59 protein-coding genes, 1 pseudogene and 1 riboswitch (1 of these 61 running past the window's edge) are annotated in these 57,671 nt (G+C 39.3%); of the genes and pseudogenes, 35 read left to right on the forward strand and 25 right to left on the reverse strand.

What is annotated here, in order from left to right; translation table 11 throughout:
- Positions 1-460, forward strand: a 460-nt coding sequence (locus RTR43_RS16355; RefSeq protein ID WP_312473295.1) for a zinc ribbon domain-containing protein, incomplete at its 5' end; no start/stop codon positions are given.
- Between the two features lie 229 nt (positions 461-689).
- Positions 690-1,382 (forward strand): copper homeostasis protein CutC, encoded by a 693-nt coding sequence (locus tag RTR43_RS16360; RefSeq protein WP_312473296.1) that lies wholly within the window; start codon positions 690-692, stop codon positions 1,380-1,382.
- Between the two features lie 66 nt (positions 1,383-1,448).
- Here RTR43_RS16360 and RTR43_RS16365 read toward each other — a convergent pair whose 3' ends face one another.
- Positions 1,449-2,024 (reverse strand): QueT transporter family protein, encoded by a 576-nt coding sequence (locus tag RTR43_RS16365; RefSeq protein WP_312473297.1) that lies wholly within the window; start codon positions 2,022-2,024, stop codon positions 1,449-1,451.
- A gap of 6 nt (positions 2,025-2,030) precedes the next feature.
- Positions 2,031-2,075: riboswitch (PreQ1 riboswitch) on the reverse strand.
- 165 nt (positions 2,076-2,240) lie between these two features.
- Here RTR43_RS16365 and RTR43_RS16370 point away from each other — a divergent pair.
- Entirely contained in the window at positions 2,241-2,657 is a 417-nt protein-coding gene (locus RTR43_RS16370) for a VOC family protein (RefSeq protein WP_312473298.1), read from the forward strand.
- Between the two features lie 175 nt (positions 2,658-2,832).
- On the opposite strand, the gene RTR43_RS16375 is transcribed toward RTR43_RS16370, so the two are convergent.
- Complete coding sequence (locus RTR43_RS16375) at positions 2,833-3,147, reverse strand: DMT family transporter (RefSeq protein WP_312473299.1); 315 nt, start codon at positions 3,145-3,147, stop codon at positions 2,833-2,835.
- A 1-nt stretch (position 3,148) separates the two neighbouring features.
- Positions 3,149-3,496 carry a DMT family transporter gene (locus RTR43_RS16380; protein WP_248737148.1) on the reverse strand — a complete coding sequence of 116 codons (348 nt, stop codon included), beginning with the start codon at positions 3,494-3,496 and terminating at the stop codon, positions 3,149-3,151.
- A 220-nt stretch (positions 3,497-3,716) separates the two neighbouring features.
- Here RTR43_RS16380 and RTR43_RS16385 point away from each other — a divergent pair, with 220 nt between their 5' ends.
- The 7 genes from RTR43_RS16385 (at position 3,717) to RTR43_RS16415 (ending at position 12,419) form a co-directional block, all read left to right on the forward strand.
- Positions 3,717-4,121 carry a globin domain-containing protein gene (locus RTR43_RS16385; protein ID WP_396954593.1) on the forward strand — a complete coding sequence of 135 codons (405 nt, stop codon included), beginning with the start codon at positions 3,717-3,719 and terminating at the stop codon, positions 4,119-4,121.
- Positions 4,122-4,232: 111 nt separating this feature from the next.
- Positions 4,233-5,903, forward strand: coding sequence for a glycoside hydrolase family 13 protein (locus tag RTR43_RS16390; protein WP_312473301.1), 1,671 nt, complete (start codon positions 4,233-4,235; stop codon positions 5,901-5,903).
- A gap of 556 nt (positions 5,904-6,459) precedes the next feature.
- Positions 6,460-7,764, forward strand: a complete 1,305-nt coding sequence (locus RTR43_RS16395) for an ABC transporter substrate-binding protein (RefSeq protein WP_248737145.1) — start codon at positions 6,460-6,462, stop codon at positions 7,762-7,764.
- A gap of 182 nt (positions 7,765-7,946) precedes the next feature.
- Positions 7,947-8,807, forward strand: coding sequence for a carbohydrate ABC transporter permease (locus tag RTR43_RS16400; protein WP_248737195.1), 861 nt, complete (start codon positions 7,947-7,949; stop codon positions 8,805-8,807).
- Positions 8,807-9,622 carry a carbohydrate ABC transporter permease gene (locus RTR43_RS16405; RefSeq protein WP_312473302.1) on the forward strand — a complete coding sequence of 272 codons (816 nt, stop codon included), beginning with the start codon at positions 8,807-8,809 and terminating at the stop codon, positions 9,620-9,622. The genes RTR43_RS16400 and RTR43_RS16405 overlap by 1 nt, the downstream gene beginning before the upstream one ends.
- 56 nt (positions 9,623-9,678) lie before the next feature.
- Positions 9,679-10,701 (forward strand): LacI family DNA-binding transcriptional regulator, encoded by a 1,023-nt coding sequence (locus RTR43_RS16410; protein WP_312473303.1) that lies wholly within the window; start codon positions 9,679-9,681, stop codon positions 10,699-10,701.
- A 53-nt stretch (positions 10,702-10,754) separates the two neighbouring features.
- Positions 10,755-12,419, forward strand: a complete 1,665-nt coding sequence (locus RTR43_RS16415; RefSeq protein WP_312473304.1) for a glycoside hydrolase family 13 protein — start codon at positions 10,755-10,757, stop codon at positions 12,417-12,419.
- Between the two features lie 52 nt (positions 12,420-12,471).
- On the opposite strand, the gene RTR43_RS16420 is transcribed toward RTR43_RS16415, so the two are convergent.
- The gene (locus RTR43_RS16420) at positions 12,472-12,987 is read right to left on the reverse strand and encodes a DoxX family membrane protein (protein ID WP_312473305.1); all 516 of its coding nucleotides are present in this window, start codon (positions 12,985-12,987) and stop codon (positions 12,472-12,474) included.
- Positions 12,988-13,533: 546 nt separating this feature from the next.
- On the opposite strand from RTR43_RS16420, the gene RTR43_RS16425 reads away from it, so the two are divergent.
- Entirely contained in the window at positions 13,534-15,582 is a 2,049-nt protein-coding gene (locus RTR43_RS16425) for a putative bifunctional diguanylate cyclase/phosphodiesterase (RefSeq protein ID WP_312473306.1), read from the forward strand.
- 21 nt (positions 15,583-15,603) lie between these two features.
- On the opposite strand, the gene RTR43_RS16430 is transcribed toward RTR43_RS16425, so the two are convergent.
- The 3 genes from RTR43_RS16430 to RTR43_RS16440 form a co-directional block, all read right to left on the reverse strand.
- Positions 15,604-16,959, reverse strand: coding sequence for an MATE family efflux transporter (locus tag RTR43_RS16430; protein ID WP_312473307.1), 1,356 nt, complete (start codon positions 16,957-16,959; stop codon positions 15,604-15,606).
- Between the two features lie 173 nt (positions 16,960-17,132).
- Positions 17,133-18,011, reverse strand: coding sequence for a LiaG family protein (gene liaG / locus RTR43_RS16435; protein ID WP_312473308.1), 879 nt, complete (start codon positions 18,009-18,011; stop codon positions 17,133-17,135).
- A gap of 187 nt (positions 18,012-18,198) precedes the next feature.
- On the reverse strand, positions 18,199-19,017 hold the full coding sequence (locus RTR43_RS16440; RefSeq protein ID WP_312473309.1) for a YitT family protein: 819 nt from the start codon (positions 19,015-19,017) through the stop codon (positions 18,199-18,201).
- Between the two features lie 217 nt (positions 19,018-19,234).
- On the opposite strand from RTR43_RS16440, the pseudogene RTR43_RS16445 reads away from it, so the two are divergent.
- The 6 genes and pseudogenes from RTR43_RS16445 to RTR43_RS16470 all read left to right on the forward strand — a co-directional run.
- Positions 19,235-19,390: pseudogene (locus RTR43_RS16445) on the forward strand (bile acid:sodium symporter family protein); the annotation flags it as partial.
- 21 nt (positions 19,391-19,411) lie between these two features.
- Positions 19,412-20,725 carry a purine/pyrimidine permease gene (locus RTR43_RS16450; RefSeq protein ID WP_312473310.1) on the forward strand — a complete coding sequence of 438 codons (1,314 nt, stop codon included), beginning with the start codon at positions 19,412-19,414 and terminating at the stop codon, positions 20,723-20,725.
- A 245-nt stretch (positions 20,726-20,970) separates the two neighbouring features.
- Positions 20,971-21,426 (forward strand): SRPBCC family protein, encoded by a 456-nt coding sequence (locus tag RTR43_RS16455; RefSeq protein WP_312473311.1) that lies wholly within the window; start codon positions 20,971-20,973, stop codon positions 21,424-21,426.
- Positions 21,427-21,529: 103 nt separating this feature from the next.
- Complete coding sequence (locus RTR43_RS16460) at positions 21,530-22,465, forward strand: dipeptidase (RefSeq protein WP_312473312.1); 936 nt, start codon at positions 21,530-21,532, stop codon at positions 22,463-22,465.
- Positions 22,462-23,490, forward strand: a complete 1,029-nt coding sequence (locus RTR43_RS16465) for a DmpA family aminopeptidase (RefSeq protein WP_312473313.1) — start codon at positions 22,462-22,464, stop codon at positions 23,488-23,490. Before RTR43_RS16460 ends, RTR43_RS16465 begins: the two co-directional genes overlap by 4 nt.
- A 267-nt stretch (positions 23,491-23,757) precedes the next feature.
- A complete protein-coding gene (locus RTR43_RS16470) occupies positions 23,758-23,991 on the forward strand; it encodes an excisionase family DNA-binding protein (RefSeq protein ID WP_312473314.1) in 234 nt (77 codons plus the stop codon).
- 83 nt (positions 23,992-24,074) lie between these two features.
- Here RTR43_RS16470 and trhA read toward each other — a convergent pair whose 3' ends face one another.
- On the reverse strand, positions 24,075-24,722 hold the full coding sequence (gene trhA, locus RTR43_RS16475) for a PAQR family membrane homeostasis protein TrhA (RefSeq protein WP_312473315.1): 648 nt from the start codon (positions 24,720-24,722) through the stop codon (positions 24,075-24,077).
- 132 nt (positions 24,723-24,854) lie between these two features.
- Between trhA and RTR43_RS16480 the strand changes: the two genes are divergently transcribed.
- Positions 24,855-25,445 (forward strand): DUF1836 domain-containing protein, encoded by a 591-nt coding sequence (locus tag RTR43_RS16480; protein WP_312473316.1) that lies wholly within the window; start codon positions 24,855-24,857, stop codon positions 25,443-25,445.
- Between the two features lie 202 nt (positions 25,446-25,647).
- The gene (locus RTR43_RS16485; protein ID WP_312473317.1) at positions 25,648-26,361 is read left to right on the forward strand and encodes a VOC family protein; all 714 of its coding nucleotides are present in this window, start codon (positions 25,648-25,650) and stop codon (positions 26,359-26,361) included.
- A gap of 240 nt (positions 26,362-26,601) precedes the next feature.
- On the opposite strand, the gene RTR43_RS16490 is transcribed toward RTR43_RS16485, so the two are convergent.
- From RTR43_RS16490 to RTR43_RS16500, 3 genes are all read right to left on the reverse strand, one after another.
- Positions 26,602-27,000 carry a GyrI-like domain-containing protein gene (locus RTR43_RS16490; protein ID WP_312473318.1) on the reverse strand — a complete coding sequence of 133 codons (399 nt, stop codon included), beginning with the start codon at positions 26,998-27,000 and terminating at the stop codon, positions 26,602-26,604.
- 305 nt (positions 27,001-27,305) lie between these two features.
- Positions 27,306-27,806 (reverse strand): DinB family protein, encoded by a 501-nt coding sequence (locus RTR43_RS16495; protein ID WP_312473319.1) that lies wholly within the window; start codon positions 27,804-27,806, stop codon positions 27,306-27,308.
- 184 nt (positions 27,807-27,990) lie between these two features.
- Positions 27,991-28,740, reverse strand: coding sequence for an RDD family protein (locus RTR43_RS16500; protein ID WP_312473320.1), 750 nt, complete (start codon positions 28,738-28,740; stop codon positions 27,991-27,993).
- Between the two features lie 149 nt (positions 28,741-28,889).
- Here RTR43_RS16500 and RTR43_RS16505 point away from each other — a divergent pair, with 149 nt between their 5' ends.
- A complete protein-coding gene (locus tag RTR43_RS16505) occupies positions 28,890-29,204 on the forward strand; it encodes a DUF3892 domain-containing protein (RefSeq protein ID WP_312473321.1) in 315 nt (104 codons plus the stop codon).
- Positions 29,205-29,413: 209 nt separating this feature from the next.
- Here the strand turns inward: RTR43_RS16505 and leuD are convergent, their stop codons facing one another.
- From leuD to RTR43_RS16560, 11 genes are all read right to left on the reverse strand, one after another.
- Positions 29,414-30,004: a 3-isopropylmalate dehydratase small subunit gene (leuD, locus tag RTR43_RS16510; RefSeq protein ID WP_312473322.1), complete on the reverse strand. Its 591-nt coding sequence runs from the start codon at positions 30,002-30,004 to the stop codon at positions 29,414-29,416.
- A 3-nt stretch (positions 30,005-30,007) separates the two neighbouring features.
- Positions 30,008-31,426, reverse strand: a complete 1,419-nt coding sequence (leuC, locus tag RTR43_RS16515) for a 3-isopropylmalate dehydratase large subunit (protein WP_312473323.1) — start codon at positions 31,424-31,426, stop codon at positions 30,008-30,010.
- Positions 31,427-31,637: 211 nt separating this feature from the next.
- The gene (gene leuB, locus RTR43_RS16520) at positions 31,638-32,744 is read right to left on the reverse strand and encodes a 3-isopropylmalate dehydrogenase (protein ID WP_312473324.1); all 1,107 of its coding nucleotides are present in this window, start codon (positions 32,742-32,744) and stop codon (positions 31,638-31,640) included.
- Between the two features lie 32 nt (positions 32,745-32,776).
- Positions 32,777-34,321: a 2-isopropylmalate synthase gene (locus tag RTR43_RS16525; RefSeq protein WP_312473325.1), complete on the reverse strand. Its 1,545-nt coding sequence runs from the start codon at positions 34,319-34,321 to the stop codon at positions 32,777-32,779.
- Positions 34,308-35,339, reverse strand: a complete 1,032-nt coding sequence (ilvC, locus tag RTR43_RS16530; protein ID WP_312473326.1) for a ketol-acid reductoisomerase — start codon at positions 35,337-35,339, stop codon at positions 34,308-34,310. The genes RTR43_RS16525 and ilvC overlap by 14 nt, the downstream gene beginning before the upstream one ends.
- Before the next feature lie 26 nt (positions 35,340-35,365).
- The gene (ilvN, locus tag RTR43_RS16535) at positions 35,366-35,887 is read right to left on the reverse strand and encodes an acetolactate synthase small subunit (RefSeq protein ID WP_312473327.1); all 522 of its coding nucleotides are present in this window, start codon (positions 35,885-35,887) and stop codon (positions 35,366-35,368) included.
- On the reverse strand, positions 35,884-37,611 hold the full coding sequence (ilvB, locus tag RTR43_RS16540; protein ID WP_312473328.1) for a biosynthetic-type acetolactate synthase large subunit: 1,728 nt from the start codon (positions 37,609-37,611) through the stop codon (positions 35,884-35,886). The genes ilvN and ilvB overlap by 4 nt, the downstream gene beginning before the upstream one ends.
- Positions 37,612-38,339: 728 nt before the next feature.
- Positions 38,340-40,007 carry a dihydroxy-acid dehydratase gene (gene ilvD, locus RTR43_RS16545; protein WP_312473329.1) on the reverse strand — a complete coding sequence of 556 codons (1,668 nt, stop codon included), beginning with the start codon at positions 40,005-40,007 and terminating at the stop codon, positions 38,340-38,342.
- A 12-nt stretch (positions 40,008-40,019) separates the two neighbouring features.
- A complete protein-coding gene (ilvE, locus tag RTR43_RS16550) occupies positions 40,020-40,928 on the reverse strand; it encodes a branched-chain-amino-acid transaminase (protein ID WP_312473330.1) in 909 nt (302 codons plus the stop codon).
- Positions 40,929-41,507: 579 nt separating this feature from the next.
- Positions 41,508-42,770 carry an ammonium transporter gene (locus tag RTR43_RS16555; RefSeq protein WP_312473331.1) on the reverse strand — a complete coding sequence of 421 codons (1,263 nt, stop codon included), beginning with the start codon at positions 42,768-42,770 and terminating at the stop codon, positions 41,508-41,510.
- Positions 42,771-42,974: 204 nt separating this feature from the next.
- Complete coding sequence (locus tag RTR43_RS16560; RefSeq protein ID WP_312473332.1) at positions 42,975-43,301, reverse strand: MerR family transcriptional regulator; 327 nt, start codon at positions 43,299-43,301, stop codon at positions 42,975-42,977.
- 355 nt (positions 43,302-43,656) lie between these two features.
- Here RTR43_RS16560 and RTR43_RS16565 point away from each other — a divergent pair, with 355 nt between their 5' ends.
- The 3 genes from RTR43_RS16565 (at position 43,657) to RTR43_RS16575 (ending at position 46,044) form a co-directional block, all read left to right on the forward strand.
- The gene (locus RTR43_RS16565) at positions 43,657-44,463 is read left to right on the forward strand and encodes a basic amino acid ABC transporter substrate-binding protein (RefSeq protein ID WP_312473333.1); all 807 of its coding nucleotides are present in this window, start codon (positions 43,657-43,659) and stop codon (positions 44,461-44,463) included.
- Between the two features lie 205 nt (positions 44,464-44,668).
- Positions 44,669-45,325 carry an amino acid ABC transporter permease gene (locus RTR43_RS16570; protein WP_312473334.1) on the forward strand — a complete coding sequence of 219 codons (657 nt, stop codon included), beginning with the start codon at positions 44,669-44,671 and terminating at the stop codon, positions 45,323-45,325.
- Entirely contained in the window at positions 45,322-46,044 is a 723-nt protein-coding gene (locus RTR43_RS16575; protein ID WP_312473335.1) for an amino acid ABC transporter ATP-binding protein, read from the forward strand. The genes RTR43_RS16570 and RTR43_RS16575 overlap by 4 nt, the downstream gene beginning before the upstream one ends.
- Positions 46,045-46,330: 286 nt before the next feature.
- On the opposite strand, the gene RTR43_RS16580 is transcribed toward RTR43_RS16575, so the two are convergent.
- Both RTR43_RS16580 and RTR43_RS16585 read right to left on the reverse strand, forming a co-directional pair.
- Positions 46,331-46,591 carry a zinc ribbon domain-containing protein gene (locus RTR43_RS16580; RefSeq protein WP_312473336.1) on the reverse strand — a complete coding sequence of 87 codons (261 nt, stop codon included), beginning with the start codon at positions 46,589-46,591 and terminating at the stop codon, positions 46,331-46,333.
- Positions 46,592-46,605: 14 nt separating this feature from the next.
- Positions 46,606-47,115, reverse strand: a complete 510-nt coding sequence (locus RTR43_RS16585) for a hypothetical protein (protein WP_312473337.1) — start codon at positions 47,113-47,115, stop codon at positions 46,606-46,608.
- 383 nt (positions 47,116-47,498) lie between these two features.
- Here RTR43_RS16585 and RTR43_RS16590 point away from each other — a divergent pair, with 383 nt between their 5' ends.
- Positions 47,499-50,255 (forward strand): dynamin family protein, encoded by a 2,757-nt coding sequence (locus RTR43_RS16590; protein WP_312473338.1) that lies wholly within the window; start codon positions 47,499-47,501, stop codon positions 50,253-50,255.
- A 216-nt stretch (positions 50,256-50,471) separates the two neighbouring features.
- Here the strand turns inward: RTR43_RS16590 and RTR43_RS16595 are convergent, their stop codons facing one another.
- Positions 50,472-50,576, reverse strand: coding sequence for a YjcZ family sporulation protein (locus RTR43_RS16595; protein ID WP_312473339.1), 105 nt, complete (start codon positions 50,574-50,576; stop codon positions 50,472-50,474).
- A gap of 122 nt (positions 50,577-50,698) precedes the next feature.
- Between RTR43_RS16595 and RTR43_RS16600 the strand changes: the two genes are divergently transcribed.
- The 11 genes from RTR43_RS16600 to RTR43_RS16650 all read left to right on the forward strand — a co-directional run.
- Positions 50,699-51,223, forward strand: coding sequence for a GNAT family N-acetyltransferase (locus RTR43_RS16600; RefSeq protein ID WP_312473340.1), 525 nt, complete (start codon positions 50,699-50,701; stop codon positions 51,221-51,223).
- Positions 51,224-51,507: 284 nt separating this feature from the next.
- Positions 51,508-52,011 carry a hypothetical protein gene (locus RTR43_RS16605; RefSeq protein ID WP_312473341.1) on the forward strand — a complete coding sequence of 168 codons (504 nt, stop codon included), beginning with the start codon at positions 51,508-51,510 and terminating at the stop codon, positions 52,009-52,011.
- A 30-nt stretch (positions 52,012-52,041) separates the two neighbouring features.
- On the forward strand, positions 52,042-52,407 hold the full coding sequence (locus tag RTR43_RS16610) for a VOC family protein (RefSeq protein ID WP_312473342.1): 366 nt from the start codon (positions 52,042-52,044) through the stop codon (positions 52,405-52,407).
- Between the two features lie 46 nt (positions 52,408-52,453).
- Complete coding sequence (locus RTR43_RS16615) at positions 52,454-52,888, forward strand: SRPBCC family protein (RefSeq protein WP_312473343.1); 435 nt, start codon at positions 52,454-52,456, stop codon at positions 52,886-52,888.
- 258 nt (positions 52,889-53,146) lie between these two features.
- Complete coding sequence (locus RTR43_RS16620; protein ID WP_312473344.1) at positions 53,147-53,839, forward strand: aspartate/glutamate racemase family protein; 693 nt, start codon at positions 53,147-53,149, stop codon at positions 53,837-53,839.
- Between the two features lie 371 nt (positions 53,840-54,210).
- The gene (locus RTR43_RS16625; RefSeq protein WP_312473345.1) at positions 54,211-54,666 is read left to right on the forward strand and encodes an NUDIX hydrolase; all 456 of its coding nucleotides are present in this window, start codon (positions 54,211-54,213) and stop codon (positions 54,664-54,666) included.
- A gap of 76 nt (positions 54,667-54,742) precedes the next feature.
- Entirely contained in the window at positions 54,743-55,216 is a 474-nt protein-coding gene (locus tag RTR43_RS16630; RefSeq protein ID WP_312473346.1) for a hypothetical protein, read from the forward strand.
- 268 nt (positions 55,217-55,484) lie between these two features.
- Positions 55,485-55,862 (forward strand): DUF456 domain-containing protein, encoded by a 378-nt coding sequence (locus RTR43_RS16635; protein ID WP_312473347.1) that lies wholly within the window; start codon positions 55,485-55,487, stop codon positions 55,860-55,862.
- Positions 55,863-56,379: 517 nt separating this feature from the next.
- Positions 56,380-56,958: a hypothetical protein gene (locus tag RTR43_RS16640; RefSeq protein ID WP_312473348.1), complete on the forward strand. Its 579-nt coding sequence runs from the start codon at positions 56,380-56,382 to the stop codon at positions 56,956-56,958.
- Positions 56,959-56,990: 32 nt separating this feature from the next.
- The gene (locus RTR43_RS16645) at positions 56,991-57,395 is read left to right on the forward strand and encodes an NUDIX hydrolase (protein ID WP_312473349.1); all 405 of its coding nucleotides are present in this window, start codon (positions 56,991-56,993) and stop codon (positions 57,393-57,395) included.
- Positions 57,396-57,484: 89 nt separating this feature from the next.
- On the forward strand, positions 57,485-57,671 hold the start of the coding sequence (locus RTR43_RS16650; protein WP_312473350.1) for a histidine phosphatase family protein. 371 nt of this gene lie beyond the right edge of the window; 187 of the gene's 558 nt are visible here — the first part of the coding sequence; it begins with the start codon at positions 57,485-57,487; its stop codon lies beyond the right edge, outside the window.

The raw sequence follows: 57,671 nt of genomic DNA on the forward strand, positions 1-57,671 counted from the left end.
TGCCCTAGAAAGAACCATTGATACCATCATCATAGGAAGAAATGTTGGTTGGAAATCGGAGGTCGAAATGAAAAAGTCTGATAAGCAAACCTTTATCCAAATTCCGTATTCGACATTTATTGAAATGATTCGATACAAGGCTGAACGGAAAGGAATTCAAGTCATCGACCGTGAAGAAAGCTATACGTCCAAATCTAGTTTCTTGAATCAAGACCCTATCCCAACTTTCGGAGATGATAACCATCCTAATTTTAGTGGGTATCGGTGTAGTAGAGCTTTTTATAAGATAAAAGGGTCGAAAGTTCTCATTCATGCAGATGTAAATGGCGCCTTTAATATTGTTCGCAAACATGTGAATCGTGCATTTGATGGACTAGAAAGAAATCATTTCCTTCAAGCCCCAAAGAAAATCAACATAATGAAGAAATGCAAAGCTGAAGGCCTCAGCCTGATGTATTAGCGGGACTTGTGGTAGCCCACGTAAAGACAATGCGGCTTTACAGCCTATTCTTTCGAAACCCCTAACTTTAGTTATGGGGATACTCATGTAGATAAAAAATGTCATCAGTCTATCGAATTTTGGTATGATCAAAAAAAGGTTCTTTTTTATCGTTTGGATGACAGTCGGATGCAGTGAAAAATAGCAGCAGGGCTCGGTTAAAAAAAATTCTAATCAAGAAGGTGTGGAAATGAGCTTAGTAGAAATAATTGTTTTAAATCAAGAAGATGCAAAATACGCTGAAGCCTATGGTGCCGATCGCCTCGAGTTAGTTTCAGCAATCGCTGAAGGCGGTTTGACACCAAGCTATGGAACGATAAAAATGGTCGTCGAGAGTGTAAAGATTCCTGTAATGGTCATGGTTCGTCCTCATAGCTATTCCTTTGTTTACCGTAGGAGTGAATGGGATGCCATTAGTGAGGATATAAAAAAAATTCAAGAGGTAGGTGCGGCGGGTGTCGTGTTTGGGGCGTTAACTGAAAAGCAAGCAGTTGATTTTGACATTCTCGGGATGGTGTTAGAAGAAGCGAAGGGGCTATCGTTAACCTTTCATCGTGCCATTGATCAAACAGATTCTCTGGAAGTATATAAGTCCCTTTGTCAATCTCCATATCATGTAGATAGGGTTTTAACATCGGGAGGGAAGCTGAGAGTACCAGAAGGTCTTGATTCATTAACAGGGATGATAGCGGAGTCAGGGAAAACCACTAACTCCCCAATAATCATGCCGGGTTCAGGCCTCTCTTCCAGAAATATAGAAGACATTCACCAACAGCTCCAGGCCTCCGAATACCATTTTGGCTCGGCCGTTAGAGTTGATGGAGACTTCCGCAAGAAGATTAACGGAGATGAAATCCAGCGGATCAAAAGGATCGTTAACTAATCTGGAATAAACAAATAAAAAAGAGTTGCTACTTTTATTAACCTAAGCAGCAACTCTTAATATTGATTAAACGATTTTATCAAAATGAACGCGTTTGTTAATAACATACATAATCGGCATACCGACCGCCATCACTACGAATTCACCAACTGCAGTCGTTAACCAGGTGAACATGAAAGGCATACCAAATGCCAAATGCAGTTCAATGGCAATCAAGAACATCGTGAACGTGAAAACGAGTGTATTCACGACCATCCGCGCCCAAATACCTTTGATAAGTCGTGCGCATGCAATTGTGATTAACAAGGCAATCAATGATTGGCCGACACCGAAGATAAGGTCGTATGCCTTCATCGGCGAGAAGAATAGATTCGTCAAAAATACACCTAAAATGATTCCATAAATGTACTTTTTGTTAAAAACGACCAGATGATTAAACATTTCTGAAACACGGAACTGGATTTGGCTAAAGCCAAATGGAGCGATAACGGCTGATACAGCAATGTACAAAGCGGCCACAATTCCGTTTACGACAATTCCATTCACTTTGTTGTGCTCTTTATCGGTTCCGTCAGTTCGAACAGAACTAGTGCCTGAATTAGCACCAATTGGTTGTGCTAATGTATTAGTTGTTTTTTCCATATTCATTTCTCCTTAGTTTTTTTACGTGGGAGGTTCTCGAACCACGTTTATTAATAATACATACAAAATTATATATTAATATAAATACAATCACTAGTCAATGAATGATAAATTTGACTTTAGAAATAAATGGTAAAGTGTCGATGTTTGAGCTTATTAATGAGTCTCCAAAATGGAATGATTCATCTGCTTTGCTGAAGAGAAAGGGGATGCAGTATGTTACACCATCTTGAAATCTATGTTTCAAACTTAAAAAAATCAATTGAATTTTGGGACTGGTTTTTATCTGAATTAGGATATGAACCATTCCAAAAATGGGATTCAGGCATCAGCTGGAAATATGGTGAAACCTATCTTGTTTTTGTTCAGACAGAAGAACGGTTTATGGATATTCCCTATCATCGCAGAAGAGTGGGGCTAAACCATCTTGCCTTTCATGCTGAATCCAAAGAGCAGGTCAATCAAATAACGGCTCAATTAAAGGAAAATGGGATTAACATTCTATACCAAGATAAACATCCTTTTGCCGGAGGGGACAGCCATTATGCCGTATATTTCGAAGATCCTGATAGAATCAAAGTGGAATTAGTCGCACCTGAAAAGAATAACAAAATTTACAATCAAAAAATATAGGAGAATTTGACATGGGAGAAGAAAAAATAAAGGATACACGAAAACAGGAGAAGTGTTTTTTTCAACAAAACCAACTGGACATGAAACATACTTTTGTTATGAAAAGTTGGTTTAAGAGTTCTCAGCCCCCAGTGAGATAAACACTAAACTACTGGGGGTGACCTCTTTCCAGCTATTAAGAAAGTGCCTTTAAGCCCATCACACCAATGAGAATCAAAACGACACTAAGAATGCGGCCCATGTTCTTCGATTCCCCAAAAAGATACATGTTAATTAATACTGCCCCTGCGGTACCAATTCCAACCCAAACGGTATAGGCGATACTTACTTGCAGATAGTGAAAGGATGTATATAGAAAAACAAATGAAGCTCCAAAGCCGCCAAGATAAAGGATACTATTTTTTACTGTTTTCCTTTGACTATACAAATTTAGCCCGGCAGCACCAGCGATTTCACTTGCAGCTGCTAAAAACACAAACAACCAGCCCATATTAAGCGGCCTCCTTCATCGTTTGTTTTTCTTCTTTGTTATCAGCGAGGTTTAAACCAATTACACCTAGTACTATAATTGCTATAAACAGAGCCTTTCCTATACTAAAGCTTCCTCCAAAAAGAAATACATCCATTAGCACTGTCCCGATGGTTCCTACACCTGCAAAAATCGCATATACAGTCCCGGTTGGAAGGCTTTTACACGCTTCAGGTAAGAAATGGAAATCGATAAATATAATTCCAATGACAATTACCCACTGCCACCATGTATCAGCTGTATTAAATCCATAAACCCAGAACAATTCAAATAAGCAGGTTAACATTACATAAATCCAGGCTTTATTCATTTTATTCACCTCTTGAAGACGCCTGTTTTGGCCTCGATATTATTCCCATTTCGAGACCTTCATATTATACTAGGATACCATATCATTCGAAAAAAGGTTTGAAAACACTACTTTAGTTGTTTGGAAACATTTGTGAGTTGGGAATAAGTGTGATTTATATCACGAACTGCTATCTACTATATCTTTATAATGATTTGAAACAAAGGAAAAATAAAAGTGGATGGTGAGGAAATTGGAATATAATTTTAAATCACTATATAGCGATATCGGTGGACAAGAAACGATTGATAAGCTGGTAAATGCCTTTTATCCGCGTGTGTATGCCGATCCTGAATTGGCTCCTTTATTTGAAGGAGATATGGAAGAAATTAAACGGAAGCAGCGGATGTTCCTGCCGCAATTTTTAGGTGGTCCTGCTCTTTATAGTCAGGAATTTGGACCACCAGCAATGAGAGAGCGGCATCTCCCCTTTGAAGTGACTCCTAGGAGAGCCGAATGCTGGCTTCGCTGCATGAAAGAAGCCTTTCAAGAAATTGGTCTTGATCAATATCCAGCGGGTCTTGCCTTCTACGATCGTTTAAAACAAGTGGCTGGAATAATGGTGAACAGTCCTGATTCCCAATAAGTATCAGTGGAAAATCCTGACCTATAATCTTCGAGGTTGAGGATTTTTTTGTTTCGGAAAAATTAGTAGATATGTTATAGTGTGGTTGTTTATAAGTGAGGAGGCCGCAAATTGAAAAATAATGACAATTGGTGGAAGAAAAGTGTTGTTTATCAAATTTATCCACGGAGCTTCAATGATTCCAATGGCGATGGAATTGGGGATATTAAGGGGATCATTGAAAAACTTGATTATTTAAAATTACTTGGTGTTGACGTGATTTGGTTAAGCCCGGTCTACGATTCACCGAATGATGATAATGGCTATGATATCCGAAATTATCAGAAGATCATGAATGAGTTCGGAACGATGGCAGATTTTGACCAGATGTTGGATGAACTGCATAAACGCGATATGAAGCTTGTCATGGATTTGGTGGTCAACCATACCTCTGATGAACATGAGTGGTTTGTTCAGTCGAAAAAATCAAAAGACAATCCATATCGCGATTATTATTTTTGGCGTGAGGGTAAAGGTGGAAAAGAACCGAATAATTGGGGCTCTATATTCAGTGGTTCTGCATGGGAATATGATGAACCATCCAATGAATATTACTTACATTTATTTTCGAAAAAGCAGCCTGACCTAAACTGGGAAAATCCGAAACTTCGGGAAGATGTCTACCAGATGATGAAATACTGGCTAGATAAAGGGATTGACGGCTTCCGGATGGACGTCGTTAATATGATTTCCAAGCAGCCTGGCTTGCCGGATGGTGTACAGAGCGAAGGGCAATTATATGGTGATGGCGGCCAATACTTTATGAATGGCCCAAGAATCCATGAATTTTTGCAAGAAATGAACCATGAGGTTTTGTCTAACTATCCAATAATGTCCGTTGGTGAAATGCCCGGCGCCACCCCAGAGGATGCCATTCTTTACACGGACCCTGACAGAAAAGAAGTCAATATGATTTTCACTTTTGAGCACATGGATTTAGACAGTGCCCCGGGCGGGAAGTGGAATTTAAAACCACTGAGTCTAGTCGAGTTGAAGGAAAACTTAACGAAGTGGCAGTCTGCTCTACATAACAAAGGATGGAACAGCTTGTATTGGAACAATCATGACCAGCCGCGGATTGTTTCCCGTTTCGGTGATGACCTAAAGTATCGTGTTGAATCAGCGAAAATGTTAGCAACCTGCCTTCATTTCATGCAGGGAACACCATATATTTATCAGGGTGAAGAAATCGGCATGACCAATGTGAAGTTTAACACCCTTGATGATTATCGAGATATCGAGACCATCAATATGTATAACGAGCGAAAGGCCTTAGGCTACAAACATGAGGAAATCATGACCTCGATTTATGCAAAAGGCAGAGACAATGCAAGAACGCCGATGCAATGGGATACTTCTGAGAATGGCGGCTTCACGTCAGGAATTCCCTGGATTAAGTCCAATCCGAGATACAAAGAGATTAATGTGAAAAATGCTTTAAATGATTCACAGTCAATTTTTTATTTTTATCAAAAATTGATTGCCTTACGCAAGGAAATGGATATTATCATTGATGGTGATTTTCAGCTATTGCTAAAGGATCATCCGGAAGTGTTTGCTTACGAAAGAACGTGGAAGGATGAAAGCCTCATCGTGCTCTGCAACTTTAGCGCAAACGAGTTAGTGATTGAGGATGAGGAACTTGTAAACAAATTTCCTGAATATTATCTTCTCCTTTCCAACTATGAAGCAGGAAAAACAACTAGATTGCGTCCATATGAGACAGTTGTACTGAAAAAGTAAAAAATCCCCTAAAAGCATCAGGAATTCCTGATGTTTTTTTCATTTATAAAGAATTTTTAACCTTGGACTTCAAGAAATGTCTAGCTCCAGGCGCCGATTGGCGGGCGCCTTGTGCTTTTCTAATAAAAAATGTTTGCGCATTCATTATGAAAGTGGTACTATGAATCTATCGATTAGTGCAAACGTTTTCGCTAACGATACATAACGAGAATAGGGGGTATTAGTAGATATTAACTGTAAAGTAAGATGAATTTTTATTGGTAAATAATGATTTATTACAGTTTTTCTGCTATTTTGTGCAAACGATTTCGTTGAAAACTAGAATAAAACAAGATTTTCTAAGATTACGAATGGGTGACCTAGATTTTTAAAAAATTTCTTATTTATACTTTAGTGCAAACGATTGCATTAGAAAAGCTTTACGTAAATCACAATGGGTTGTATTCGGATTTGCTTAGAATATCTAAATCACAATAACACATGATAAATCCATCTATGTTTTCCCACGTTGCACAAGCTATTAGATCACAAAAAATTCTTAATATGGGGGTAAATCATGAATAAGAAAAAATTATTTTCCGGAATTGGCGCCGGTGTTCTTTCCCTAAGTCTCCTTTTAACGGGCTGTGGAAATGCAGATAAAAGCGGCTCCAAAGAAGATTCAAAAGGTAATGTAACAATAGATGTATTCCAATTTAAAGTGGAATTTAAAAAGCAATTTGAAAAAGTAGCGAAAGAATATGAAAAAGAACACAAAGGTGTAAATATCAACATTACGACTGTTGGCGGCGGTGAAGATTACGGTGCAGCCCTAAAATCAAAATTTGCGTCAGGTAAAGAACCAGCCATCTACAATATCGGTGGACCGCAAGACGTAAAAGATTGGCAAAAAAAATTAGCTGACCTATCTGATACAGAAGCTTCAAAAGCAGCATTAAAAGGAACACTTGATGGCGTAACGAAAGATGGAAAAGTACTAGGATTGCCTTACAACCAAGAAGGTTATGGCTTCATTTATAACAAGGATGTTTTTAAAAAAGCAGGTATTGATCCAAAATCAATCAAGAGCTTTGCAGATCTTGAAAAGGCTGTAAAAACGTTAGATTCGAAGAAAAAAGACCTTGGTCTTGAAGCAGTATTTGCTCTACCTGGTAAAGAAACTTGGGTAACTGGCTTACACTTATCAAACACGTTCCTTGCACCAGAATTTGATAACAATGTGTTAAACGCATTTAACGCGAAAAAGGTTGATTTCAAATACGGTGATGCGTTCAAAAAAGTACTTGACCTACAAAACGATTATTCCGTGCAGCCGACTGTAAGTCTTGACTACTCTAAACAAGTTGAAGAATTATTCTCGCTTCAAAAGGTAGCAATGATTCAACAAGGTAACTGGGTATATGGTTCAATCGCAGGTATTGATCAAAAATTTGCTGATAACGGCATCGGCATTTTACCAATCCCTGTTGAAGGATATAAAGAAGATGCAATTCCGGTTGGAATCCCAATGTACTGGGGCGTAAACAGTAATAAAGATGAAAAAACTGTTGCTGAAGCGAAAAAATTCTTAGACTGGTTATACACTTCTGATAAAGGTAAAGAAACAGTAATTAATGATTTTAAATTTATTCCTGCCTATGATGGATATGATGCATCAAAAATCAGTGACCCGCTTTCTAAAGAAATTTATCAGTATGCACAAGATGGTAAGACAATTGGCTGGGCATTCATGGGTTATCCAACTAACTGGGGACAAAATGAGCTCGGAGTTCAAATTCAAAAATATTTGAGCAAAGAAGCTAAATGGGAAGATGTCGTAAAAACTACTCAAGCAGCTTGGGAGAAATCAAGAAATAAATAATACCCTCTGAACACAGATAATGGGTCCTACTTGTAAAAGTGAGGACCCATTATAAATTAGCAGAGAGGCAAGGGGCTGGTTCATAAGACGGCACTCTTGGTTTAACGCATTTCTTATCACTCAGCCCCTTTTCTTTCATATTATTTACAAACTTAAGAATTACATTGGAGGTTTTTACCATGATGCGTACTCGGGATTTATCCTACTGGTTGTTCTTAGCCCCAGTTCTTTTAGCATTGTCCATGGTGGTTATTATTCCGCTGGTATTTGGGATTTATTATTCATTCACAAACTGGAACGGAATTGAAGTGGGTGGATTTATCGGCTTTGAAAATTACCTTAATGTCTTTAAGGATAAGGAATTTTTAGACTCACTATGGTTCACGGTTAAATTTTCAGTTGTTTCTATTATTTTCATTAATTTCTTTGGCCTTGCATTAGCCCTTATCGTTACATCAAAAATTAAAACAAGTAAATTCCTCAGAACCATCTTTTTTATGCCAAACCTAATTGGCGGCCTTATTTTAGGCTTTATCTGGCAGTTTATATTTATCAAAGTATTTGCCGGGGTGGGAAATTTATTTGGCATTGAAAGTTTAGATGGCTGGCTCTCCACAACGCAAACAGGCTTTTGGGGCTTAGTGATCCTAATGAGCTGGCAAATGGCCGGATATATTATGGTCATTTACATTGCATACTTAGAAGGAGTACCAACTGAACTTATTGAAGCAGCTGAAATTGACGGCGCTAGCCCATTCCAGCGTCTTCGCTACATCGTGTTTCCACTTGTAGCTCCTGCTTTTACCGTTAGTATGTTTTTAACCTTATCAAATACCTTTAAGCTCTACGACCAAAACCTATCACTAACAGCAGGGGGACCATTCAATTCCACACAAATGGTGGCGATGGAAATTTTTAAAACGGCCTTTGGTGAAAGTGAAATGGCTTATGCTCAGGCAAAAGGAGTAATCTTCTTTATCATTGTTGCAGCGATTTCGTTAACGCAAGTGTACATCAATAAGAAAAGGGAGGTAGAAATGTAATGGGACGAAAATATAAATGGCCGTTGGAGATTATCGGTGTGGTATTAGGTCTCATATGGCTCTCTCCTTTTTATTTAATGATTGTGAATTCGTTTAAATCGAAAAAGGAAATTTTTGCAGATACATTAAAGCTCCCTGAAGCATTCAATTTTGATAACTACATTGAAGCCTTTAACGAACTGGATTTTTTAAAGACATTCTTAAACTCAGTCATTATTACCGTTGTAAGTGTTGTGGTTATTATCGTGTTTTCTTCAATGGCAGCCTACGCACTTTCAAGAAATAAAAGCAAAATGAGTACGATTGTCTTCTTTATGTTTGTGGCAGCGATGCTGATTCCGTTTCAATCGGTCATGATTCCGCTCGTCACGATTTTTGGGAAAGTTGAATTGTTAAATCGTGTGGGGATCATTTTTATGTATTTAGGATTTGGCGCAAGTCTATCGATCTTTTTATACCATGGTACTTTAAGCGGGATTCCAAAATCCTTGGATGAAGCCGCGACCATTGATGGAGCCAATCGTTTTCAAATCTTTTGGTATATCATCTTTCCAATGTTAAAACCGATTACCGTTACGGTAGCGATTTTAAACACCATTTGGATTTGGAATGACTACTTACTCCCATCTCTTGTTATTAACCAAGAGGGTATGGAGACGATTCCGTTAAAAATGTTCTTCTTCTTTGGTGAGTATACGAAGCAATGGCATTTAGCATTGGCAGGCCTAACGATTGCGATTATTCCAGTCATTATTGCTTACTTCTTTGCACAGCGGGAAATTATCAAAGGAATTTCCGAGGGTGCTGTTAAATAAGAAACGATCTTTTATATAATGTTAAAAAAAGGAACATTGAGAAATAGGGGGAAGTAATGGTGGTAACAATTAAAGATGTGGCTAGGGAAGCGAATGTAGCACCTTCGACGGTTTCACGGGTTATTGCTAATAATCCTCGTATCAGTGAAAAAACAAAGAAACGTGTAAAAGAGGTAATGAATCAGTTAGGGTATTATCCTAATTTACAAGCACGTAGCTTAGTTGCTAAAAGCACTCAAACCATCGGAGTGATCATGCCCAATTCGGTCTACCATGCCTTTCGAAATCCATTCTTCCCTGAAGTTTTAAGAGGAATTAGTATGAAAGCCCATGAAAGCAAGTACGGGATTTATCTCTCAACTGGTTCAACAGAGGAGGAAATTCATGAAGAAGTACTTTCCATGGTAAATGGGCGGCGCGTTGATGGAATTGTACTTCTGTATTCACGGGTAAATGATCGAACAATGAACTATCTTGAGGAATCTGGATTTCCTTTTACCGTTGTCGGAAGGCCGAGTATGAATGAAGAAAGAATTACTTATGTTGATAATGATAATATTTTTATTACTAAACAAGTAACCAATTATCTCATCGAGCTTGGTCATAAGAATATAGCCTTTGTGGGCGGTAATCTAGACTTTGTTGTAACCATTGACCGTTTAAATGGCTACAACATGGCCTTAATGGAAGCGGGACTTCCGGTCACAGATGCGTATTTTGTCCATGAAAAATTTGTCAACGAAAAAGGAAAGGATGCCATCCGCACCTTAGTAGAATTAGAGGTCCCACCAACCGCGCTTGTCACACAGGATGATTTAATGGCATATGAAATTATTAGTCATTTAGAGAAGTTAAATATAAAAGTACCTGACGATATTTCCATCGTCAGCTTCAATAACCTTTCGTTATCGGAGCATTCAAAGCCTCCATTAACTTCAGTGGATATCGGTACCTTTCAATTAGGCCATGTAGCAACAAAATGCTTGATTGAAAAAATTGAAAATCCAGAGACATTACCCATACGAATCACGATTCCTACCAGGCTGATAGAACGGAAATCATGTGCTGTTAAAAAATAACCTTTGGATGGAATGTGAAGAATCAACATAAAAAGAATTAGTGAGGATTTAACATGAATAAATTATGGTGGAAAGAAGCAGTTGCCTATCAGATCTATCCCCGCAGCTTTATGGATTCCAATGGGGATGGAATTGGTGATATACCGGGAATAATCGCTAAACTTGATTATTTAAAGGATTTAGGAATTGATGTCATTTGGATCAGCCCAATGTATCAGTCACCCAATGATGATAATGGCTATGATATCAGCGATTATCAGGAAATTATGGCCGAGTTCGGGACAATGGCCGATTTTGATCTGCTGTTAAAAGAAACACATCAACGCGGAATGAAATTGATTTTGGATTTAGTCATCAACCATACAAGTGATGAGCATCCATGGTTTATCGAATCCCGCACCTCGAAAAACAATCCTAAGCGGGATTGGTACATTTGGCGGGATGGTAAGGAACACAAAGAACCGAATAACTGGGAAAGTATCTTCGGCGACTCTGCATGGAAATTCGACGAACAAACTGGACAATATTTCATGCATATCTTTTCAAAAAAGCAGCCTGACCTTAATTGGGAAAATGAAGAAGTTCGGAAGGCGCTTTATGAAATGGTTAACTGGTGGCTTGATAAAGGGATAGACGGTTTCCGCGTGGATGCGATCAGTCACATCAAGAAGGAAGCAGGTCTTAGGGATATGCCGAATCCAGAAGGGCTGCCATTTGTTTCATGCTTTGAAAAAATGATGAATGTCGATGGAATTCATACGTTTTTACAAGAGTTAAAGGACGAGACGTTTTCTAAATATGACATTATGACCGTAGGCGAAGCGAACGGAGTTACGGTTGATGATGTTGGTGATGTTGAGCAATGGGTCGGTGAAAGTTCAGGAAAGTTCAATATGGTCTTTCAATTTGAGCATCTTGCTCTTTGGGATGCTGAAACGAAAAAAGAACTAGATATTGTCGAGTTAAAGGATGTTCTATCCCGCTGGCAAAAAGGGTTAGAAGGTAAGGGATGGAATGCCTTATTTATCGAAAACCATGATAAAGCACGTATAGTCTCCACATGGGGAAATGATCAGGAGTACTGGCGTGAAAGTGCTACAGCGTTTGCGGCGATGTATTTTCTTATGCAAGGGACACCGTTTATCTATCAAGGTCAAGAAATTGGCATGACTAATGTTCAATTTGACTCGATTGATGATTATGATGATGTTTCGGCGAAAAATATGTACCGTTTAAAACGAGCGAACGGGGTTTCACACGAGGAAATTATGGAAATCATCTGGGGGTCAGGTCGTGATAATTCACGTACGCCAATGCAGTGGTCGGATGAAGAGAATGCGGGTTTTAGCAATGGAACACCTTGGTTGAAGGTGAATCCGAATTACAAGGATATCAATGTCGAAGGACAGTTAAAAGACGCTGACTCGATTTTAAATTTTTACAAAAAAATGATTCGCTTGAAGAAAGAGAATGCCGTGTTTACTTACGGTACCTATGATTTGATCCTTAAAGAGGATCCACAAATCTATGCCTATACTCGGACATCAAATGAGGAAAAGGTAATTGTCATCACAAACCTTTCCCCAGAACCAGCAGAAATCACGGATGTTTCCTTAGAATATCAGAAATTGCTGTTGAATAACTATGTAGTTTCTGAACATGATCCCCTTCAACAGCTTTCATTGAAGCCGTACGAGACTAGAGTATATCGTGTTTAGTGATAATTAAGAAAAGACGATTCGGAAGCCGAATCGTCTTTTTGCAGAGTTTTTAAGCCATAGCCTTTGGATTTTGCTTGCCTTCACGATTGTTGTTGAACTTTCTAATGAAAGGAACAACCCATCTGTCTAACCCGATTCTTCCAGCGTTATATCCAGCAGTCAAGATGATGAAGCCAAGGAAAATGTCTGTTGGGTTATGAGATACTGTACCTGCTAGGAAGAAAGAGAAGTTCATCACTAAACCAAAGAACATAGCTGCTGTCGTTAAACAGCCCAAGAGAAGTCCTAAGCCTATTAATGTTTCACCCCAAGGAACGATGAAGTTAAAAAAGTCAACGTTCGGAAGTGCAAAGTTTTTCAAGAATTCAACATACCAGCCGTAAACCACTGCACCGTCCGGCCCTTTAACGGGGTTAGCTGTTACACCTTTTAAAAACCCTGCAGCATCAAAGCCGCCTGTTATTTTGTGTAAACCTGCTGTGAACCAAGAATATCCGAGGTATAAACGTATGACTGTTAGGAGGACGGCAGAGATTTTATTCTCTCTTAAAAATTTGTTAAACATCTTTCATTCCGCCTTTCATATTTTAATTGTTTCTTTCTAATACCAATATATAGCATTCTAATATAAAAAACATGGATATAGTGAAAAGTTCAAAGTTTGTTCGAAATTTTTTGACAAATAAATGAACAGCCAGAAAATGAATCTATGTAAAGTGTTGTGTAGATAGTTGGAAGAAAATCATTAGGAACTCCTACTCCGAAATAATCATAGAAAAGACATAAAATATGTAATCGCTTCCAATCGATTCAAGCCTATAGTTGTCAAAAAAATGGATTTTTGTTATTTTAAAGGAGAAACATTATTTTTTTATCATCTTACTCTACCAAAAGCAACAATTTAAGGGAGAAAACAAACATGGGGACCACAAAAATAATAAACCGTAAACTTACGTGGATACTCATCTTTAGTTTGATTATCTTTACATAGCTGCTAGATGTGGTCATCACTAATCTTTTCCCAGACCTTAAACTCTTAAAGTATGCTTCTATTATTGTACTAATTGGAATTCTTCCATTTTTTATTAGCACAATAAACGTGATAATGAAAATGGATGAAGAGCTTCAAGTGAACAAACTAAAATTGAAGAATATTTTTGATACTCTTGATGTCGCCATTTGGTCCCATGATTTAAAATCAGATACGCTCTTAATTACTCCTGGGATTGAAAAATTGTATGGATATTCATATATTGATTTTTATAAAGACCTTGAGCTTTGGAAGAAAGTGATCTATCCAGATGATTTACATGTCTTATCTCATAGAGAAAAGAAATTAGCTGCCGGGGAAACCGTTACAAGTGAATACCGGATAATCCGTCCTGATGGGGAAGTGCGATGGATCCAGGACAGAGGTTTTCCAATGTTGGATAAAAACGGAAAATTCGTTGATTTTAATAGTGTCTTGTTTGATATTACTGATCGCAAGGAAAGTGAAGACCGATACCGTAGTTTAGTAGAAATGTCACCTGACCTTATTGCTGTAATAGGCAGTAAAAAAGTGGAATATATGAATGAAGCCGGATGGAGATTAGTTGGGGCATCAAGCCCTGATGAAGTAATTGGTGAGTCTGCTTTGAAATTTGCTTCATCACACATTATTAAGACTATTAGAAAGAAAGTAGGCCGGATTGATCGCGGAGAACTAGAAAGGGTAAGAGTTGAATTTCAGGTGAAACGGCTCGATGGAGAACCCATTGATGTGGAAATGACCACTACGCCCATCCTTTATGAGGGCAGATTAGCCGTTCAAGTAGTCGGCAGGGATATTACTGAGCGAAAGAAAGCTGAGAAAACGATTCAACATATGGCGTTTTATGATACGTTGACGGGTTTGCCCAATCGAAATAGGTTTAGGCATTATCTTAACACCGTTCTAAGCAACCACGAAAATAAAATTCTAGCTGTCTTATTTTTAGATTTGGATCGTTTTAAAATTATTAATGATACGAAAGGGCATACGGTTGGGGATTTCATTCTCCAAAAGGTTGCCCGTCGATTAGAAATGGCCGTTCAAAATGAAGGGTTTATCTCAAGGCAGGGCGGGGACGAGTTTATTATTTTGCTAGAGGATATCGATAAGGAAAAGGTCACCGAGGTGGCAAGGCGAATCCTGAATGAATTCTCTCATTCGCTAGAAGTGAATAACCAGGAGTTTTATGTCACTCCAAGTATTGGAATCAGTATGTACCCAACTGATGGCACTGACGAGGAAACCTTAATAAAAAATGCTGATACGGCTATGTACCTTGCCAAAGAAAGAGGGAATAATTTTTGCTTCTATTCCTCCAATTTGAATGGGATATCAATCCGGAAAATGGAACTGGAAAATGGCTTAAGAAAGGCATTAGAGCGGGGCCAATTGATGCTTTATTATCAGCCACAAGTGTCACTACTAACAAGAGAAATTGTCGGAATAGAGGCCTTAATTCGCTGGCACCATCCGGAACATGGCTTCATTGCTCCTTCTGAATTTATTCCATTAGCAGAGGAAACTGGACTGATTGTCCCAATCGGAAAATGGGTGATAACAGAAGCTTGCAAACAAAGAAAGGCTTGGGAGAAAGCTGGTTACCGTGACTTCCCAATCGCTGTTAATGTTTCCGTCCGTCAATTTGAGGATGACCAATTCATCGAATATATTCTAGAAGTTTTGGATGACACTGGCCTGGCAGCAAACCAACTGGAGCTGGAGATTACCGAAAGTATTATGCAGAACCCTGAGAATTCCATGATTATCTTAAATCAATTGAAAGAACTGGGCGTGATGCTTTCGATTGATGATTTTGGAACCGGTTATTCTTCTTTAAGCTATTTAAAGCATCTCCCGATTGATAAAATCAAAATCGATAAATCATTTGTGGATGATTTGCTCTATGATGCAAATCAAGGTGTCATGGTGAAAACGATTATTGATATGGGCTTGAATTTGAATTTTACTGTGATCGCTGAGGGAATCGAAACAGAGGAGCAGCTTTCTTTTTTAAAGAAGAATGGATGCAGGATTGGTCAGGGTTATTTATTTAGTAAACCGATTCCAACTGAGCAAATGGACGAATTTCTTTTATATACGAATAGAAAAAGTGGTATCCCAATTTAATCGGGATACCACTTATCTACGTTATGCGCGTATCTGCACTTTCCTTGAGTGCTCCCACGGCTTCATGAGCCAGCGTCTTAAGGCGAAGCAGCCGCGCAGCCATTCATCGGCCCCTTGGGCGAGCCAAATGCCTAATAGTCCAAACCCATAGTGAACCCCAAGCAGGTAGCTAAGGGCAACTGCTATCCCCCACATCGATATCATTCCTATGATGACAGGAAACCGGACATCTCCTGCTGACTTGAGTGAACTCATCAAGACGATATTCATAGCCCTGCCTGGTTCAACAAAGACAATTGCCCATAAAACAGGCAGACCAATAGTAATGATGCTAGGGTCTTTTGTAAAAGTCTCCAAAATGGGTGAACCAATCAAAGCGATAACTAATGATGTCAGTGACGAGGCAATCATGGCAATTTTTAAGGTACGAATCCCACGCTTTAGTGCCCGATGAAACTGTCTGCCACCAATGTACCGTGCCACAAGCAGCTGCGTTCCTTGGGCAATTGCCAAAGTGAATAAAAAACAAACCATATTAATATTTAATATATAGACACGTGCTGCAAGGGAAGCCGTACCCATCGAGACTACAAAGCTAGTAATCACGAGCTGAGATAATTGATAGGATAGATTTTCTCCTGCGGAGGGGATCCCGATGGAAAGCAATCGCTTGATATCCTCTTTTTTTGCCTTAAAAATATCTTTTACTGTCAGCTTTAATGAAAGTCTGTTATATACCAAATAGATTAAAGCACATACAGCAAATGCCCGTGCAATAACAATTGCCCACGAAACACCAACTACACCTGTAATCGGCAAGCCGAAAATCCCCGAAATGGCGATGATATTTCCGCCAACACTGATCATGTCCATAACCACTGTCACAACCATTGATTCCTTCGTGTACCCATGACTGCGCAGGACAGCACTTAACGCAAGTGAAATCGATTCAAAAAAAAGGGAAATACCGCAAATACGGACAAATGTCAGACCGTATTCGAATACTTTTCCTTGAATGTCGAATAAACGTAAAAGCTGTTCTCCAAAAAGGAAAACGATAACAGATACGGCAATCCCAAACCAAACATTCAAGCCGAATACAGAGCGGGATAATTGCCTACCCTTTTTCAGTTGTCCTGCTCCTAGACTTTGACTGATCAAGACGGTTGCTCCGATCGAAGTAACCGTGAAAACTAAGATGAAAATATTCAATAGCTGATTCGCAACACCTACTCCTGCTGCGGCGGCATCCGAGTAGTGACTTAACATAAATGTCGCAATAATGCCCATGCCCATATGAAGAGCCAGTTCAATAAAGAGTGGCCAAGAGATACTAAAAAGGGATTGTTCTTGATATGTGTTAGCTTTTTCTTCCAAAGATAATACTCCTTTGCCCTTTTAACTTATTAAAAATATAAATTCCATTTTACACCTAAATGAACAAGAAAAAAATAGAAAATTTATCGCCAATCTCTTTAAGGGAAATGGTATTGATACATAGGAACTCTCCTTCTAAAAAAGAAAAGCGCTGAAATCCAGCGCTTTTCTTTTTAATAGATTCGGATGTTTCCACTGGTGACATCCAGCTCAATCTTGTATTTACCGGAGCCATGTGTACCTTTGATGGATTTCTTGTTCAGGTCCTTCGTTGTTAATGGAAAGTCGCATGAAATATTGCCGCTGCTTACATCACCGTTTAAAGTGAAGTCAGCATTGTCAGGTAAGTCAAGTCCGACATTTCCTGAGGTTACATCCATTTGTATGGAATCGATTAACTTATCTAGTTGAATATTCAGCCTGCCGGATGATACATCCGCTCTTATTGCCCCAGTATAATGCTTGATATCAAGGTTGCCAGAGGCAATATCAAAAGTGCCTGTTTTCGTTTTTAATGAATCGATGTCCACATTTCCTGATCCGCCATCATGTCCAAACTGCTTCACATTTAGGTTTTTGAGATTCATGTTGCCAGATCCGATATTTATCGTTAATTCATCTAATTTTACCGGCTTGTTTTTTGACTCCCCGGAAAAGTCCAAATTCCCAGAGCCTAAATCAATGAACATGCTGCGGTTATAATCTTTAGGAATGTAGATTTTTAGCTTACTCTTATCGGAGAAGGAGCCCCAGTCGAACCAATTAAAGCCCTTGCTTTTTAGCGTAACTTCCACTGTATCTCCATCTTCCTTAACCGTTAACTTTCGTTTTCCAGTATAAACAGCTTTCAAATCTTTGCGGTCTTCGGGAATTATCGTTGTACTTCCACTCGAAATATCAATATTAATCGTGCTGATACCATTTGAAATAGCAGCATGCCCGTCTTTGTTGCTATTGTCGCTAAATACATTAAAATGAACGGACTGATTAAACACAATATATAAGCCGGTAATCACCAATAAAAGTATCAAAATTCTTTTCAATTTTTCCATCCCCTTTGCTTCCTTAATCCTTCTATATATAGGATAAGAATTCCTCTCGCATTCCTCTATGTACCGGGGATTTATTTTTCGCTACGACTTGAGGCGTATTTTTATTGGAAATCTGCTTTATTTTAACAAATAAGGAAAGTTTGAGCTTCGAGAAATGTCCAGCTCCTGGTGCCTTGCGCTTTTCTTATTACCTTCGGAAGCGTCCCATTACTTCTAACGTTTGGGTAATGTTGACAAAAGCATTCGGATCAATCCCCCTAATGGTATGCTTTGTTTCACTAAGTTCAAATTTCGTGATGACAGTTGTTAATACCTTTTTAGGTTTGTGGGTATAGGCCCCTTCTGCATCCGTGATCGTAACTCCTCGGACATGCAGGTGGATTAATGCTTCACAAAGTTCTTCATACTTTTCCGTCACTATCGTTAAGGTTAATTTGTTCTGAGTGGTATACACCATATCAACTGCACGGCCGGCAACATAAATTGCAATAATCGTATATAATGTGATATTCCATCCGAAAATTACACCAGAAATACCCACCACCAAAAGATTCATACAAGTATTTAAAAATCCAACCTGCATATTCTTTTTCTTTGAAAGAGTAAGACTGATGATATCGGTTCCACCAGTCGAACCGCCAAACCGAATCAAAATGCCAACAGCTATCCCATACAAGGCACCGCCAATGATCGAGGATAGAAGAATATCATGACTGATGGGATGGACCGGGATAAACTTCATACTTAGCGATAGAACGACTACAGCATAAATGGTTAACAAGATAAATCTTTTTCCCAAGTATTTAAGACCTAAAACAAATAAGGGAATATTAATGATGAGAATAATCCAGCCTGTATTGATATGGATAAAATGATGAATAAAGAAGGCAATCCCAGTTACTCCGCCCGAAGCCAATTTATGTGGGATGAGAAAGGTATTAAAGGCAAAGCCGAAAAGTAATGCACAAGCTCCAGTGACAATGATTTGAAAGATTAGACGTAACAAAATAAACACCTCAATGATTTTTTTCTCATGGAAGATTTTATGCCTTTTGTTAGCTTTAGTCAATTCAGTTTGTCTTAGTAATAATACTTTGAAAAGAAAGTTAAATGGAAAAATTCCTCGCCAATTGCCCTGTAATCCGCTACAATAACTTCAATCGAATATAACGTTCAAAAAACTCAACGGTTTCTTTCGATTTCCGAAAGATATATCCTTCAATGGGGCTGTTATCTCTGTAACTTTTTTTCCGGCCGAAGTGGCTGTTCCTGTAGTTGTCGGCATGCTTTTCCAACAAGTACTCGCCTCATTGAATGGACATTTTCTTGATAGGTATTATAATAGTAAGTTGGAAAAACAAGAATCTGTTGCTTTATAGAGAAAGAAGGGGTTTCAAAATATGGTTGATTTCACAAAAAAAGAGGGCGGCTTTCTAGCAGGAGTCCAGGGCGTTCAGTGGGCTGTCTTTATGCTGACAAACATTATTGCCGTTCCTGTAGTGGTAGGTGCTGCCTTCCATATGTCACCTGCTGACATTTCAACCTTTATGGAAAGAATGCTATTTGTCAGCGGTGCGGCCACATTGATTCAAATTTTCTTTGGCCACCGTCTTCCTGTTGTCGAAGGAGCAGCAGGTATGTGGTGGGCCATCTTTATCCTGCTTGGAACGATGAGTGCTCCGGGAGATCAGGGTCTTTTGCTACAGCAATTAGAAATGGGCCTCATCATTGCCGGGATATTCTTAGCCGTCTTAGGATTTTTACCGATCATTGAAAAGGTGCGCAATTTATTTACACCAATTGTGACTGGAGTATATTTAATCTTACTCGTTAGTCAGTTGAGCGGTTCTTTTTTTAAAAGTATCCTCGGAATAACCGCAACAGGCCAGTTAAGTGGGAAAATTACCTTTATTTGTTTCATTGAAATTATTATTATTTTAACGATTTCCCTCAAAGTAAGCGGTATTTTAAAAAGCATGGGGCCACTAATTGGGATTGTTGTCGGTTGGATGTTGTTTCATTTATTTGGATTGATTCATCAGGGTAAAGTATATGAGCCGTCCAGTTGGTTCACATTACCAAAGCTACTTGACTGGGGGATGCCTCAATTTGATTTAGGGATTGTCCTGACGTCGATTATTACCTCTGTTGTGCTTATTTCAAATGTGATTGCCAGCATTTTAGTCGTGGGTATTGCCTTAGAAAAAGAAGTGAAGCCCAAACAGTATCAAAAGGGGATTTTCGGCAATGGGGTTAACTTATTTGTTTCCGGAATCTTTTCCGTTGTTGGAGTTGTGCCTTTATCGGTTTCAGCTGGATTTATTAGCACAACGGGAATAAAAAGGATGCGCCCGCTGATTATCGGGGCAGTATTGATTATGGTCGCTGGGTTTTTCCCGTATATCGGCGGATTTTTATCGACCCTGCCATTAGAAGTTGCCTACGCCTCTTTATTTATTCCTTTTTCACAAATGATGGGTTTTGGTATTCGCGATCTTATGGGACAGGAGCCGTCCGCGCGAAATCTATTGGTCATCGGCCTTTCGCTCATGGTAGGAATCGGCATGATGTTCCTGCCTCCTGAAAGCTTTGGAAGTGTCGCACCATGGCTGCGGAACATCGTTTCCAATGGCTTGCTCGTAGGACTGATTTTTTGTCTATTGCTTGAACATGCGATTTTTCGAGAAAAGAAGGATGCAGTAGGTATAAATTAATAGGTAAAAATCCCTTCGCCATTATGGTGAGGGGAATTTTTTTTGCCAAAATTAATATTCATAAATTTGAACGCATAGTGCTCCACGGAAGACTTCGTTCGTATTTCCATCGCAGATGAATCTATTCATTAAACTACGTTTTGTCTTCGCTAGTCGGTCAGTTTTCTTAATGAAATTTTTCTAGATATATTCTTTGAGATATAATGGAATTACTTTTAAAAATCAGATTGAAATGGGGGATACGAATGGGAAAGCTTTTTGTCGATAAAACGATTGAAATCAATGCTCCGGTGGGACAGGTGTGGGCTGCTCTGACAAAGGCGGAACATACAAATCAATGGGCGCTTGAGTTTTCAAGTGGTGGCCCAGAGTTCCATATCGAATCAACATGGGAACTTAGCAGTCCGGTTCTTTGGAAGGGGCAAGACGGTATGGTCATTGTCGAAGGGAATGTAACGGCTGTTGAGCAAAACAAATTACTACGGTTTACCGTGTTTGATGTTCGAAGTGAGGAAAAAGCGCTAGTGTCAGATGAAGACGGTATTACTTTTGAGTTATCAGAAGAAAATGGCAAAACGACCCTTCATATTTTACAAGGGGATTTCTCAGTGATGACCGATGGTGAGAAATATAGAAATGCAAGTGCCGAGATTTGGGACAAGGTGCTGCCGAAGGTAAAAAAGATAGCGGAACAAAACTAACTCATATTTTTATGAAAAAATTAATTACTTCTTAGGCTAGGTAAATGATGCACCTAGCTCTTTTTATTGTGTTAAACTTTTAAAAAAAAGGAGAAGGCTCTAAATGAATATAATTGACTTACATTGTGATGCATTGATGAAACTTCAAGAAGCTAAAGGTGCTTTACGATTTACGGATGCGCCAGAACTCCAGACGAATAAAACAAGATTACAGCTTGGACAAGTCAAGGTACAATGTTTTGCCATTTTTATTGAACCAGAAATTAAGGGCGATCAGAAATTTCAGGTTGCCCTCGAGCAAATTGATTATTTTTACAAGGAAGTGCTTGGGAAAAATCCAGATATGGTCCATTTGAAGGAGTGGGAAGATTTTGATCAGTTAAAGCTTGGACAAATTGGTGCGCTGCTAACACTTGAAGGTGTGGATGCGGTCGGCAATGATTTAACAAAGTTACATATTCTTTATCAGTTGGGTGTTCGCTCCGTTGGTCTGACCTGGAATCATGCAAATCTTGCCGCAGATGGGGCTGAGGAACCACGCGGCGGGGGGCTGACACGGTTTGGAAAAGAAATTGTTGCCTTTAATAACAAACATCAAATCCTAACAGATGTGTCGCATTTAAGTGACAAAGGGATTTGGGAGGTTATTGAATTAGCCAAGTATCCGATTGCCAGTCACTCCAATGCAAGAGCGCTTTGTAGTCATCCGCGAAATTTAACGGATGAACAAGCTGTAGCGATGTTTAACCAGGGCGGTTTGATTCATGTTGTCTACCATCCTCCGTTTGTAAAAGAATCTGGTGAGGTGACAATCCCTGATCTAGTAAAGCATATCGATCATTTCTGTTCATTAGGTGGTGTGAGGCAAGTTGGTTTAGGGTCGGACTTCGATGGAATTTCGACCTTTATCACGGATTTAGAAGATGCATCTAAGAGTCAAAATCTCATAAATGAACTGTTAAAACACTTTAAAGAAGAAGAGGTAAGGGGCTTTGCCAATCAAAACTTCCTTGACCATCGGCCGGGGATAGGAAGATGAAAGCTAGAGAAAAAGGAATCACTGTTGGCAAGCTGCCAACGGGTGTGAAAAACTGTATTACAGACGTCGAGGGTGTTAAGGTTGGTCATGTGACACTGGATTTACCTCTAGATGAATTTGGTAATGATTATGCCTGTACAGGTGTAACGGCGATTTTGCCACATGGAGGGAATTTGTTTAATGAAAAAGTAACAGCAGCGAGTTATGTCATAAACGGATTTGGGAAGACGACTGGCCTTGTGCAGCTAAATGAATTAGGTGTGCTCGAATCGCCGATTATGTTGACGAATACATTTGCAGTACCTGCTGTGACCCAAGGGACACTTGAGTACATGCTTGGGGAAAATCCAGAAATCGGCGATACCACTGGGACCATCAATATTGTTGTTGGGGAATGCAATGACAGCTATTTAAATTCAATTCGACTGTTCCCAGTTAAACCGGAACACGCGAAAGAGGCAATTATGAATGCTTCCGGTCATCAAGCAAGGGAAGGGGCTGTTGGTGCCGGTAAGGGAATGATTTGCTTTGGTTATAAGGGTGGAATCGGTTCTTCATCACGGGTTGTTGAAGATTACACCGTTGGCTGTTTAGTTCTTAGTAATTTTGGTGAAATGGAGGAATTTCGGGCTTTTCAATATGATGGTAAGACCGGACTTTCCGAAACAGCCGATGGTTCGATTATTATCGTGCTGGCAACAAATGCCCCGTTAAGTGACCGTCAGTTGCAGCGGGTTGCGAAACGCTGCGGAATTGGACTTGGCAGAGTAGGCAGTCATTTTAGCCATGGCAGCGGTGATATTGTCATTGCATTTTCAACTGCAGAGAAAATTCCCCACTTTGCTGAGGAATTGACGGAAACGCGGATACAGATTCGAGAAGATTCTCTGGTTATGAACCAACTTTTTACCGCGGCAGCAGAGGCGGTTGAAGAAGCAATCTTAAATTCACTTTCACAAGCAGTCACCACAAAGGGCAGAGCAGGACGAGTTGTAAATCATCTTAACTTTTTGAAAGAGGAATAGAAACACTGTACTTTACAATAAAAGAGAAAGCAGAATTCCACAACTTTTCTTTAAAAGGTCTTATTATATTCAGCTCATCAACGAATTTAAAGGATATATCAGCGAATATGTTACTTTTATCAGCGGATTGAAGGGTAATTGTCAGATCGTCCTTAAAGTTCAATAAAAGTAACAATCTATGAAATAAGAGCCTTAAGATAAAAAATAATCCTGATAAAATAAGCTATAATAGGCTCTATTAAGATAGTAGAAGGAGTGATGAAATAAGTGTATTTAACAGTAGAGGAAACGGCTGATTATTTATCGGTATCTGTACCATACGTGGAGAGTTTAATTTTACAAGGAAAAATCCGAGTTTTACGTGACAGTGAAGGTGAAGTATTGGTCTACAAGGAACAATTCAAGACACATTTTGAACAGCTTAAGAAATATAAAAACTTAGTGGAAGAATTGGCGAATGAACCAATTCCTGAAGATAAAGATATTAAAGATGAAGATTAAGGTTTTATTTGCCAGGAGGATAAGAAAACTTTGGTCGAAAAAAAGAGCTTGGAACCCAAGCTCTTTTTTTGTTCCCATTATGATTAAATCACGTAAAGAAATACTGATAAGAAATGTGCTAAGCTGCCAAGCAGAATGAAAATATGGAAGATTTCGTGGAAGCCAAAATATTTAGATTCCAAAAACTTAGGCTTTGCTCCATAAATGACTCCGCCAATTGTATAGAAGATTCCACCTAGCACCAATAAAAACAATCCCATCGGATTTAAACTTCCTGCAAGTGGTGAAAATACAAAAACAATCATCCAACCCATGGCAAGGTATAATGCTGTAGAAATCCAGCGGGGGCAATTGAACCAAACCATTTTGAACACAACACCACTGATGGCAACGCCTGAGATAATCGAAAACAGAATCGCACCCGTTTTTCCGTTCAAACTAATGAAGCAAAAAGGCGTATACGTGCCAGCAATTAAAATAAAAATCATCGAATGATCGAGCCGCCGTAGGAAGGCAATCACTTTGTCCTTGGCTATTACCATGTGATAGGTGGCTGAAGCGGAATAAAGCAGAATCATACTTACGCCGAAAATAATGACTGCGGTGATTGCCAGTGGTGACGGAGTTGTTAGTGATACCTTGATGACCATCGCCAGAAGTCCAACAAAAGATAATATTGCCCCGGCTAAATGAGTGAATCCATTGATTGGTTCCCGAATGTAACTGTTCATTATATATGCCCCCTTAACACGATATGTAGTTTCAATAACTACATATAATGATACTAACGTTTTATCATCTAGTCAATACCTATTTCTTTATGTATAATAAAAATATCAAAGCAAATGAACTGGGTTTTTACAATGGAGAATATCAATCGAATAATCGAACGGCTCGACTTAGATAGAAGCTTAGAGTTGACTGAAATTCCAAACATAGATTTATACATGGATCAAGTGATTCAACTATTTGAAAATAAATATTCTGAATCAAAGCGAAATGACGAGGAAAAGGTTCTTACGAAGACGATGATCAATAACTATGCCAAAGGAAAGTTGATTTTTCCGATTCAGAATAAAAAGTATTCAAAAGAGCATCTGATCTTGATGAGTTTGATTTATCAGCTGAAAGGGGCATTATCAATCAATGATATTAAAGTCACGCTAGATGGGATGAATAAACGGATCATAAAAGAAGAAATAGATTTGGATTCCTTCTACACTAGCTATCTGAAATTAACCAGCCAGAATGTTGCTGATTTTAAAAAGGATATCGACACAAGAATGAAGGATGTTAATGAAGAAATCACCGCAAACCAAGAGGAGAGTTCTGCCTATCTAGAGCAGGTGCTCATGATTTCATCACTCATCCATATGAGCAATTTATATCGAAGAGTGGCTGAAAAGCTAGTCGATGATATTGTCGTTGAAAAAGAAGTCAAGCGCCCAAAATAGTCTTTTAGACTCCCCTAAAAAATGGATTCACATCTTATAGCTTGTTTTTAATGAAACTCTGACTTCCTTGGAAGGAAATGAGCATAATGAAGTAGAATTAAGATTCATATATACTAAGAATAGTTTGAGAAATGGCAAAAAATCGCTAATACTGAAAGCTGAGAGTATTGCGCTTAAGAAAATAGAACGGGAGTGGCTAAAAATGGGACAAACGATTGAAATGTTTGTAATTGCAGCAAGGGACGGAAACCGGGCGAAAAGCTTTTATGAAAACCTTTTTAATTGGAAAATAACTGACGTGGGTCCATTACTGAAAATTTCTGATGCGGGACTAAACGGTCACATTCTCAAATGGCCGCATAGAGATCATCCGACACATGTCAGCATTTATGTGAATGTGGACAACATTCAGGAATGTTTGGCGAAAGTCGAGGAAATGGGTGGGAGTGTCATCCTACCGGAAATGGCAGTTCCAACTGGTGGCTCGATTGCTCAATTCGTCGATCCAGATGGGAATATCGTTGGGGCTTATAGAGGTAGCAAGCACAAAAACAGTCAGAGTATGGATAATATTGCTGTAAATCATATTAGTTTTTTCGAAATTGCTGCCAGGGAAGGAAGTCGTTCACAGAAGTTTTATCAGACCGTCTTCAATTGGAGGATTACCGACGATGGACCGGTCATGAGTATATCTGGAGAGGACGCTGGGTTAAATGGTCTTATTTATAATTGGACACGCGAGGAACCTACCTATCTGACCCTTTATATTAAAGTGGCTGACATTTCAGCTTGTTTAGAAAAAGTAAGCCAACTGGGTGGGAAAGTTATCGTACCAGAAACGGCAATCCCCGATTTCGGTACATTTGCGCAATTCTTAGACCTCGATGGAAATGTGATTGGAATCTATAATGGGTAAAAATGGATAACTAAAAATCTGGCACCTATTCAAATAGGTGCCGAACGGGTTCACTTGTGAGGTGCAAAATAGTAAATCGCAAGGAAAATCTCAACATTAATCACAAAATATTCACCAAGGGATTCGTAGTATATTTCACATAAAGAATGACTCGGAGTTTTTCTCTAAGCCATTCATGTTATTCTTCAATTTTTTGCTAACGTACCCATTTAGTTAAAGATGAATGACCAATGATCTTTGCTACTTTATCGCGATGTGTATTTCAATTTCCCCATTAGGGTAATATTTCTCATAATCATATGAATAAGCTCGTTTTAATGTACCTGATTCTTCTTGATCCCATATCTTACACCAAGTATTAAATATACCTTGTTCTTCGCCTGTATCCACTTTGAAGATTTCGTATTTCTCGTAATCTGGTATCTCTATTACTGGTTCCTCACCATTATCATCAATAGCTACGCTTAATGAATAATCCCCTTTATAGTTACTATCATATTCATGATAAACACCGTATGTATTGTTTTCATGTTTAGCTAGACGATTAGAAGCATCCTTCCACATTTCTGTGATTTTTTGCATCACACGATCATCACTAAAATTATTCGTTCTAATGCTGTTAATGGTTGTTAATTTCATCAATATTCATCCTTTCTGTCTATCCTTATTTAAAAGATTCAACATAAATATCCAATTCCCTTTAAAGGTGTTATGCCACAATCCGGCATTCCTCGTAAATTATTTCTAACATAGCTTTCGCAGTTCCTTTACCTTGGTTAGTTCAATAAAGAATTCAACAAAAAAGTGCGTTAATCCTTCCTGGATTAACGCTACCCGTTACTTTAAGTATAATATTTCAAAAAGTTAAAATTTCTTTTTTGATAGGCTAATTACTCTTTACTCAAACAAAATCCGCTTATAATCATAAGTTTAGTGCCTCGCATCTAAAGTAATTTTATCTCTTTTATTTGTTCAATGTGTCGCTGTTCATGCAAAAATATCTGTTCAATCCATTGATCAAGAGGTAATTCACCAAAAACAGGATGTTTCACTGATTTTTCCGCCAATATGGATTTATCTTCTATAGTACTAAGAAAAGTCAGCAATTTTTTTCTCGAATCATTTAACAAATCAATTATTTGCTGAACTTCAAATGGTTCTACATCTGGTTCAACGATATTTGGAGCTTTAAGCTTTTTCGTTCTATCCAATAATATAAGGTGAACTTTTTTGCGTTCTTTTTGAGTACTATCAATCTCTTTTAATCCCCATGCAATAGCCTTTATAGATGCCTCTTCCACTAAAACTAAGTGATGGCAAACTTGTGCTATACTCCACTTATTCATATCAGGCTTACTATTAAATTGAGCATCACTTAATAAAGTAATCTCCTTTATTAGGATATTTCTCGTTTCATACAGATTATCATTTACTAATTTATTCATGAGATTTCCCCCTTCACCAGAAAGTGCATACTTAGATTCCTATTCTGTATATATTCTCTACGATGAAAAGTATTCTCCTGAGTTTTCCTTCACTACGCGATTTTCATTCATATTATACCTGTTAATATTTTTTATCAAGTGCTTCTTTTAAATGGTTTTGTTCATTTGTTCACAAATGAAGGGTCTAGATAAGAGTCCCAGCCACCAAAAGTGCAATCGGAAATAGGCTGACGAACAGAATCCTCGTTAAATTAACTTGACCATATAAAACAACTGTTCCGATTTGTTCGTCCCAGGTGGATTTTCCATTTTTTTTAAGATCAAAATAAGAAAAATAAAAGCAAATGAAATTAATAATGGGAACTCCAAACCCCATACCAGCAGCATTAACAAAAATACTTCTCTTGAGTGCGGTGAGAAAATCAATTGGTTCTCCGTTAACCGTTCTAAGTCTTGTATTAAGAATGGCCTTTCCTAACGTATTACCAAAAATTGAAAGAATGACGGCCTCGACTAAAATATAGAGAATAAGGCTAAACATAAAAATAAAGATTTCTGAAGATTCTAGAATGAATTTAGGAGAGAAGATGGATACAAAGGTGATTAGGAAAAGTGAAAATAGCGAGAGATCGAAAAACCTGGCAAGGTATCGTACAGCGGGTCTTCCATTGGGATAAGTATCCTTTTTTATTTCTTCCCAATCAATAGCATAATTCTTTGGAACTTGTTCCTCCGGCTCGGTTTTGGGAATAACGCCGTAAAATAGGTCAAGCGTTTTGGCCATTTGCCAGCATTGCATGTTTTTTGTCCAAATAAATGTGTCAGCGGATAATATTCCTTGTTCAAACAATTTTTTTAGCTCAAACAATCCCACTGGTCCCTGTTGGTGATGATTCCGAATATAAAACCAAGCATATCCTTCTAATGGTTCCATTAAATCGCCTCCCAATCAGGTAAATTATACCACATGGGATATTAGAGTTTTTTGATCGATTAGGTTAATTTTGACAAGTTTCTGACACTTTTAAACCCTTGGATAAATTTTTCAAAAAGAATAATACTAACAAATGTTCGGAGGTGGAAATGATGGAACAGGAATTTGAAAAAATTTACGAACAATATAAGCAGCAAAGTGAGCAACAGGACCAACTGGAAGCGAACCAAACGAATCATGATGGAAAAGAAGAGTTTGTAGGAGTCAGGAAAAATAACGATGGGGATCTTATTGCTTTTAAAACAAATACCGGGCGGGAATTGGATTATATAACGGCCTTAGAGGAAGCGAAGGCGGGGAAGATTGCTCATATCGATGTTTTTCACAAATACGGGAGAGATATTATTCGAAGTGAACCAGACGGGATAAAGGAAAATAATCTTGATCAATTGCCGGAATTTTAGGTGAAAAAAATGAAGGAAAAACGAGAGCTTTACTCCTAAAAGGAGTAGGGCTTTTATTTTTTTATAGAGGAGATAATCATTTTCTAGTGAATATATTCATTTAAGCATTGTAAGGGGGAGTTCTATGAATTGGATAAAAAGGGCGGCAATAGAACAATAGAAATAAATAGGTGTCAGGCACCAACATTGTTGGTGCCTGACACCTTTAATCATGGTTGCAGGTGGATAAGTTCAAAATTATTAATTTTTTCCTCATAGTTTAGAGTCACACCAATTTCGTCCCAGCCATTAAGCAGCATTTGTTTAGGGTAGGGAGCGATATCGAATTTTACTTCAAAGCCCTCATGATCATAAACTACTTGTTCCTCAAGGTTGACTGTTAATGTATAACCTTCAGATTCAGCTTTTTCTATGATTGCTTGAACTTGTTCCTCACTCGCCTGAATCGCGAGGATGCCATTTTTTACGCAGTTGTTTTTAAAAATATCAGCATAGCTTGGGGCGATAATGACCTTGAAGCCAAAATCCTGAACAGCCCAGGGAGCATGTTCACGAGAGGAGCCGCAGCCAAAGTTTTCGCCGGCTACTAAAATGGATGCGTCTTTATATTTTGCATCATTCAAAGGGAAATCTGGACGCGGATTTCCATTGTCATCAAAACGCCAATGATAAAATAAAAATTGTCCAAAGCCGCTGCGCTCGATTCGCTTAAGGAATTGCTTCGGAATAATTTGGTCTGTGTCGACATTGGTCCGATTTAAGGGACAAACAAGGCCTTTGTGAGTACGTAGCGGTTCCATAATTTAACCAACCTCCTGTGCAGTGAACTGTCGGACATCAACAAAATGACCGGCAACCGCAGCAGCAGCTGCCATTTCAGGACTGACAAGATGTGTTCGTGCTCCGTTTCCTTGGCGCCCTTCAAAATTGCGGTTCGAAGTGGAGGCGCAGCGATCTCCTGGTGATAAAATATCATCATTCATCGCCAAGCACATACTGCATCCGGCTTCACGCCATTCAAAGCCAGCATCTTTAAAGACCTCATCAAGTCCTTCTTTTTCTGCAACAAGCTTGATGCTAAACGAACCAGGAACGACGATGGCGGTAACAGCAGGACTAACTTTCCGGCCACGAATAACCTCAGCTGCTTTACGTAAGTCGCTTAAGCGTGAATTTGTGCAGGAACCGATGAATACATGGTCTATTTTCACACTTGAAATGGGTTGACCCGCTTCAAGGCCCATGTATTCAAGTGCTCGGGTGATTTCGTCCTTCTTGCTGGTTTTCACTGCTTCGGTTGGACTTGGAACATTTGCGGTAATCGGAATACACATACCTGGATTTGTGCCCCAGGTAACCTGCGGCTCGACTTCGGCGGCTTCTATCTCAACGACCGCATCATAGGTCGCACCTTCATCAGTGGCAAGTTCCCTCCATTTGGCAACCGCTTCCTCGAACGCTTCACCTTGAGGGACATGTCGCCTTCCCCGTAAGTATTCAAAAGTGGTTTCATCGGGTGTAATGAGTCCTGCTCTAGCGCCAGCCTCAATTGACATGTTACAAACCGTCATCCGTTCTTCCATTGAGAGGGCACGAATTGCTGCACCTGTATATTCCATCACATAGCCGGTTCCAAACTGGACACCATATTTCCCAATAATCGCCAGAATTAAGTCTTTCGCTGTTACGCCCGTCCCAAGCTCACCATTGACTTTTACGTTAAGTGTTTTTGGTGGTGCTTGCCAAAGCGTTTGTGTGGCAAGGACATGTTCGACTTCGCTCGTACCAATTCCAAAAGCGAGAGCACCGAACGCCCCATGTGTCGACGTATGACTGTCACCGCAAACAATAGTTTTTCCGGGCTGGGTGAGACCAAGTTCCGGACCAATTACATGGACAATCCCGTTATCAGGGTGATGAATGTCAGCAAGTGTAATGCCAAATTCCTGACAATTATGTTTTAATGTATCCATTTGAGTCTTAGAGACTTGGTCCTTGATAATATGGCGTTCACGTGTAGGAACATTATGATCCATCGTCGCAAAGGTGAGATTCGGTTGACGAACGGTGCGCCCGTTCATTCGTAAGCCTTCAAATGCCTGAGGAGAGGTCACTTCGTGAACGAGATGCAAATCAATATAAAGTAAATCGGGCTTTCCTTGTTCATGCTGGACAACATGCTGCTCCCAAATTTTTTGGATAATCGTTTTTGGTGTTTGCATAGCTTCCTTCCTCACGTTAATAGATTTATCAGAGAGGGTATAGTGGCCCCCTGTGTGTCCTCTAAGTATTAATTCATGCTACTGTCGTAAAACTCCGCCTTACTATCGGATAACTTCACCTTACTGTCGAATAACTTCACCTTACTAGCGAATCCCCCACTTTAATATGGGAAAACCGCCAGGTCTCATTCAGCCTAGCGGGTGCCCACACTCAAAAATAACAGCTTGCGATACACTTCGAAGCATTTTGTGATTTAATATAATCGACAATGAGTTTGGTCATTTCAAAGGTACCAACAAGGCGTCCATCTGCAACTTGGAGGTCCGCTGTATGGAAGCCCGCATCTAGTACGGATTGAACAGCATCTTCAATCACTTTCGCTTCGTCATCTAATTTGAATGAATATCTGAGCATAAGGGCAGTGGATAAAATCATCGCGACTGGATTGGCGACTCCTTTTCCGGCGATGTCTGGTGCTGAGCCGTGAACAGGTTCGTAAAGCCCAACCCCATCCTCTCGCAAGCTTGCAGAAGGGAGCATGCCAAGCGATCCAGTTAAAACGGAAGCTTCGTCGCTTAAGATGTCTCCGAATAGATTCTCAGTAACGATGACATCGAACTGGGTAGGGTTCGTGATCAATTTCATTGCGGCAGCATCGACTAAAACATGTTCAACGGCCACGTCTGGATACTGGGCTTTTTTCTCTTCGACAATTTCGCGCCATAGCTTGCTAGACTCAAGCACGTTAGCTTTATCAACCGATGTAAGTAGTCCGCGCCGCTGTTGGGCTGCTTGAAAGGCCTTATCTACGATTCTTTCAATCTCTGAACGGGAATAGGAAAGAGTATCTACCACAGCGTTTCCGTTGTCACGTCGTTCACTTGGTGTTCCAAAATAAAGTCCCCCTGTTAATTCGCGTACAATAAGGAGGTCGCTTCCTGATACCACTTCTTCCTTTAGAGGTGAGGCATGGAGAAGGTTCTTAAAGCCTTTGATGGGCCTTAAATTGGCATATAAATCAAGAGCTTTCCGAATTCCAAGTAATCCTCTTTCAGGGCGTAAATGGGAGGGATTGTTATCCCATTTTGGTCCACCAACGGCACCAAGCAATACAGCATCGGCTTGAGCGCATGCTTCCACAGTCGTTTCTGGCAGGGGAGTGCCGTACTGGTCTATGGCTGCTCCTCCGATTTCATGGGTGTCGAAGCTAAAAGAGTGATTAAATTCTTCAGCAATTGCACGTAACACATCTTTTGCAGAGTCAATAACTTCCTTGCCAATACCATCACCGGGAAGCAGGACAATTCTTTTTTTCATCGAAGCAACCTCCTCATTTTTTTAGTTTAGATTTATAACATTGCCGTTTCTTTTAGGACGGCATTATGGGTGAAAAATACGCGATTGACGGCGTTCAAAAAGGATTTTGCAGAAGCCTCCAACACATCCTGCGCGGAGCCGCGGCCGCTTACAGGGCTTCCGTTCACGGTCATTTTGACATGGACCTCAGCAAGAGCATCCCGTCCCTGGCCTATTGAGCTTAATCTAAAATCAGTCAGATGAATTTCTTCTTTAATCAGAGCTTCTAATGTGTTCATTAGTGCCTCGACACTTCCTGAACCAGTGCGGGCTGTTTCGGCCCGAATTCCTTCAGGAGTAGTGAGGGCAACGGTTGCAGTAGGAAGATTAGCTGAACCGTACTGCACTTGAAAAGCTACCAGCTCATATTTCTTTATATCAACAACCGCTGTTTGTATATCGGTTAAAATCGTAAACAAATCCTCGTCGGTTACTTCCTTTTTTCGATCAGTTAATTGTTTAAAAGAAGTGAACGCTTCGCCAAGCTTTTCCGGCGATAAGTGAAATCCCATCTGTTCGATTTTATCTTTGAACGCATGGCGTCCGGAATGTTTGCCAAGTACCAAATCATTGGATTTGACCCCAACTAATTCAGGAGTAATAATCTCATAAGTTAACGTATTTTTTAACACACCGTCTTGATGAATACCAGATTCATGGGCAAAGGCATTTTTTCCAACCACTGCTTTATTGGGTGGAACCAGCATTCCAGTAAAACGGCTGACAAGATCACTTGTTCGTTTGATTTCTTTTAAAACAAGATTATTTGTAAAATTATACTTATCTTTACGAATATTAAGTGCAACTGCAATTTCTTCTAATGATGCGTTTCCGGCACGTTCGCCGATTCCATTAATTGTGCCCTCCACTTGGGTGACACCGTTTTCGATGGCTGCGAGTGAATTGGCAACAGCCATGCCTAAGTCATCATGGCAATGACAGGATAAAGCGGCCTTATGAATATTTGGGACGTTTTCCCGGACGTAGCGGAACATTCGACCATATTCTTCAGGTGTTGTATAACCGACCGTATCTGGTAGATTGATGACGGTTGCCCCGGCATCAATCACTTTCGTAATGATTCGAACGAGAAAATCAAGATCAGACCGGGAAGCATCCTCTGCAGACCATTCGACGTGCGGGAATCTTTTTCTCGCGTAAGAAACCATGTCTATAGCTGTTTGGGTGACTTCCTCTGGTGATTTCAATAGTTTATATTGCATATGGATAGGGGAGGTTGCCAGGAAAACATGTAATCTTGGTTCTGCTGCATCTTTTAAAGCATCCCACGCAATGTCGATGTCCGATTTCGTTGCCCGTGCCAGTCCTGTGATGGAAGAATTTTTGATTGTCTGGGCAATCGCTCTGACTGCTTCGAAATCTCCTTGGGAGGAAGCCGGGAAACCGGCCTCCATAATGTCCACACCAAACCGCTCAAGCTGTCTGGCAATTTCTAATTTTTCCAGCTGGTTTAAATTCACACCAGGGGACTGCTCACCATCACGTAAGGTTGTATCAAAGATGTTAACGTGAACCATGAACCACCACTTCCTTCTTTGCATTTACTGGTTTTTTAATAAATGGCATTAGGGCGCGAAGCTCACGGCCAACTTTTTCGATTGGATGGTTGTTTTCACTGCGGTTAATCGCGTTAAACTGCGGGCGGTTTGCTTGGTTTTCTAAGATCCAGCCTTTAGCAAATACTCCAGTTTGAATATCTTTTAAAATATCCTTCATCCGTGCTTTTGTATCATCGTTCACAACACGCGGTCCCGAAACGAAATCTCCCCACTGGGCTGTATCAGAAATCGAGTAACGCATGTTTTCTAAGCCACCCTCGTATAACAGGTCAACGATTAATTTCAATTCATGTAAACACTCGAAGTAGGCAACTTCAGGCTGATAGCCAGCTTCAACAAGTGTTTCGAAGCCTGCTTTGATCAGGGCAGTAGTACCGCCGCAAAGAACAGCCTGTTCCCCGAAAAGATCTGTTTCCGTTTCTTCTTGGAAAGAAGTTTCTAGAACACCGGCCCGAGCTGCGCCGATCCCTTTTGCATAGGCTAGAGCAACATCGCGTGCCTGGCCAGTGTAATCTTGGTAAACGGCATAGAGGGCAGGAACTCCGGCACCTTCTGTATAGGTGCGACGCACTAAATGTCCTGGTCCTTTAGGTGCAACAAGAAAAACATCAACATCCGCAGGCGGGACGATTTGGTTAAAATGAACGTTGAAGCCATGGGCAAAAACAAGGGCATTACCTGCTTCCAGGTTTGGTTTGATGCTTTCTTCATACACCTTCGGCTGCATTTCGTCTGGAAGAAGAACCATTACAACGTCTGCAGTCGCGGTTGCCTCTGCAACTGAGCGAACATCAACACCATCTTCAACCGCTTTATCCCATGATTTTCCTCCGCGTAATCCAACCACAACATCAAAGCCGCTTTCCTTTAAATTAAGAGCATGTGCATGACCTTGTGAGCCATAACCAATTACTGCGATTTTTTTTCCTTGTAAAACTTCCTCTTGAATATCTCCGTTATAAAGTACTTTTACCATTATGAATCATCCTTTCAGGAATAGTATTATTTTAATAGAGAATAAGTAGCTAGTTCGTTAACTTGTGGCTGGTACCCACGTAAGAAGGCGGTCAACCCTGTTCTGGCAATCTCTTTAATGCCGTATGGACGAAGCAGTTCAATTAAGGCATCGATTTTATCAGGGCGGCCTGTGATTTGAACTGCTAAACTTTCTTTACTTACGTCAATAATCAAGGCGCGAAATGGATCAATGATGCCGTTAATTTCGCTGCGGAGCTGTGAGCTGCTCGCTACTTTGATGAGCGCCAGCTCTCTGACAACAATCGCTTTATCGGTAATATCGGACACTTTTAACACATCAATTTGCTTGTTTAATTGTTTCGTAACCTGTTCAAGACGTTGCTCATCTTCAATTTCTACGACAAGGGTCATTTTTGAAATACCCTCAGTTTCAGTAGGTCCCACTGAAATACTTTCAATGTTAAATTGCCGTCTTTGCAATAGACCAGTGACACGATTAAGGACACCGCTTCGATCTTGAACGGTTAAAGTTATAATTCGTTTCATGAAGGTTTCACCCCAATCATTTCATGCAACCCTTTTCCAGGGGCAATCATTGGATACACTTTTTCCTGCTGGAAGACGCGGCAATCGAGTAAAACCGGACCGTCATAGGTGAAAACTTCTGGTAGGACAGCGATAAGGTCTTCTTGGTTATCAACTTTAATTCCACGAATGGAATAGCTTTCGGCCAGTTTTACAAAATCAGGCTGCGTATGGAGAAGGGATTCGGAAATACGATTATCGTATAATAGCTCTTGCCACTGGCGAACCATTCCGAGTGCGCCGTTATTGACGATGATGATTTTAACAGGCAAGTTTCGTTCATAAATGACAGATAGCTCTTGAAGTGTCATTTGGAAGCCACCATCACCAACAATAGCTACGACTGTACTTTCCGGCGATGCAATTTGCGCCCCAATCGCCGCCGGGAAGCCAAAACCCATTGTGCCCAGCCCTCCTGACGTAATCCAACGATGTGGCTGCTTGAAGGTGTAATACTGGGCGGCCCACATTTGATGCTGACCGACATCTGTCGCGACAATTGCATTACCATTGGTTACCTTATGAACGGCTTCGATGAGCCATTGAGGACTCATCCCGGCTGGGTTATGTTTATACCAAAGCGGGTAGTCGTGTTTAAAGTAATTCAGTCTTTCGAGCCATGCGTCATGTGTGGGAGATTCTGCAGTCTGATCATTTAGCTCAATTAATGCAACTTTAGCGTCTGCGACAATTGGAATTTGTGTGGCGACATTTTTACCAATTTCTGCTGGATCAATATCAATGTGAGCTACTTTGGCATGTGGTGCAAAGTGTTTTAGGTTGCCTGTAAGTCTGTCATCGAAACGTGCCCCGAAATTGATTAATAAATCACATTCGTATAAAGCCATATTTGCGGCATAGGTTCCGTGCATGCCGGCCATTCCTAAGGAGAGAGAACTGTCTCCTGGGAATGTTCCAAGTCCAAGCAGGGTGGTCACGACTGGAAGTTTGTGCTTTTCGGCAAAGGCTGTTAATTCAGCAGATGCCTGGCTGTGAAGAACTCCTGCACCAGCAAGGACGACAGGTTTGTTAGCTTTTTGAATCACATCTGCCAGTTTTTTGATTTGTAACGGATTGGGCTTAATGGTTGGTTGGTAGCCCGGCAAATGAATGCTCGCTTCTTCAGGCTCGCCGGCTAAAACTTCAGATGATATATCTTTCGGAATATCGACCAAGACTGGTCCCGGCCTGCCAGTAGAAGCAATGTGAAAGGCTTCCTTCACGATTCTTGGCAAGTCAGCAATGGATTGCACTTGATAATTATGTTTGGTGATTGGTGTTGTAATGGCCATGACGTCCGCTTCTTGGAAGGCATCTGTTCCGATGACAGTACGTGCAACCTGCCCGGTGAATACCACGAGCGGCAAGGAGTCCATCATGGCGTCGGTAATTCCGGTAACCAAGTTGGTCGCACCCGGACCGGAAGTAGCAATGACTACCCCAGGTTTTCCGGTAATTCGGGCATATCCTTCCGCTGCGTGAATCATTCCCTGCTCATGACGGAAGAGGACATGGTTAATGGTACCTCGAGCCCGATAAATCGCATCGTAAATTGGTAGGACAGCGCCTCCCGGGTAACCAAAAATTGTATCGACCTCTGCTTTTTTTAATAAATCGATGAGAAGGTCTGCACCTGTTTTTGGTGCGGTACTGGGTTGGTATTCCAGCTTTGCTTCTACTTTCACGTCGTAATCCCTCCTTGTGGATGATTGAATATTTGAAAAACTAAGCGTGTGACTGTGCCTAATAAAACATGAGTGAGTAACCAGGTTATTGGCGATTGAATTTGTTCATATCCGGTTGAAATCTGTTCGTATCGGACCAGAATTTGTTCATATCCAACTGAAATCTGTTTGTATCCCCCAAAAATATGTCGATAGCTCTCATTCAAAGTAAAAAAGGCCTTTTCGTCTCCGAATAAACTGCTGTCTACATACAACAAAGCAGAATAATCGGGGAGAAAAGACCTTCTTTTTCTCGGTACCACCCGGTTTTACAGTATCCTTACAAATACTGCCTTATGAAGCGACAACTAAATCTAATAACGCTTCTTTTGGTAACAGGTGATCTTCGTTCGACCACCTGGCTCAGCCTACTAAGTAAAAACCGTTCAGCTCAACACTCAGGGATGATGTCGGAGTAAGTTGTATTACTGGGCTTCCAGCAACCCCAGCTCTCTGAAAATACAGTTTCTTATTCCTTTATTCCCGTCATCGATTTATTGCTATTTTTTTGTCAGTGATTTTCCTGTCTAACGTTTAGTACCTTAACTTCTTAGGAAGGGGAGGGGTACTAGTGAATCCCTGATTGAACATAACGTACCATCGGTGAGCAAACGAGCCTTATCTGAGAGTAATCCAACCTCTATCCGAGAGAAAAACAGCCTTCTCCGAATAATGAACGATAAAGCTACCTATATTTTCATAACCCCGCCAGTATTAGCGGAAGTAACAAGCTTTGCATATTTTGCTAGATAGCCAGATTTAATTTTTGGTTCTGGTTTCACCCACGAGTGGCGTCTCTTAGCCAATTCTTCCTCATCTACAAGAAGTTCGATAGAGCGGCCCTCAAGATCAATTAAGATCTTGTCACCATTTTGAACAAAAGCGATTGGTCCGCCTTCTGCTGCTTCCGGTGAAATATGCCCGACGGAAATGCCCCGGCTTGCTCCAGAGAAGCGACCGTCTGTAATGAGGGCAACTTCCTTGTCTAAACCGCGACCCGCAATGGCTGATGTCGGAGCGAGCATTTCTGGCATTCCCGGACCGCCTTTTGGACCCTCATAGCGAATGACAACCACATGTCCTGATTGAACAACACCATTATTAATATGTTCCTGAGCTTCTTCTTGAGATTCAAAAACAATTGCTTCCCCAAGGAATGTTTTAATGGATGGATCAACAGCACCAACCTTGATGACACCGCCATCGGGAGCTAGGTTTCCGTATAGGATGGATAATCCACCCACCGGGCTGTACGGATTTTCTTTCGGGCGAATCACCCTTTCATTAAGGATTGTTGCATTCTTCACATTTTCAGCTAGCGTTTTTCCGGTAATCGACAGGCAATCCTGATGCAAGGCCCCCTCAATTTTACAAAGCTCATTTAAAATGGCACTAACCCCGCCAGCTTGATGGATATCTGCCATCGAATAATCAGATGCTGGCATAATTTTTGATAGATAAGGTACTTTTTCAGCTATTTTGTTAATATCACGTAAATCGTATTCAATCCCGGCTTCATGGGCAATCGCAAGTGTATGGAGAACGGTATTGGTTGAACCGCCCATCGCCATATCGAGTGCAAAGGCATTATCGATTGCTTCTCTAGTAATGATGTCCCTAGGGCGAATATCCTGCTTTACTAATTCCATTAAGTGTTTGGCAGCTTGTCGAATTAGCTCATGTCTTTCTTCAGAAGTAGCAACAATCGTTCCGTTTCCGGGAACCGTCATTCCTAACACTTCCATAAGACAGTTCATTGAATTAGCGGTAAACATACCAGAGCAGGAACCGCAAGTAGGGCAGGCACTCGTTTCAATGTCAAGTAATTCCTGCTGGGTCATCGAACCTTTGTGGTAGGCGCCTACACCCTCGAATACCGAAGTGAGGGAAAGGTTTTTCCCAGTCGAGGAAACACCTGCTTCCATTGGACCACCCGAGACAAATACGGATGGAACATTAGTCCTTGCGGCTGCCATTAACATTCCGGGTGTAATCTTGTCGCAGTTTGGAATGTAAAAAACACCATCGAACCAATGGGCATTGATGACCGTTTCGGCACTATCAGCAATAATCTCACGACTTGGCAGGGAATAACGCATGCCAATATGCCCCATTGCTATGCCATCATCAACACCAATTGTATTAAATTCAAATGGGATGCCACCGGCTTCACGGATGGCTTCTTTGACAATCTCACCGAAATGATTAAGGTGTTTATGTCCAGGGATAATTTCAATAAACGAGTTACAAACACCGATAAACGGCTTTTCTAAATCTTTAACGGTTACCCCGGTTGCGTATAATAAGCTGCGGTGGGGTGCACGATCAATCCCCTTTTTAATCATATCGCTGCGCATTTTGAGCGCCTCCTAACTGACTACAGCATGGTTTGTTTTTGAAGAGTAACAAGCCACTCCGTCACTTGTAACGATGTTTCTGAATTCTTCTAAAAGGATATTTGTAATGGCTCCAGGTTTTCCATCGCGAATGACGCGGCCATCCACATCAACAACCGCAATTACTTCTACAGCAGTGCCGGTTAAGAATACTTCATCGGCCACATATACATCATGTCTTGTAAAAGGAGATTCTCTGACTTCATAGCCCTTGGCTCTTGCGACATCAATGATGGCGTTGCGGGTAATGCCTTCTAATGCTCCTAAATAAACAGGAGGAGTATAAACGACACCATTTTTTACAATGAAAATATTGTCAGCGGAACCTTCTGTCACATAGCCTTGGTCATTCAGCATTAAAGCTTCCTCAACCCCAGCCTGATTGGCTTCTAGCTTAACAAGGATATTATTTAAATAATTGAGCGATTTGATTTGCGGGCTGAGAACATCCGGGCGATTCCTGCGGCTAGCAACAGAGGCGATTTTAATGCCCCGTTCGTAAAACTCCTTAGGATACATGGTTAATTCTTCTGCAATAATGATGACATTTGGTTTTGAGCAGGAGGAAGGGTCTAGGCCGAGATTTCCTTTGCCACGTGAAACAACGACACGAATATAGGCGCTTTCCAGCTGATTTTTTCTAATAGTTTCAACGATTAATTGCGTCATTTCCTCCTGTGAGTATGGAATCTTCAGCATGATGGATTGAGCTGATTCAAATAGTCTTTTTAGGTGAGCGTCGAGCCTAAAGACATTTCCACTGTAAACACGAATGCCTTCAAATACTCCATCGCCATATAAAAAACCATGATCAAAAACTGATACAACAGCATCCTCTTTCTTGACGAAATTGCCGCCAAGGAAAATCCATTGACTTCCCAACCTAACCACTCCTCTTTAATGATAAACCGCTTTAAATGATTAAACATTGATTTTAAAAAGAATTGCCTTGCCCCATCCCGCGTTAAAGGCGGTGATGACCAAAGACAGTGTTTACTAAAATATTCTCGGAATTTATAACATTGAACTTCGAGAATTGTCCAGCTCCATCGCCCAGCAACTAGTGAACGGGCGCTTGCGCTTTTCTTAGATGATTATTTTCGATAATCATACAACCAATCGAAGACATGGTCAATATAAAAATCAGATAATTCAAATTAGTCAAAATAATTGGTAGCGTTTTCATACTTGCTATGATAGGGAAAAGGAGGGGAGAATTTTTTTGAAAAATTTTTCTATTAAGTTCATTTGAGGCGAATTATGGAGAATAGAATCGGAGGTAATAAAGTGAAAATGTTGGAAAGTGTGGTTATTTCTATCTTATTACACAGAAGAGACACATGAGGAGGAACGCGATTTTATCTATTCTATTTTTGCAAGATATTCATACACCTCCCTTAAATGGTGAAAAAAAGGATTTTCTCCAAATAAGGGATTGACTACCGAATTTAAATAGAATGGTTATTGTGCTTTTAGCTTTTGTTCAGCCTTTATTAATTCGGGGTAGCCGTAACTACCATGTTCGCTCATATCAAGACCGATCATTTCTTCCTCTTCTGTGACACGCAATCCATTCATTGCTTTTTTCATAACTGATAGAAGAATGTAGGAGACAAAAAAGGCGAAAGCTGCACAGGTGATCACGCCCAGTGCTTGAACGCCAAGTTGGTGGAAACCGCCTCCATAAAATAAACCTGGCTTTCCTACTGTTGCTAATTCTTTTGTTGCAAAGAGGCCAGTTGATAAGGTTCCCCAAACTCCTGCCGTTCCATGGACAGAGAGAGCCACGATGGGATCATCAATTTTTCTTTTTTCAAAAAAGCGAATGCTGTAAAAGACAAGAATTCCTGCGATAAACCCGATAAGGACAGCAGCCCAAGTGTCAACAAATGCACAGGAAGCTGTAATTGCGACCAAACCAGCGAGCGCACCGTTTAACATCATTAGTACATCGGCCTTACCCAATACCAGCCAAGAAATAATCATGGCTGCAACAGTCCCAGCTGCCGCTGCCAAATTTGTATTAATGGCAACAAAACCGAAAAATGCTTTGTCAACCGATAACGTACTGCCAGCGTTGAAGCCAAACCATCCTACCCATAGAAGTAATACGCTTAAGGCAGTAAATACTTGGTTGTGACCGGCGAGATTATTGGTGGATCCATCTTTATTAAACTTGCCAATACGAGGTTTTAATAGAATCGTAGCTGCTAGTGCTGCCATTGCGCCCGTTAAGTGAACAACCGTCGAACCGGCAAAATCCTGTTTCCCATGTTCAGCTAACCAGCCGCCACCCCAAATCCAGTGGGCAATTGGAGGATAGACAATAACGGAGAAAAGGACCGCAAATATAAGGTAGGCACTTAATTTAGCACGTTCAGCAAAACCGCCAAAGGCAATCGTTAATGAAATCCCAGCAAAGGCTAATTGAAATAAAAAGAAGACCGCACCGGATAGTGGTAGACCATCGATGTCATAGCCTGAATAAAAGAAATGGGAAAACCCGATGAATGGATTACCTTTGCCGAAAATTAAGCCATAGCCTACTGCCCAAAAAACGAGGGAGCCAATTCCAAAGGTAAGGATCGTTTTTCCTGCAATATGTCCTGCGTTCTTCATTCTGGTTGAGCCGGTTTCAAGAAGGATGAACCCTCCAATCATTAAAATAACGAGTACCGCAGCTACCATTACCCAAAGACTATTCATTAAGAATATCGTATTCATTTTCTCCTCCTTTTAATGTGATGTTAATTTTTATAACCTTCGATGTAGTTGTATTTTTACATGAATAAGAAACGGTTTCTATAAACCTGTAAGATAATCTAACGTGGTTTTTATGGAGAAAAAAATTCCTCTGGCTTCTAGCTGGATTAGAGGTAAAGAAAAGCCTCATTCCTTATAAAAGGAACGAGGCTGTAAAAATACGTGTTAATTTTTTCGTAACCCAAACTGAGCGTTAAGCTGTCCTTGAATCATTTTTCTGCGCATTTCATCTTGGTTTTGTTTCTTTTGTTCACGAATCATTTCTTTTCTAATCTCATGTGTTTGAATGCCATCTTCAATTTTATTGGCGATTTTCATCAATAACTCTACATCAGAGAAGGAATATTTCCGGCTGCCTCCGCCGGTTCTTTCTGGGAAAATCAACTTCCGTTCTTCATAGTAGCGTATTTGTCTCTCCGATAGACCAGTCAGGTCCCTGACAACCCCAATTGTAATTACCTTCTTATCTTTATAAGACAAATCGTTTCCCATGATTGACTCACCACTCACTCTTGTTTACTGTAGTATATTAAAAAAAATCGATATTACAACTATTTATGTTAGATTTTCTGACACGAAATCGACGGATTACTGTGTAAAACCTAAAGAACCAAAGTGTGGAGAAAAACAAAAAGTATTCTGTGATGTCTTTATGGAAAGTAAGAAAAATAGCAAGAATGTTCTGGACAAGAGTAACGTATGATATATTAAGGTGTTTTAAGCAGTAAACTATACTTATTAATAGTAAAATATTGAACGAAAATCCAAATAAAGGTATAATATTATCTATATTCAAAATATTTTTAATATTTTTAATTAATATAATAAAATATAATGGAGGTTAAAAATGAAGAAATTAAAAATGATTTCTCTAGTTTTATCAGTAGCATTTCTCTTTATTCTTTCTGCCTGTGGAACGAGTAAAACAAATGGCGACGGTGAAAAGAAAACTTTGAGGGTGGTAACAGATGCAGCCTATGCCCCCCTTGAATATCAGGACAAAGGGGAGATTGTTGGTTTTGACATTGATTTCATTAAGGCTGTAGCAAAGGAAGCTGGATATAAGATTAAGGTAGAGCATGTTGGCTGGGATCCAATTTTTGTTGAAATTAAAGGAAAAACTGCAGATGCAGCCATTTCTTCGATCACCATAGATTCTAAACGGCAACAAACCTATGATTTTTCCATTCCATACTTTTTATCTAAAAATGAAATTCTAGTTCCAAAAGGTAGCTCAATTAAAAGTGCAAAAGATTTAGAGGGAAAAAAGATTGCCGTTCAAAATGGTACGACAGGCCAGGAAGTTGTTGAGAAACTGTTTGGTGAAAATAACGATAAACTAAAAAAGTTTGAAAATAACAATCTAGCTATTTTAGAATTGAAAAAAGGCGGAGTTGATGCTGTTGTTGCGGATAACACAGTTATCGAGACCTATGTGAAAAATAATCCGAATGACAATTTAGTTTTCATCGAAGACGATGCAACCTTTAACAAAGAATTCTACGGAATTTTGTTACCTAAGGGTAGTAAGTTAAAGGCAGAACTTGACAAGGCAGTGAACAGAGTGTTGGACAATGGAACTTATGAAAAACTTTATGAGAAATGGTTTAAAACAAAGCCTGATATAAAAATTTTAAAAGATCAACAAAAGTAATAGAGAATAGAGGAAGCGACCGTTTAGCGACGCTAAACCTGTTGTTGGGTGCTGCAGCTGGACAGTATTCAACGTTTAAAAGTTTTTTCTATATACACTTAAAATTGCGTAACTTCTATCCATAGGCAGTTACGCAATTTTTGTTTAGCATGCAAAACTAGCATTTCATTAGCATAATTCAAGTAATAGGCAGGGGGATCGATAGATGGATTTTAGGTGGGATATTATTGCAGAATACGCACCTTTTTTTCTAAAGGGAACATTGTTAACGATTGGCCTGTCGGTCGCAAGTATTTTGATAGGTACAGTACTTGGGTTATTTATAGGGTTAGGAAAAATGATGAGAAATAAGCTGTATGCTCTTCCGTTTAAGTGGTATATCAATTTTTTTCGTGGCACTCCATTAATGGTGCAAATCTTATTGGTTCATTTCGCCGTCGTTCCATCATTTTTAGGTACGACCAATGCAATTTTCGCTGCGATTATTGCCCTTTCCTTAAATTCAGCGGCCTATGTAGCAGAAATCTTTCGCGCCGGGATTCAATCGATTGATAGAGGGCAGATGGAGGCAGCACGCTCGTTGGGTATGACACATGGACAAGCTATGCGAAATGTTATTTTGCCCCAAGCTTTTAAGAGAATGATTCCACCGCTTGGCAATGAGTTTATTGTCTTAATAAAAGATTCCTCTCTCGCTGCGTTAATTGCCGCCCCGGAGCTGATGTACTGGGGCCGGGCGATGCAAGGTCAATATATGCTCCCGTGGGAGCCGTATCTGACAGCTGCGGTTATCTATCTTGTGTTAACCCTTTCGTTAAGTTTCCTGTTAAATCATCTTGAAAGGAGGTTGGCAACAGAATGATTCTGGTGAAAAATTTGAAAAAGTCATTTGGTAGTAATGAAGTCCTTAAAGATATCAATGTAACCGTTAATCCTCAAGAGGTAGTTGTTGTCATTGGCCCTTCTGGTTCTGGAAAATCGACGTTTCTTCGCTGTATAAATATGCTTGAAACGATTACTGGCGGTCATGTCTATATTGAAGGAATTGATTTGACAGATAAAAAAACCGACATCAATAAAGTTCGGACTGAAGTAGGAATGGTTTTCCAGCAATTCAATCTGTTTCCTCATAAAAAGGTCATTGAAAATATTATGCTTGCTCCGATGAAAGTTAGGAAGGTTCCAGAAGAAAAAGCGAGAGCAAAAGGCTTGGAGCTTTTACGAAAAGTAGGCTTAGAGGATAAAGCGGAAGCCTATCCCGATTCCTTATCCGGTGGCCAAAAGCAGCGGGTTGCGATTGCCAGGGCGCTGGCAATGGAGCCGAATATCATGCTGTTTGATGAACCAACCTCAGCCCTCGATCCAGAAATGGTTGGTGAAGTGCTTGAGGTTATGAAGCAACTGGCTAAAGAAGGGATGACGATGGTAGTCGTAACCCATGAAATGGGCTTTGCCAAAGAAGTGGGCGACCGTGTTCTTTTTATGGACGGCGGTCTGATTGTTGAAGAAAATATCCCGCGAGAGTTATTTGAAAACCCAAAAGAGGAGCGGACGAAAGGATTTTTGAGTAAGGTTTTATAAATCAGAATTATCACTAAAAGGGGCTGATAGCAGTCCCTTATTTTGGTATGATGAGGATGAACTGTGGGGGCCTGCGTCGACATACTTGGGCTTTTTCTAGTGTTTCCGAAAAATGGAATCATTCGAAATAACGGAACAAGGACTTATTGGAAAATGGGCAAGGAGTAGTCACGAAAAAACGGATGGGGCTCATCCGTTTTTTTGAAATTTATTGGGAAACTGCTTGGTGAAACGAGGGACATGTTACCTTTTGAACGCCCTAAAAAATAAAAAAGATGACGATAGGTCATCTCTTCCATCTTTCCAGCTTCGGAATATTTCTCGTAAACATCCCAGCGATAAATTTCGGCATCCCAAATTCAACGACCTTTTGTTTCACTCTTTCCTGCATTTCCTCCATTGTAATATGAGGCAGGGTGAATTCTCCATTTATGTAGCAATGACTACAATACTTCATGCTTTTTGTGCCGTCTTTCTCCGTTCCTCCCCTAAGCTCGTCCTTTGCTAAAGGCATCCCACAGCTTTGACAGTTTTTATAAATTGCCATTTTCCACACTCCAATCAATTTTCAAAATCAAATACTTCGACAATACGGTCTGCTTTTATCCTATTTTGACATAGTTTAAACACTTGTTCAAAAAATTCCTCAACTTCCGATGTTGCTGCCGGGAGCTTGATTTGCACCGTTGTTGAGCCAAACATTTGCTTAAAATAAGCTTTCCGCTGATCGTTTTTCCCGTCTCGTTTAAAGGGTTTATACATCCAGACGATGTGTGGTACACCGTCTATTTCTTGGACTTGTCGAAGTTCCGCAAACGTCGTTTTTTTATCATGGGCGTAAATCACTAGATAATAAATGTCATTGCGGTGCCAATCGATAAATATAAAGTAATAGCCAGTCTCCGTTACTGGCCGGGTTACCTCATAGGCTGCTAACGTTTTCTTTCCGTTTGTCCATTGGTGAAACTTCGGGAGAGTTCCTCCAACCGTTTCTAATTTCTTAATCTCGTAGGTGGATGGAGGTAATGTTTCCATGCAAGTGGATAAATATAGTGCTTGTTCCTTTTCCAATGTCGATTTCTCCTTTAGGTCTTTGTCCGCTAATTAGAATTTATATCGATAGAATCTGAACGCATAGGTGCACTTAGGAAGGTTTCGTGAGCATAAGCTTCACAGTCGAAAAGCTGTGCTTTTCGACACTGGCAACCCCTTGCAGATCGCCAATTGGGGAGTGTTCCATTATCATTATAACCTGCAGAAACGAGTATAGATACTTGCTCCCTGCTAACATTTGACTCCAAATTGAAATATTATTGACATCCTTTTAAAAAATCCCTTTGGTAGAATCGTAATAATTGGGACTTATATTCTACATAATCGTCGAATAGTATGAGGAATAATTATGCCTCTTTTCCATATGAATGACATAGAGTGGTGCAATTGGAGGGAAAGAAATGACATTAGAAAAGCAATTAAAGCAGAAAACTTATTATGAAATGTTCATCAATGAACATGAAAATATTCATCCGATTCGGGTGCTTGGTGTAGCTTTTCAAGAGGAAGCAGAAAAGGATTTGCCTGATTTATCACATATTCGGTTTGCTCAGGGTGAAGTTTATTTTCATTATAAAGATTTTGAAGCCGCCATTTTCAAATGGGAAAACATCATTAATGAGCTTGAGCCTTGGGCGAAGAAAAATACCGCCGATGCCTACTATGAGTTAGGGCTGCTATCGACCGCTGAGGACATTTATTGTGCGATTGAAACGGATAATCCTACCTTAAATACTGAAGTGGCGTTACAGTTATTTTCCCTCTATATTGAGCGTGGCAAGGTAGATGCCGCGGTATCAGTTATGAAAAGGACAATTAATTCCAATCCGGATTACCCGAATGTAACCGAAATCGCCCGTACTTTTTTTGAGGAAAACAAGGATTGGAATAATGCGATTGAATTGGCCGTAAATGAAGCAAAGCGTACGGAATCGTTGGATTGGTTTGATATCATCATTGCGTATGTGGAGAAGGGGGTAACGAATTCCTTTGCTCCCAGTTATTTTACCGAGGCTTTAATCATACTGTTTAACCTCGACAAAGAAAGATTTGAAAAGCTCGTTTCCGCACTTTGGAACAGCTACAAAAAGGAAGAATCCTATTTAACGTGGTTAAGCGAAATCAACCATCTTTTATTAAATCTTGACCTGAATCGAAATGAAAATTGGCCAGGTCTTTCTAGGTTTCACAAGGAAACCTATTTTAACTTCATTGACGGTAGATACTTGATTAAAAAAATCCAGGAATTTATCCCAGACCTGTTAACAAATTGGCTGCGGTTAGCTGATAGTAAAAATCTAGTGCTATCATCAGCTGCGGTTCTCTCCTGGAATGAACTTTTTCCAGCAAGCGTCAGTGTTTCCGTCGTTAATGAAGCAGAAAATCTGATCAGCATGACGGAAACGGACATGGATGAACTGGATGAGTGCCTGACACTCTTTGATTCCATCATGAACTGGGCGCAGGCACATGAAATGGGTGAGAATAATCGTCTGAAATGGCCTGTCGAGCAGTTAATTGATTTCGATACCCAACATTTTTTCATTACTGGGTTAATTGGCAGTGGGAAATCGGCTTTTGTTAATACAATTTTAGGGGAAGACTTGCAGGATAGTCCAACATCGTCGGTAGTTATGTTTAAAGACGCTGAGGGAGTAGAAATCACTGAAATTACTGATCGGGAGATTACGAATCTAGAAGGTTTTTCTGATTTTCAAGAACGGATGGATCGCCGCCGCAATGCCTTGGAGTCCATTATTGAATTCAGACTGCCGAGTGCTTTTTTGCAGGAAAATAGGGTAGCCTTCATAGATACACCAGGGCTAAAGGGATCCCCTCATTATGATCGATCTGAGGTGTTGAAAAACCTCCATGTTGCTGATACCGTCTTGTTTGTGCTTGATGCTAATGCTTCGTTTACGGATAAAGAGCGTGTGGTTGTCGCACAAATCCAAGAATTAGCACCTGATATTCCGCTACATTTTATCTTGAGCAAGATGGATACGATTGCAGACGAGCAGGAAGCAATTCAGATTTTTGATGAAACAAGATCCACGATTCAGGCTTATCTGCCAGATTCCAAAGTTTTTGCGTTTTCTTCGCAATATGAAGGCAGTCCGCAGCAGAAGGATTTAAAAGAGTTTATTCAGTCGATTAAAAACACGAGAAACATTGAAGATAGCCGTCTAGCTAAACTGTTGTTTTTTATCAGGACCACGATTGCCAGCCTTTTGCAAAAGCGGATGGATGTAGAGAATCAACTAGTAGAATCGCTGCGCTGGAATGAAGAAATGTTGATGAAGTTAACGGGAGCGGTCAATCAACTAAATGATACCGAGTCACAAAAGACAAAAGCGTTCACGAAGTCTTATCGTGCCTTTCAGGATGCGATTGTAATGGATATTTCGGAAACCGTTCCGAAAATGTTAAAGGAGTGTTCAGTTCTAATCAAGGAAGATAGCAATTTTAGCAAAATCCATTTAGAGCTAAATGATGAGATGAATAGAAGACTTCAAAATTACTTAGGGCAGCAGGTGATGCCGAAATATTACCGCATGCTCCAGGAATGGATTGAACGTTGCAAAGCGGAGTTCGAGCATGGCCAGGAATTTTTGAATGAGATGGGTGAGAGTTTTAATCAGATGTACGGGGAAGAACGGCTCAAGCTTGAGTGTGATTTCAAGGTACTTGATGATTGGCGCCGCGATACGGACCGGATGACGAGTAGCTTTCAACTGGATTCAATCAATATTCTGCTTCGCCGGACACCGTCACAATTTTTATTAAAAAGCGCTGGGAAACTGTTTGGTGCACTGCCACAAAACAAAGCCATGCTTTATAATAAGTATAAATCGTTTGTGGAAAATGAGGATTATGCCGAAGCGGCTAAGTTAGTTAGTCAGCAGTTTTTCCGGCCATTTGAACTGTTTGAAAAATCACTCGAGAGGGACGTCACCATGTTTTTCAAGAGCCCACTAACGATTTTAAATCGCTGTGTTGAAGAAGCGAGGTCCGGAATTCAAACGAACCAAGAAATGCTGAATAACATGAATACCAATCCAGAAATTTTCCGCGATCCATTGACACTGTTTGAGGTGCGGCTGCGCCAGTTCGAATGGATGACCGTGGCTGGAAAAGGCATGCAAACTATCTATTAATAGATTTGATAAAGGAGGATGTCCATGGGCATCTTTCTTTTTTTGTTTGGCTTATTCACTGGAAATATCCCACGACATTATGGATGATTATGGTAATATTGTAGAGGAGGATTAGAATGAATCTTAGAGGGAAAAGGAAAAAAGAAGCATGGTATGCACGCTTCAAAAGAAATTGAGGTATATTTTTGTTTTGGTTGTTGATTCATCCTAAATAGGTTAGTACCCACCTGCCATGAAAGATGTACCAACAATAATCAATAGGATGAAGAGAACAACAATTAAAACAAAACTGCTTGAACCTCCGTAACCACCACCATACATAAATATCACTTCCTTATAATGAGGTACTACATTTTATGAAGATGCAATTCATGGAGAAAGGGACAAGTATGGAATTACCTCAAAATAATCAATTGCATAAATACCTTTAGGGAGGCATTAAGTTGGCGAAAGAATATAAAAAAATTGCTTATGTATGGAATGAGCCGAAAGAAAAGGTCATTGTACCAGATCGATGCCACTTTAAAAAAGTGACACAGGATTTAGAAGACACCTTTAAAAAAGTCATAAGCCGAGTAGTTGTAAATTCATTAGATAGAGAAGATAAAAAACACATTACACCTGAAAGTATTTGTGAACTTGTAGATTTGTATTTTAATGTTGACGATGACCATTTTCAATACAAGAAAGATTGGTGGGAGCTTGCTTATTATAATGACCAAATCGTGGGATTCATCCAGCCTGTTGTTTTTAAGGGAAGTGAGAAGAATGAATTAATGGAGGGGACAATTCATTATATTGGTGTAGTTCCTGAATTAAGAGGAAGAGGATTTATAAACGATTTACTCCTCAGAGCTACAAGAGTATTACAAGATAACGGAGTTTGGAGGATTTTTTCTGATACAGATGTTGAAAATATGCCGATGAGAGCTGCATTCGAGAAAGTTGGCTATGAAAAATGGAAATAGACTTAACTGGTACGGTAAATCATTAGCATGATGCTGGAGTATGACAAAGGATTATTCGAAGGGAAATTATCCTCAGCCGAGTAATATAAGTCGAGGTAAATAAGAAAATCATATTCAACTGGGGTCTGCCAAGGAAGAGTACATTTTATTTTTTAGGGGGGGTTACTATTAAAACTTTAAGAATATCTAAGAACAATTGGCTCATATATACACTGATCCTGTTCCTTATTTTATCGATTATTAATGAAATAATAATCCAGTTCGTTTCTAATTTTTTGGTTGGGATGTTAATTAATTTCCCATTAATGTTGCTTTTATTTATTGGTGGAATTGTATTATTCATATTTTCGGTTATTTATATTTTTAAACAATATAAAATAATCAGGATAAAAAGCCTTCTTCCGTTTATTTTAAGTGTGGTGTTACTTTTTTTGGTAATTGCGCGCCCTTTTTCACCTTTATTTCGTAATGCCGAGTTCTCTTTCAAGCTTGATGATCGAGAAGAGGTGGCTCATCAAATTTTGAATGGTGAAATACAGCCTTCAAATGAGCGAGGGGATCTTTTCAAAGTATCTAAAAAATTCAATAACTCAGCCTTATCCGATGGAAATGAAGTGTTGAAGATGGGTAATAAATTACTCTTTTTCACTGTAAGAGGGGTACTTGATAATTTTTCAGGTTATATCTTTTCGCCAGATGGCTCGGCGCCAACCAACGGAGATGTTCAGGCTGATATCATTGAGATTAAAAAAATCAATAAAAATTGGTATTATGTTTCTTGTACTTAGAAAGAATACTCAGTCTAAGGAGGAATAATGATGAAAAATGCTAGTCCCTATGTATTTATAGATAACTGCCAGAATGTAATGGAGTATTATCAAAGCATATTTGGCGGGGATATTACTAATATTCAGAACAGCGATGATGGCAAGTGTTTACATGCCGAACTTCATCTAGGTGACAGTATTATCCATTTTTCAGATACCTTCGGGAAAATTCAAGAAGGTGATAACGTTAGAATCACCTTAGAATGTGAGAGCGAAGAAGAAATTAGAGAAGTGTATAACGCTTTAATTAAGGAAGGAAAGATTACGGCTCCGTTGCAAGATACATTCTGGGGGGCGATTCATGCAAATGTTGTCGATAAGTTCGGAATTGGCTGGTTACTAAATTATCAGAAATAAAACAAAATGCAACCTCGAACAAAGCGAAAGAGTGATGGTTTAGTGTATGAATAACCTTACTAAAATGAAAATAGTAAGACCAGTAAATGAAGTATTTGAAGCATTCGTCGATCCTTCAAAAATCGGGAATTTTTGGTTCTCATCGAGTTCAGAAAGATGGGAGCAGGGTAAGACGATTACATTGCGATATGATGAATACGGTGCAGGACTAGATATAGAAATAAAGGAAGTCGTGATCAATAAAAAATGGTGTTCCAATGGGGAGCAAATGGAAGGACATATTGTTTCGATTACCCTGAATGAGTTGGACCAATCGACTACGATTATTGATGTAAACGAAGAAGGTTTTAATGAAAATGATGATGAGTTAATAAGTCAATTAATCGATAATAAAGAAGGTTGGGTTTTTATGTTAACCTGTTTAAAAGGTTATTTAGAGTTTGGTGTGAACAACTTGAGAACAGGATTAGTGAAGGATTGACTTGTAATAGAGAGCCAATTCGCTCTTTTATACTGCGTAGGATTCATAATGTTCTTATTTGTGGTATGAAAAAGAGCTAATTTTCTCTTTTGAGTAACGGGATCTTACCTTCAAAATCCAGCTGCCATTTTTGGGGCGGCTTTTTTTATTTTTATTAAGCTAACAAAGAAGATAGTAAAAAATCTTAGTATTCAAGATTAGATACAAGACTTTTGTAAAATTGGTCATATATTCCCAAAAAAACTAGGGGGCATCTTTATGAAAACGATTGGACTAATAGGTGGAATGAGCTGGGAATCTTCAGTTGAATATTATCGAATCATTAACGAAGAAGTAAAAAACAGATTGGGTGGATTTCATTCGGCAAAATGCCTGTTATATAGCGTTGATTTTGCTGAGGTTGAACGTTATCAAGTAGAAGGTAAGTGGGAAAAGGCAGGTAAACTATTAGGTGATGTTGCTCATTCCTTAGAAAAAGGGGGAGCGGATTTTATAGTTATTTGTACAAATACGATGCATAAAGTTATTGAATATATAGAGGAAAAGATAAACATCCCTATTTTACATATCGCTGATGCAACAGCAAATCAAATCAAAAAATCAAAGATTCGGAGAGTTGGACTATTAGGTACAAAATATACTATGGAGCAAGACTTTTATAAATCACGCTTAGAGTCTAATGGGATAACGGTTTTAGTGCCAAATCTTCCTGATCGAGAGATAGTAAATAAGGTGATTTATCAGGAGTTATGTTTAGGAGATATTCAGCCATCATCAAGAGAATATTACAAAGGTATTATCAAGCGATTGGTTGATGCAGAAGCGGAAGCAATCATACTTGGATGTACAGAAATTGGATTATTAATAAAACAAGAAGATACAGAAGTTCCATTATTTGATACAACAGTCATACATGCCATTGAAGCAGTTAAAATGGCATTAGAAAATTAATAAAAGGATGTTTTAACTAGTCCATTTTTCTTGAACTTCTTTAGCTATCTGTAAGGAAAAATTACTATGGTGAGAAAAAGATAATCCTAAATAACCTAAATAGGACATAGGTTTAAAAATAGGCTGCCAAACAGGTGGTTTTTTCTTAATCGGAAAGGAGGGGACTTAACAAGAATGTATTACTGGTTTACTTTACCATTATACAGTTGTTGTACACTAAGGATTACTCTGAAACTTTCTTCATTCCGTCGAGTTTTTTTGAAAGCAAGGATTTTTTGCTAAAAGGGAGCAGGTTGAACAAGGAGTTAAGGTATTATGAATAGAAAAAGTGAGTAAAGAAATTGTAAAAAATTTAACTGGGGATAAGAAAAATGACTCAAAATGGATTTGTTTTAGTTGTAAGTGTATCAATAATCAAAGGCGATGAAGTATTGATTATTAAAGAAAATAAACCATCTGCAATTAATAAGTGGAATTTTCCATCCGGACGAATTGAGCATAAAGAAGACATACTCGATGCAGCCTGTAGGGAAGTAAATGAAGAAACAGGCTTTGATGTGAAACTTACTGGTACAACAGGTGTATATAACTTTATTAGCAGTTCGAATGACCAAGTGATTTTATTTCATTTTACTGGTGAAATTACTAGAGGTTCATTGAAAATTAAAGAGGACGGAATAATAGATAGTAAATGGATAAACGTATCTGAACTTATAAAATTTGATAATAATGAACTTCGTGAGGCAATTGTAATAAGGAAAATAGTTGATCGATTATTAAATCAAAATATTTATTCAATATCTGTTTTTAATGAACAATTGTGTTAAAAAGGGGGGTTACGATAAACATTAAGCTGCAAAAAATGAATAAAATGAATTCCTTGGCTTTCCATAAATTAGGGGGATGGAGAATTTGAAAAGGCTATTTTTAATAGTATTTTCTATGTTTGTTATATTTTTTATATTTGTTGTCCCAAACGTTTGTGCAAGTTCAGTTATACGTGACGGAAAAGCAGGGGGGTATGAGTACACGATAACCCAAAAAGAAACAACATATTTTTGGAAGATTGGTCATCAGGGGAATATATCAGTTATTGAGGAAAATGAGAATAATAGAATACCATTAATTAATTTGATGACTACAGTTAATAATATTAATAGTAAAAAATTTAAATTAATTTTAGCTGCTGCATATTTTTTAATTGTTGTTATAATAACGATTATTGCTTATTGGAAATTAAAAAAAATGCCAAAACTCGTTGGTATATATATTACTTTACTTGCAGGTATTGCATTATATTATATGGTCTTCACTATTGTGGACTTAACTACTTTACTTGAAGATGCAAAATTTTACTATCTTACATTAACGAATTAAAAATTTCTTCTTCAACAAGGGTGCAAGACGTCTATTTTAGCTCAAACTATTCCTGCCATGTTCCTTGGGACAATTGAAATTACATATGAATTTAAAGATCAGATGTATCAGGCAAAGAAGATTGAATATAAAACGGAATAGATGAAAGAGGTGATTCATATCCTGGACATACTATTTTGGATTATTATTATTGCATGTTTTTTCTTTAGTTTCGTTGGACTCGTATATCCGATTATCCCTTCTGTTTTTGCTGATTTGGGTTGGAGTGGTGTTATATCATTTTGGGATAAATTCAACTGCGCTGACTTGGATAACGTGGACTATGTTAGTGTTATTGTCAGTTTTTTTATTTCTAGCGGATTATTTTGCGAATCTTCACTTTGTCGATAAAGAAGGGGGATCTAAATGGGGAATGAGAGCTGCAACGATTGGATTAATTGTTGGCAGCTTTGTGATACCTCCGTTTGGAGTCATTATTCTGCCTTTTGCATTGGTATTGATTGCAGAAATGATGCAAAAGAAAACATTCCAAGAATCCAGTAAAGTGGCGTTTGCTACCTTAATTGCCTTTTTTAGCGGAACGTTTGCAAAAGCGATTATTCAACTTATTATGATTGGTGTCTTTGTATTTGGTGTGATTTTTTAAGAAAGCAGGCTTTTCATTTGATGAAAAGGCCTGCTTTCTTCATTCTAGGAATAATCTACGATAAAGTCACTCATATCTAATGGATTTCCCATTAACATCCATTAAATGTCGTATATTTTGAAAAATAGGTAGTAATTGTTCAGTTTTAAGTCATAACCGCAAAAAATATGTAATAAGTATTTGAAAATATGTCGTAATTGGAGGGAATTGCGGCGTAATGAAGAGGCTGCGTGGACTTTTTTGATTAAAATCTAGGGAAATCCCTATGTAGAAGACTTCTACATCGATGTTTTGGCTAAAAAGTTCTGGAAACCCATACGTAGAAGGCCTCTACATCGATGTTTGGGCTTATAATCCCGGGAAACCCCTACATAGAAGGCAAAATAGGAATAGTAAACAAGTGCAGTTTATCCATTATGAAAGTCGTATTTTTATTGAAAAAATAATAATAGAAGGTTATTTTCTCAACATTACCGAATATACAAGGAAGATAATTGGTAATAGGGATGTGTTCATTTTGAACTATGTTTTAATGGGATTTGTTGTTATTTATTCAATTTATCTACTTTTTGTAAAAGGTTTTGACAAAGCTGATTTTGAATCGGTCCATCCTAATTCAATTTCAAGCTTAGTTCGCTACCTGCTTTTTGGGGCAATAAATTCATTTTTTGCGGGGTGGCTCTTTGAAATTGACTGGCTGAACTGGATTACCTTTTATTCAATAATAGGAATCATAAGTTGTATAAAATCTGAAAAAGAAGGTAAAAAACAATTTTTCCAAAAGCTAATCATTGTTTTCATTGTATTTATATTTTTCTGTGGATACCGCGTGCCAACAAATCGGGCGTCATTTGAAAGCTACATAAATAGTAAAGAAATGTACCAATGTGTTACAGGATGGGAATGTGTGAAAATATCCGCAGAAATCCAAGAACATAGCTCATTAAGAGCCAAGGCAGAAATTCTTTCAATAGATGGCTATACATTTGATTGGTATGTGTTATTTGCAAAGGGCTCAATGAAACTTGCTGACAATAAAGGGAATATTGAAGAAATCAAAGGTGTAAATATTTGTGGATTTTGGATTGAGTATTGAAATGCAATTGTTGTAGAAATGGAGGATTTTAGATGACACCAAAGCATATTGTTTCAGCAGCAGCTATTGTGCTGAATAGTCAGAATGAAATTTTATTAATCAAAGGGCCACGAAGAGGCTGGGAAATGCCTGGGGGGCAGGTTGAAGAAGGAGAATCATTGAAGGATGCTGCCATTAGGGAAACAAAGGAAGAATCTGGGATCGATATTGGAATTACAAAATTTTGTGGGGTATTTCAAAATGTAAGTGGCTGCATATGTAATACATTGTTTTTGGGAACGCCTATTGGAGGAGAACCTGCGACAAGCTCAGAAAGTCTAGAGGTAGGCTTCTTTCCGATTAATGAAGCATTAGAAATGGTCACTTGGAAAAATTTCAGACTACGAATTGAGTACTGCTTAACAGAAAAACTCCAGCCTTTTTATATTGAATTTTAAAGAGTCTAATAGAAATCACATCTTTCCTAGGTATGTAAAATTTTTTAATAAGTAAACTGTTTGTGGAATAAATAGGAAGGTAGAGAATAATGACAAATTTGTTCTTCGTACGCCATGCACATTCTACATATACCCCTGATGAAATGCGAAGACCTTTATCAGATCAAGGATTGGCTAAAGCAGAAATAATTGCGCAAATACTCAAAAATGAAAATATTAATAGAGTCATTTCAAGTCCATACAAACGGGCTATTCAAACTGTCCAAGGTATCGCTG

This window comes from Neobacillus sp., assembly GCF_031988165.1.
Taxonomy (GTDB): Bacteria; Bacillota; Bacilli; order Bacillales; family Cytobacillaceae; genus Neobacillus; species Neobacillus rhizosphaerae.

Bases quoted from the DNA above. Each gene is read 5' to 3' on its own strand.
- RTR43_RS16460 (WP_312473312.1), top strand. From the start codon at position 21,530: ATGAATATAATTGACTTACATTGTGATGCATTGATGAAACTTCAAGAA.
- RTR43_RS16575 (WP_312473335.1), top strand. From the start codon at position 45,322: ATGATTCTGGTGAAAAATTTGAAAAAGTCATTTGGTAGTAATGAAGTC.
- RTR43_RS16495 (WP_312473319.1), bottom strand. From the start codon at position 27,806: ATGAATAAATTAGTAAATGATAATCTGTATGAAACGAGAAATATCCTA.
- RTR43_RS16620 (WP_312473344.1), top strand. From the start codon at position 53,147: ATGAAAACGATTGGACTAATAGGTGGAATGAGCTGGGAATCTTCAGTT.
- RTR43_RS16505 (WP_312473321.1), top strand. From the start codon at position 28,890: ATGATGGAACAGGAATTTGAAAAAATTTACGAACAATATAAGCAGCAA.
- leuB (WP_312473324.1), bottom strand. From the start codon at position 32,744: ATGAAAAAAAGAATTGTCCTGCTTCCCGGTGATGGTATTGGCAAGGAA.
- RTR43_RS16375 (WP_312473299.1), bottom strand. From the start codon at position 3,147: ATGGGCTGGTTGTTTGTGTTTTTAGCAGCTGCAAGTGAAATCGCTGGT.
- RTR43_RS16395 (WP_248737145.1), top strand. From the start codon at position 6,460: ATGAATAAGAAAAAATTATTTTCCGGAATTGGCGCCGGTGTTCTTTCC.
- RTR43_RS16645 (WP_312473349.1), top strand. From the start codon at position 56,991: ATGACACCAAAGCATATTGTTTCAGCAGCAGCTATTGTGCTGAATAGT.
- ilvN (WP_312473327.1), bottom strand. From the start codon at position 35,887: ATGAAACGAATTATAACTTTAACCGTTCAAGATCGAAGCGGTGTCCTT.
- RTR43_RS16615 (WP_312473343.1), top strand. From the start codon at position 52,454: ATGAATAACCTTACTAAAATGAAAATAGTAAGACCAGTAAATGAAGTA.
- RTR43_RS16455 (WP_312473311.1), top strand. From the start codon at position 20,971: ATGGGAAAGCTTTTTGTCGATAAAACGATTGAAATCAATGCTCCGGTG.
- RTR43_RS16385 (WP_396954593.1), top strand. From the start codon at position 3,717: ATGGTGAGGAAATTGGAATATAATTTTAAATCACTATATAGCGATATC.
- ilvD (WP_312473329.1), bottom strand. From the start codon at position 40,007: ATGCGCAGCGATATGATTAAAAAGGGGATTGATCGTGCACCCCACCGC.
- RTR43_RS16565 (WP_312473333.1), top strand. From the start codon at position 43,657: ATGAAGAAATTAAAAATGATTTCTCTAGTTTTATCAGTAGCATTTCTC.
- RTR43_RS16360 (WP_312473296.1), top strand. From the start codon at position 690: ATGAGCTTAGTAGAAATAATTGTTTTAAATCAAGAAGATGCAAAATAC.
- RTR43_RS16425 (WP_312473306.1), top strand. From the start codon at position 13,534: ATGGATGAAGAGCTTCAAGTGAACAAACTAAAATTGAAGAATATTTTT.
- RTR43_RS16560 (WP_312473332.1), bottom strand. From the start codon at position 43,301: ATGGGAAACGATTTGTCTTATAAAGATAAGAAGGTAATTACAATTGGG.
- RTR43_RS16450 (WP_312473310.1), top strand. From the start codon at position 19,412: ATGGTTGATTTCACAAAAAAAGAGGGCGGCTTTCTAGCAGGAGTCCAG.
- RTR43_RS16525 (WP_312473325.1), bottom strand. From the start codon at position 34,321: ATGGTTCACGTTAACATCTTTGATACAACCTTACGTGATGGTGAGCAG.
- RTR43_RS16625 (WP_312473345.1), top strand. From the start codon at position 54,211: ATGACTCAAAATGGATTTGTTTTAGTTGTAAGTGTATCAATAATCAAA.
- RTR43_RS16485 (WP_312473317.1), top strand. From the start codon at position 25,648: ATGGGACAAACGATTGAAATGTTTGTAATTGCAGCAAGGGACGGAAAC.
- RTR43_RS16400 (WP_248737195.1), top strand. From the start codon at position 7,947: ATGCGTACTCGGGATTTATCCTACTGGTTGTTCTTAGCCCCAGTTCTT.
- RTR43_RS16580 (WP_312473336.1), bottom strand. From the start codon at position 46,591: ATGGCAATTTATAAAAACTGTCAAAGCTGTGGGATGCCTTTAGCAAAG.
- RTR43_RS16380 (WP_248737148.1), bottom strand. From the start codon at position 3,496: ATGAATAAAGCCTGGATTTATGTAATGTTAACCTGCTTATTTGAATTG.
- RTR43_RS16590 (WP_312473338.1), top strand. From the start codon at position 47,499: ATGACATTAGAAAAGCAATTAAAGCAGAAAACTTATTATGAAATGTTC.
- RTR43_RS16630 (WP_312473346.1), top strand. From the start codon at position 54,743: ATGGAGAATTTGAAAAGGCTATTTTTAATAGTATTTTCTATGTTTGTT.
- RTR43_RS16370 (WP_312473298.1), top strand. From the start codon at position 2,241: ATGTTACACCATCTTGAAATCTATGTTTCAAACTTAAAAAAATCAATT.
- RTR43_RS16595 (WP_312473339.1), bottom strand. From the start codon at position 50,576: ATGTATGGTGGTGGTTACGGAGGTTCAAGCAGTTTTGTTTTAATTGTT.
- RTR43_RS16420 (WP_312473305.1), bottom strand. From the start codon at position 12,987: ATGTTTAACAAATTTTTAAGAGAGAATAAAATCTCTGCCGTCCTCCTA.
- RTR43_RS16410 (WP_312473303.1), top strand. From the start codon at position 9,679: ATGGTGGTAACAATTAAAGATGTGGCTAGGGAAGCGAATGTAGCACCT.
- leuD (WP_312473322.1), bottom strand. From the start codon at position 30,004: ATGGAACCGCTACGTACTCACAAAGGCCTTGTTTGTCCCTTAAATCGG.
- RTR43_RS16555 (WP_312473331.1), bottom strand. From the start codon at position 42,770: ATGAATACGATATTCTTAATGAATAGTCTTTGGGTAATGGTAGCTGCG.
- ilvC (WP_312473326.1), bottom strand. From the start codon at position 35,339: ATGGTAAAAGTACTTTATAACGGAGATATTCAAGAGGAAGTTTTACAA.
- RTR43_RS16490 (WP_312473318.1), bottom strand. From the start codon at position 27,000: ATGAAATTAACAACCATTAACAGCATTAGAACGAATAATTTTAGTGAT.
- RTR43_RS16610 (WP_312473342.1), top strand. From the start codon at position 52,042: ATGAAAAATGCTAGTCCCTATGTATTTATAGATAACTGCCAGAATGTA.
- RTR43_RS16500 (WP_312473320.1), bottom strand. From the start codon at position 28,740: ATGGAACCATTAGAAGGATATGCTTGGTTTTATATTCGGAATCATCAC.
- trhA (WP_312473315.1), bottom strand. From the start codon at position 24,722: ATGAACAGTTACATTCGGGAACCAATCAATGGATTCACTCATTTAGCC.
- RTR43_RS16365 (WP_312473297.1), bottom strand. From the start codon at position 2,024: ATGGAAAAAACAACTAATACATTAGCACAACCAATTGGTGCTAATTCA.
- liaG (WP_312473308.1), bottom strand. From the start codon at position 18,011: ATGGAAAAATTGAAAAGAATTTTGATACTTTTATTGGTGATTACCGGC.
- RTR43_RS16405 (WP_312473302.1), top strand. From the start codon at position 8,807: ATGGGACGAAAATATAAATGGCCGTTGGAGATTATCGGTGTGGTATTA.
- RTR43_RS16605 (WP_312473341.1), top strand. From the start codon at position 51,508: ATGTTAATTAATTTCCCATTAATGTTGCTTTTATTTATTGGTGGAATT.
- RTR43_RS16570 (WP_312473334.1), top strand. From the start codon at position 44,669: ATGGATTTTAGGTGGGATATTATTGCAGAATACGCACCTTTTTTTCTA.
- RTR43_RS16480 (WP_312473316.1), top strand. From the start codon at position 24,855: ATGGAGAATATCAATCGAATAATCGAACGGCTCGACTTAGATAGAAGC.
- RTR43_RS16465 (WP_312473313.1), top strand. From the start codon at position 22,462: ATGAAAGCTAGAGAAAAAGGAATCACTGTTGGCAAGCTGCCAACGGGT.
- RTR43_RS16415 (WP_312473304.1), top strand. From the start codon at position 10,755: ATGAATAAATTATGGTGGAAAGAAGCAGTTGCCTATCAGATCTATCCC.
- leuC (WP_312473323.1), bottom strand. From the start codon at position 31,426: ATGCAAACACCAAAAACGATTATCCAAAAAATTTGGGAGCAGCATGTT.